The organism is Sphingobium lactosutens (genome assembly GCF_013393185.1).
GTDB lineage: Bacteria > Pseudomonadota > Alphaproteobacteria > Sphingomonadales > Sphingomonadaceae > Sphingobium > Sphingobium lactosutens_A.
Window position 1 is genome coordinate 1 of record NZ_QJQX01000060.1, and the last position, 52313, is coordinate 52313.

Annotated in this window: 45 protein-coding genes and 3 pseudogenes; 30 read left to right on the forward strand and 18 right to left on the reverse strand. The window is 57.7% G+C overall.

Features of this window, described 5'->3' with window-relative positions; all coding sequences use genetic code 11:
• Window positions 1-1033, forward strand: a 1033-nt coding sequence (locus DM806_RS17375; protein ID WP_179041586.1) for an IS256 family transposase, incomplete at its 5' end; no start/stop codon positions are given.
• A 39-nt stretch (window positions 1034-1072) separates the two neighbouring features.
• Here the strand turns inward: DM806_RS17375 and DM806_RS17380 are convergent.
• Window positions 1073-1755, reverse strand: a pseudogene (locus DM806_RS17380) (IS256 family transposase); the annotation flags it as partial.
• A gap of 422 nt (window positions 1756-2177) precedes the next feature.
• Here DM806_RS17380 and DM806_RS27335 point away from each other — a divergent pair.
• Window positions 2178-2300, forward strand: a complete 123-nt coding sequence (locus DM806_RS27335) for a hypothetical protein (RefSeq protein ID WP_256869360.1) — start codon at window positions 2178-2180, stop codon at window positions 2298-2300.
• Between the two features lie 291 nt (window positions 2301-2591).
• Here the strand turns inward: DM806_RS27335 and DM806_RS17385 are convergent, their stop codons facing one another.
• Both DM806_RS17385 and DM806_RS17390 read right to left on the reverse strand, forming a co-directional pair.
• Window positions 2592-2963 (reverse strand): EthD domain-containing protein, encoded by a 372-nt coding sequence (locus tag DM806_RS17385; RefSeq protein ID WP_179044442.1) that lies wholly within the window; start codon window positions 2961-2963, stop codon window positions 2592-2594.
• A 52-nt stretch (window positions 2964-3015) separates the two neighbouring features.
• Entirely contained in the window at window positions 3016-4512 is a 1497-nt protein-coding gene (locus tag DM806_RS17390) for an aldehyde dehydrogenase family protein (RefSeq protein ID WP_179044443.1), read from the reverse strand.
• A gap of 273 nt (window positions 4513-4785) precedes the next feature.
• Between DM806_RS17390 and DM806_RS17395 the strand changes: the two genes are divergently transcribed.
• Window positions 4786-5658 carry an LLM class F420-dependent oxidoreductase gene (locus DM806_RS17395; RefSeq protein WP_179044444.1) on the forward strand — a complete coding sequence of 291 codons (873 nt, stop codon included), beginning with the start codon at window positions 4786-4788 and terminating at the stop codon, window positions 5656-5658.
• Window positions 5659-5766: 108 nt separating this feature from the next.
• Here DM806_RS17395 and DM806_RS17400 read toward each other — a convergent pair whose 3' ends face one another.
• Both DM806_RS17400 and DM806_RS17405 read right to left on the reverse strand, forming a co-directional pair.
• The gene (locus DM806_RS17400) at window positions 5767-7560 is read right to left on the reverse strand and encodes a flavin-containing monooxygenase (RefSeq protein ID WP_179044445.1); all 1794 of its coding nucleotides are present in this window, start codon (window positions 7558-7560) and stop codon (window positions 5767-5769) included.
• Between the two features lie 259 nt (window positions 7561-7819).
• On the reverse strand, window positions 7820-9451 hold the full coding sequence (locus tag DM806_RS17405; RefSeq protein WP_218647539.1) for a GMC family oxidoreductase: 1632 nt from the start codon (window positions 9449-9451) through the stop codon (window positions 7820-7822).
• A 151-nt stretch (window positions 9452-9602) separates the two neighbouring features.
• Between DM806_RS17405 and DM806_RS17410 the strand changes: the two genes are divergently transcribed.
• The 3 genes from DM806_RS17410 (at window position 9603) to cofH (ending at window position 13936) form a co-directional block, all read left to right on the forward strand.
• Window positions 9603-10574: an MBL fold metallo-hydrolase gene (locus DM806_RS17410; RefSeq protein ID WP_179044446.1), complete on the forward strand. Its 972-nt coding sequence runs from the start codon at window positions 9603-9605 to the stop codon at window positions 10572-10574.
• Window positions 10575-11008: 434 nt separating this feature from the next.
• Entirely contained in the window at window positions 11009-11404 is a 396-nt protein-coding gene (locus DM806_RS17420) for a VOC family protein (protein ID WP_179044448.1), read from the forward strand.
• Between the two features lie 189 nt (window positions 11405-11593).
• Window positions 11594-13936: a 5-amino-6-(D-ribitylamino)uracil--L-tyrosine 4-hydroxyphenyl transferase CofH gene (cofH, locus tag DM806_RS17425; protein WP_179044449.1), complete on the forward strand. Its 2343-nt coding sequence runs from the start codon at window positions 11594-11596 to the stop codon at window positions 13934-13936.
• 118 nt (window positions 13937-14054) lie between these two features.
• Here the strand turns inward: cofH and DM806_RS17430 are convergent, their stop codons facing one another.
• From DM806_RS17430 to npdG, 6 genes are all read right to left on the reverse strand, one after another.
• A complete protein-coding gene (locus DM806_RS17430) occupies window positions 14055-14486 on the reverse strand; it encodes a nuclear transport factor 2 family protein (RefSeq protein ID WP_179044450.1) in 432 nt (143 codons plus the stop codon).
• Between the two features lie 20 nt (window positions 14487-14506).
• Window positions 14507-15757 (reverse strand): aromatic ring-hydroxylating oxygenase subunit alpha, encoded by a 1251-nt coding sequence (locus DM806_RS17435; protein ID WP_179044451.1) that lies wholly within the window; start codon window positions 15755-15757, stop codon window positions 14507-14509.
• A 71-nt stretch (window positions 15758-15828) separates the two neighbouring features.
• Window positions 15829-16578: an SDR family NAD(P)-dependent oxidoreductase gene (locus tag DM806_RS17440; RefSeq protein ID WP_179044452.1), complete on the reverse strand. Its 750-nt coding sequence runs from the start codon at window positions 16576-16578 to the stop codon at window positions 15829-15831.
• Between the two features lie 554 nt (window positions 16579-17132).
• A complete protein-coding gene (locus DM806_RS17445; protein ID WP_179044481.1) occupies window positions 17133-18563 on the reverse strand; it encodes an aldehyde dehydrogenase family protein in 1431 nt (476 codons plus the stop codon).
• Window positions 18564-18732: 169 nt separating this feature from the next.
• Window positions 18733-20055, reverse strand: a complete 1323-nt coding sequence (locus tag DM806_RS17450; protein WP_179044453.1) for an MFS transporter — start codon at window positions 20053-20055, stop codon at window positions 18733-18735.
• Window positions 20052-20738 carry an NADPH-dependent F420 reductase gene (gene npdG / locus DM806_RS17455; RefSeq protein ID WP_179044454.1) on the reverse strand — a complete coding sequence of 229 codons (687 nt, stop codon included), beginning with the start codon at window positions 20736-20738 and terminating at the stop codon, window positions 20052-20054. The genes DM806_RS17450 and npdG overlap by 4 nt, the downstream gene beginning before the upstream one ends.
• A gap of 289 nt (window positions 20739-21027) precedes the next feature.
• Between npdG and DM806_RS17460 the strand changes: the two genes are divergently transcribed.
• Both DM806_RS17460 and DM806_RS17465 read left to right on the forward strand, forming a co-directional pair.
• Entirely contained in the window at window positions 21028-22278 is a 1251-nt protein-coding gene (locus DM806_RS17460) for an MFS transporter (RefSeq protein ID WP_218647540.1), read from the forward strand.
• Between the two features lie 29 nt (window positions 22279-22307).
• Window positions 22308-22811, forward strand: a complete 504-nt coding sequence (locus DM806_RS17465; RefSeq protein WP_179044456.1) for a nuclear transport factor 2 family protein — start codon at window positions 22308-22310, stop codon at window positions 22809-22811.
• A gap of 67 nt (window positions 22812-22878) precedes the next feature.
• Here the strand turns inward: DM806_RS17465 and DM806_RS17470 are convergent, their stop codons facing one another.
• The gene (locus tag DM806_RS17470) at window positions 22879-24048 is read right to left on the reverse strand and encodes an AraC family transcriptional regulator (RefSeq protein WP_179044457.1); all 1170 of its coding nucleotides are present in this window, start codon (window positions 24046-24048) and stop codon (window positions 22879-22881) included.
• 134 nt (window positions 24049-24182) lie between these two features.
• On the opposite strand from DM806_RS17470, the gene ribB reads away from it, so the two are divergent.
• From ribB to DM806_RS17490, 4 genes are read left to right on the forward strand one after another with little or no spacing between them, the layout of a single operon-like run.
• Entirely contained in the window at window positions 24183-24839 is a 657-nt protein-coding gene (ribB, locus tag DM806_RS17475; RefSeq protein WP_218647541.1) for a 3,4-dihydroxy-2-butanone-4-phosphate synthase, read from the forward strand.
• Between the two features lie 36 nt (window positions 24840-24875).
• A complete protein-coding gene (locus tag DM806_RS17480; protein ID WP_179044458.1) occupies window positions 24876-26171 on the forward strand; it encodes an LLM class flavin-dependent oxidoreductase in 1296 nt (431 codons plus the stop codon).
• Window positions 26168-27097 (forward strand): alpha/beta hydrolase, encoded by a 930-nt coding sequence (locus tag DM806_RS17485; protein WP_179044459.1) that lies wholly within the window; start codon window positions 26168-26170, stop codon window positions 27095-27097. The genes DM806_RS17480 and DM806_RS17485 overlap by 4 nt, the downstream gene beginning before the upstream one ends.
• Window positions 27098-27125: 28 nt before the next feature.
• Window positions 27126-28067 carry an LLM class F420-dependent oxidoreductase gene (locus DM806_RS17490; protein ID WP_179044460.1) on the forward strand — a complete coding sequence of 314 codons (942 nt, stop codon included), beginning with the start codon at window positions 27126-27128 and terminating at the stop codon, window positions 28065-28067.
• A 20-nt stretch (window positions 28068-28087) separates the two neighbouring features.
• Here the strand turns inward: DM806_RS17490 and DM806_RS17495 are convergent, their stop codons facing one another.
• The gene (locus DM806_RS17495) at window positions 28088-29605 is read right to left on the reverse strand and encodes an AMP-binding protein (RefSeq protein ID WP_179044461.1); all 1518 of its coding nucleotides are present in this window, start codon (window positions 29603-29605) and stop codon (window positions 28088-28090) included.
• 464 nt (window positions 29606-30069) lie between these two features.
• Here DM806_RS17495 and DM806_RS17500 point away from each other — a divergent pair, with 464 nt between their 5' ends.
• From DM806_RS17500 to DM806_RS17530, 7 genes are all read left to right on the forward strand, one after another.
• Entirely contained in the window at window positions 30070-30678 is a 609-nt protein-coding gene (locus DM806_RS17500) for a glutathione S-transferase family protein (RefSeq protein ID WP_179044462.1), read from the forward strand.
• A 40-nt stretch (window positions 30679-30718) separates the two neighbouring features.
• Window positions 30719-31864 (forward strand): FAS1-like dehydratase domain-containing protein, encoded by a 1146-nt coding sequence (locus tag DM806_RS17505; protein WP_179044463.1) that lies wholly within the window; start codon window positions 30719-30721, stop codon window positions 31862-31864.
• Window positions 31865-31931: 67 nt separating this feature from the next.
• A complete protein-coding gene (locus tag DM806_RS17510) occupies window positions 31932-33149 on the forward strand; it encodes a CaiB/BaiF CoA transferase family protein (protein WP_179044464.1) in 1218 nt (405 codons plus the stop codon).
• The gene (locus DM806_RS17515; RefSeq protein ID WP_179044465.1) at window positions 33146-34294 is read left to right on the forward strand and encodes a thiolase family protein; all 1149 of its coding nucleotides are present in this window, start codon (window positions 33146-33148) and stop codon (window positions 34292-34294) included. Before DM806_RS17510 ends, DM806_RS17515 begins: the two co-directional genes overlap by 4 nt.
• Window positions 34295-34296: 2 nt before the next feature.
• On the forward strand, window positions 34297-34689 hold the full coding sequence (locus DM806_RS17520) for a Zn-ribbon domain-containing OB-fold protein (protein ID WP_179044466.1): 393 nt from the start codon (window positions 34297-34299) through the stop codon (window positions 34687-34689).
• Entirely contained in the window at window positions 34686-35084 is a 399-nt protein-coding gene (locus DM806_RS17525; protein ID WP_179044467.1) for a hypothetical protein, read from the forward strand. The genes DM806_RS17520 and DM806_RS17525 overlap by 4 nt, the downstream gene beginning before the upstream one ends.
• Window positions 35072-35467, forward strand: coding sequence for a MaoC family dehydratase (locus tag DM806_RS17530; protein ID WP_218647542.1), 396 nt, complete (start codon window positions 35072-35074; stop codon window positions 35465-35467). The genes DM806_RS17525 and DM806_RS17530 overlap by 13 nt, the downstream gene beginning before the upstream one ends.
• A gap of 7 nt (window positions 35468-35474) precedes the next feature.
• On the opposite strand, the gene DM806_RS17535 is transcribed toward DM806_RS17530, so the two are convergent.
• Window positions 35475-36266, reverse strand: coding sequence for an SDR family NAD(P)-dependent oxidoreductase (locus DM806_RS17535; RefSeq protein WP_179044468.1), 792 nt, complete (start codon window positions 36264-36266; stop codon window positions 35475-35477).
• A gap of 32 nt (window positions 36267-36298) precedes the next feature.
• Window positions 36299-36979, reverse strand: coding sequence for a TetR/AcrR family transcriptional regulator (locus DM806_RS17540; RefSeq protein ID WP_179044484.1), 681 nt, complete (start codon window positions 36977-36979; stop codon window positions 36299-36301).
• Between the two features lie 317 nt (window positions 36980-37296).
• On the opposite strand from DM806_RS17540, the gene DM806_RS17545 reads away from it, so the two are divergent.
• From DM806_RS17545 to DM806_RS17570, 6 genes are all read left to right on the forward strand, one after another.
• Entirely contained in the window at window positions 37297-38298 is a 1002-nt protein-coding gene (locus tag DM806_RS17545) for a thiamine pyrophosphate-dependent dehydrogenase E1 component subunit alpha (RefSeq protein WP_372859605.1), read from the forward strand.
• Window positions 38298-39269 carry an alpha-ketoacid dehydrogenase subunit beta gene (locus tag DM806_RS17550; RefSeq protein WP_179044469.1) on the forward strand — a complete coding sequence of 324 codons (972 nt, stop codon included), beginning with the start codon at window positions 38298-38300 and terminating at the stop codon, window positions 39267-39269. The genes DM806_RS17545 and DM806_RS17550 overlap by 1 nt, the downstream gene beginning before the upstream one ends.
• 5 nt (window positions 39270-39274) lie before the next feature.
• The gene (locus DM806_RS17555) at window positions 39275-40060 is read left to right on the forward strand and encodes an enoyl-CoA hydratase/isomerase family protein (RefSeq protein WP_179044470.1); all 786 of its coding nucleotides are present in this window, start codon (window positions 39275-39277) and stop codon (window positions 40058-40060) included.
• A 24-nt stretch (window positions 40061-40084) separates the two neighbouring features.
• Window positions 40085-41320, forward strand: coding sequence for a dihydrolipoamide acetyltransferase family protein (locus DM806_RS17560; RefSeq protein ID WP_218647545.1), 1236 nt, complete (start codon window positions 40085-40087; stop codon window positions 41318-41320).
• A 14-nt stretch (window positions 41321-41334) separates the two neighbouring features.
• Entirely contained in the window at window positions 41335-42504 is a 1170-nt protein-coding gene (locus tag DM806_RS17565; RefSeq protein ID WP_179044472.1) for an acyl-CoA dehydrogenase family protein, read from the forward strand.
• Window positions 42505-42668: 164 nt separating this feature from the next.
• A complete protein-coding gene (locus tag DM806_RS17570; protein WP_256869363.1) occupies window positions 42669-43529 on the forward strand; it encodes a helix-turn-helix transcriptional regulator in 861 nt (286 codons plus the stop codon).
• A gap of 138 nt (window positions 43530-43667) precedes the next feature.
• Here the strand turns inward: DM806_RS17570 and DM806_RS17575 are convergent, their stop codons facing one another.
• The 3 genes from DM806_RS17575 to DM806_RS17585 all read right to left on the reverse strand — a co-directional run bounded on the left by DM806_RS17575 (window position 43668) and on the right by DM806_RS17585 (window position 46464).
• A complete protein-coding gene (locus tag DM806_RS17575) occupies window positions 43668-44432 on the reverse strand; it encodes an HpcH/HpaI aldolase family protein (protein ID WP_179044474.1) in 765 nt (254 codons plus the stop codon).
• On the reverse strand, window positions 44432-44953 hold the full coding sequence (locus DM806_RS17580; RefSeq protein WP_179044475.1) for a nuclear transport factor 2 family protein: 522 nt from the start codon (window positions 44951-44953) through the stop codon (window positions 44432-44434). The genes DM806_RS17575 and DM806_RS17580 overlap by 1 nt, the downstream gene beginning before the upstream one ends.
• 263 nt (window positions 44954-45216) lie before the next feature.
• Window positions 45217-46464: a TetR/AcrR family transcriptional regulator gene (locus DM806_RS17585; RefSeq protein ID WP_179044476.1), complete on the reverse strand. Its 1248-nt coding sequence runs from the start codon at window positions 46462-46464 to the stop codon at window positions 45217-45219.
• Between the two features lie 260 nt (window positions 46465-46724).
• Here DM806_RS17585 and DM806_RS17590 point away from each other — a divergent pair, with 260 nt between their 5' ends.
• The 5 genes and pseudogenes from DM806_RS17590 to DM806_RS17610 form a co-directional block, all read left to right on the forward strand.
• On the forward strand, window positions 46725-47669 hold the full coding sequence (locus DM806_RS17590; protein WP_179044477.1) for a TauD/TfdA dioxygenase family protein: 945 nt from the start codon (window positions 46725-46727) through the stop codon (window positions 47667-47669).
• Window positions 47670-47695: 26 nt separating this feature from the next.
• Window positions 47696-48553, forward strand: coding sequence for a TauD/TfdA dioxygenase family protein (locus tag DM806_RS17595; protein WP_179044478.1), 858 nt, complete (start codon window positions 47696-47698; stop codon window positions 48551-48553).
• Window positions 48554-48732: 179 nt separating this feature from the next.
• A complete protein-coding gene (locus DM806_RS17600; RefSeq protein ID WP_179044479.1) occupies window positions 48733-51111 on the forward strand; it encodes a TonB-dependent receptor in 2379 nt (792 codons plus the stop codon).
• Between the two features lie 150 nt (window positions 51112-51261).
• Window positions 51262-52055 (forward strand): annotated as a pseudogene (locus DM806_RS27340) (IS3 family transposase); the annotation flags it as partial.
• A 61-nt stretch (window positions 52056-52116) separates the two neighbouring features.
• A pseudogene (locus DM806_RS17610) lies at window positions 52117-52313 on the forward strand (IS256 family transposase); the annotation flags it as partial.

Sequence of the window (52313 nt, forward strand, 5' to 3'; positions counted from 1 at the left end):
CGGCTATGGCCGCAAGACAGTGACGACCGACGGGGGACGGATCGAGATCGAGGTGCCGCGTGATCGGGCCGGCAGTTTTGATCCGCAGCTTATCGCAAAATATCAGCGCCGTTTCCCCGGTTTTGATGACAAGATCATCTCGATGTACGCGCGCGGCATGAGTACCCGTGAGATCACCGGGCATCTGCGCGAACTGTACGGCATCGATGCCTCACCCGACCTGATCAGCACGATCACGGACGCTGTGCTGGAGGAGGTCACGGCCTGGCAGCAACGGCCGCTGGACCCAGCCTATCCGCTGGTTTTCTTCGATGCGATCCGGGTCAAGATCCGCGACGAAGGCATGGTCCGCAACAAGGCGATCCATATTGCCCTGGGCGTCATGGCCGACGGCACCAAGGTGGTCCTTGGCTTGTGGCTGGAGCAGAATGAAGGCGCCAAATTCTGGCTGCGCGTCATGAACGAACTGCGCAACCGCGGTGTCGAGGATATCATGCTGGCCGTCGTCGATGGCCTGAAGGGTTTTCCCGACGCCATCACCGCCGTCTTCCCCGAAGCGATGGTTCAAACATGCATCGTCCATCTGCTGCGGAACTCGATGGATTTCGTGGCGTGGAAAGACCGTAAGGCGCTCGGAACGGCCCTGAAGGCCATCTACCGTGCTGTCGATGCCGCGGCCGCCGAGGAAGCGCTAACGGCCTTCGAAGCGAGCTTCTGGGGGCAGCGCTATCCTGCCATCGGCCAGAGCTGGCGTCGGGCATGGCCCGAGGTCATCCCATTTTTCGCCTTCCCCGACGAAGTCAGGCGGATCGTCTACACCACCAATGCCATCGAGGCCTTGAACTCCAAGCTTCGTCGCGCTGTTCGTGCGCGGGGCCATTTCCCCAATGATGAGGCGGCCACCAAGCTGCTCTATCTGATCTTGAACCGATCGGAAAAAGAGTGGAAAATGCCGCCGCGCGAGTGGAACATGGCGAAGGCTCAATTTGCCGTTCTCTTCGGCGAACGCTTCATCAGGGCCATGACGGCCTGATGGTCAACCGCCTCGCCGCACACGAAATTCCTGACAGTCCCGGGTGATGGCGGCTTTCAGGCCCTCATGGGCGTCGGAGATGACCAGCTTCACCCTCTTCAAGCCGCGCCGGACGAGGTCGCGAAGGAAGGTCGACCAGAATGGCTCGGCCTCGCTCGGACCGATGTGCAGGCCCACGATTTCGCGCTTGCCCTCGGTGGTGACCGCAACAGCTATTATTGCGGCGACACTGACGATCCTGCCGCCCTCACGGACCTTGAGGTAGGTGGCGTCGAGCCACAAATATGGCCAGTCGCCGACCAGCGGACGCTTGAGGAAAGCGTTCACGCGCTCGTCGATGTCCTTGCAAAGCTTCGACACCGACGACTTGGATATGCCGCTCATCCCCATTGCCCGGACCAGTTCGTCGACGCGGCGGGTACCGACGCCGGCGATCACGCCTCCTGGATCACCGACACCAACGACTTTTCGGCTGTCTTGTGCGGCTCGAGAAAGCCAGGGAAGTAGGCCCCGGTCCGCAACTTGGGGATCTTCAGGTTCAGCGTTCCGAGCCGGGTGTCCAGGCTGCGGTCGCTGGATCGCTCATGACTTCCAGCGCCAATCAGGCCGTCGACGTCGGCTTCCATGATGATCTGCAGCACGCTCTCAGCTACGGTGCGAAGAAAATCGCTATCTCCGCTCTTCGCCATCAGCTCGGCAAGCGGTAATCTGTCCTCGGTCATCGGGATCAACTCCTCGGTTAGGGTGAAGCTTCGACACCTCCACCTCACCGATGAGCCCGGTGGCCACCAGAGGGGCCGCCGGGGGTGGGGCCTCGGCCCCACCCCCGGCAACGCCGTCATCTACACCGGAAAATTACACCATCACCGCGGACACTAGCCCAACGCCCAACGAACCATCGTCTCTCCTCGTCCATAGCTGTTACTCCCATCCGTTTGAAGCCAGCCGCGATCTTCGTCATTCCCTGTATTGGCGCTCTCGACGCTTACTCCCTACGGGACGTCATCGCGGCCACCTACCGGGGCACAGGTCCCCCCCAGGTGCTCAAAGGCGCAGGGGGGCGAATGGTCGCTCCCAGCAGGTTGGCCCGGCCGCACCATACAACTTCGCCGGCCTCAATGAGATACAGGGGGGCGATCAGCCCTTGGCCAACCAGCTCATTGCAACGATGCCCGAACTCGGCAGTCTTGATGGCAAGCTGGTTGCTTCGCTTGCCGGGCTGGCTCCCGTCGCGGCCAATCCGGTCATGAAAAGGCAAAAGCTTTAATCGCGGTGAATGCGCCAACGTGCGCCGCGCGCTCTTTATGTCGGCGCTGATCGCCGCACGCTTCCACGCCGACCTCATGGCATAGTATCAGCAGATGCTCACCGCAGGAAAGCCAGCGAAAATCGCTGTCACCGCCATCATGCGAAAGCTCATCTTGACCACAAACGCTCTGCTCAAAGCAGACCGCTGCTGGCAACCATCTCCCACTTGATCATCACGGATACTTCAACTTTTTATTAGAAATTTCGCTCAGCGTGCAGCTGCGGGAACAACGGCAGGAAGCGGCTGCTTTCAAAGGGTGGGGAGATTTTCCCTGATGCGATCCGCAACCATGACCCAAGATCGTGCTTGGTCAAACCAGCGGGCCTCATCTTCCTTAATGAGCTCCATATGCTCTGACATGATCTTGTGCATCTCGTCGAGCGCCGTATCGTCGCGAAGCACATATTCGCTGACGACATCCAGGCCTATGTCGTCAGGCCCGCCGGTCCTTCCGTCGAAGTTGCGACCGACGCCCAGATAATTTCGGCTATAGGCTGTCCAAAGATGTCCGAACAATCGAACCGCGATGCGAGAGTGGCTGCCTTCATACCCAGCGCGGAAATCTGCCGGAGACAAGCCTGGCTTGCGCCTTGCCAAGACAATCATGCGCACAGACATCATGCTTGTCCCACACCAATGATCGAGCTGAATCGTTGCGCGGCCTGGATCCCGATCAGCCGTTCAGGTTAATCCAGACCGACTTGGTCTGAAGAAATTCGTGCATATGTTCGATGCCGCTCTCGCGGCCATAGCCACTCTCCTTGTACCCTCCGAACGGCACCGCGGGATCACCAGCCTGGTAGCAGTTGATCCAAACGACGCCGGCGCGCATAGCCCGGGCCATCTTGTGCGCCGTACCCAGATTCTGTGTCCAGACGCCGCTGCCCAGACCGAATTCGCTCGCATTCGCGCGCGCCACGACTTCCTCCATGTTGCTGAAAGGCAGAGCCGAGATGACGGGACCGAAAATCTCTTCACGCGCAATCGCCATATCGTCGCGAACATGGGTGAAGACCGTGGGAGCAACAAAATTGCCATTTTCAAATTGTGCACCGTACAGCCGCTCACCCCCCGACAACGCGACGGCACCTTCGCGCGCGCCGGCATCAAAATAGCGCTGAACGACCTCCAACTGCCGGGTCGAAACCAGCGGTCCGACTTGAGTCTCAGCGGACGCGCTATTGCCGACAACCAGCTTGCGCCCGAATTCGGCTACTCGCGCACAGAATTCCTCATAGATTGGCGCCTCGACAAACAGTCTCGTGCCCGCCGAGCAAATCTGTCCCGTATTGGCGAACACCGCCATCGCCGCTCCCGGCACCGCGGTTTCGAAATTGGCGTCGGCGAAGACGATATTAGGTGACTTGCCGCCCAGTTCGAGCGACAGGCGCTTGAAGTTGCCAGCGCTGGCCTCGACCAGGCGACGGCCCGTGGCGGTGGAGCCAGTGAACGCGATCTTGTCCACATCCTTATGCGCCGCCAGCGCCGCTCCAGCCTCATGGCCGTAGCCAGTGACCACATTTAGAACGCCGTCGGGCATGCCGGCTTCCTGCAGCAATTCAGCAAGGCGAATGACTGTGAGCGACGCCTCTTCAGAAGGCTTCAGGACCATCGTGCATCCGGTCGCCAGAGCCGGTGCGATCTTCCACACCGCCGCGACCAATGGTCCGTTCCAAGGTATAATCGCCCCCACGACCCCCAGCGGCTCCTTCAAGGTAAAACTGGAAAACTCGCCGGGCATGGAATTGTCGATGGTTTCCCCATGGAGTGCGGTTGCAAGCCCCGCGTAGAAACGAATCATGCCAATCACACGCTGCCTGCGAGTAAGCGCGACGGAGATCGGGACGCCCATTTCGAGAACGTCCAGCCAGGTCAGTTCCTCGAAATGGGCGTCAATCAGGTGTGCCCACTTCAAAAGCAACTCCTGGCGTTGGAACGGCGTCGTCTTCGACCAATGACCCTCGAAAGCGGCGCGAGCCGCCGCGACCGCCAAATCCACATCCGCTGCTTTTCCTGACTGAAAATGGCCGACAATCTCGCCTGTGGACGGGTTGCGCGTCTCGATCGTCTCGCCAGATTGTGCGGCCTGCCACTTCCCGCCGATCAGGAGTAATTTAGGCGAGGCTTCCAGTACAGGGGAGGCGGTTGACGATGTGGCGGCGCCTTGCATGGATACATCCTTCCTTATCAGGCCCAGCATGGTAAATGACCGAACCACGGTTCATATACGTGTATTGCGCAGAGGCGCGTAAGGCAACCTTAAGCAGCAAATTTTTCCCGCTCCGCATCGATCCACCATTGAGAAACTACAAAGGATCGAGCATTCATTGTGCACAAGCGTCGCTTCGCAAAATATGAAGATTGATTCATATCGGCATTCATAGTCGTTGCAACTGGCCTGTCTGCCATGGCGAACTGGCGTGACAATAATGGGAGATAGTGCATGAAAATTGGTGTCGTTTATCCGCAACGGGAGATCAGCAGGGCTCCGACTGAACTCAGGCAGTTTGCGCTGGAAATTGAACATGCGGGATTTGCTCATATGGTCATGTACGACCATGTGCTGGGAGTGTCTCACGCGGATCGCGACCCACCTCTGGGCGGTCCTTATGACGAAAATGATCCATTCCATGATCCTTTCGTATCTTTCGGATATCTTGCCGCAGCCACAACCCGGCTGGAATTTTTTACGGGCGTGCTCGTGCTGCCGCAGCGGCAGACCGCGCTCGTTGCGCGTCAGGCGGCCGATGTGGACTTGTTGTCCGCAGGGCGGTTGAACCTGGGAGTAGGCGTCGGCTGGAACGCTGTCGAATATAGGGCGCTAGGTCAGCCTTTCCATCTGCGGGGCAAGCGATTGGATGAGCAAATTCCTCTTCTACGTAAGCTGTGGAGCGGGGAATTGGTCGGTTGGAAAGGGGAGTTTGACACGATTGACCGTGCTGCGCTTTGTCCAGCGCCCTCCCGGCAGATCCCTATTTACTGCGGCGGCTTCGCGCCGGCGGCGTTTCGCCGGGCCGCTCGTATCGCTGATGGTTTTATCTTCGGCGGTCAGCGTATCTCGGGGCTCGTCGAGCAGTGGAAGCAGGTCCAGGCCATGCTTGCCGAGAATGGGCGGCCGATTAATGATTTCGGTGCTCAGGCTCTCATTCTTGATGAGACTTTTTCGGGGCTGAGCGTCGGTGAGGCGGTCGATGCTCTCAACATCTGGCGGGACGCCGGAGGCACGCACGCAAGCATTGTCACGACCGGTAGAAGGCTGTCCTCATCGGAGGACCATATCGACTATCTTTTGCAAATTATCCAGCGCGCGAGCTGAATCTTTCGCTTCGCTGCGCATGTGGGTTAGTAGGTAGTGGTGTCGTTCGGGTTGATGTCTTGCCTGAAAAACAACTAGGCCGGGAAGGCACTTCCCGGCCTAATCTCTTCAATTAGAAAGGATAAAGTCCTTCTCCATTGCGGATCCTCGCCACGCCTCAAGTTTGTCTCGATAGGCAAGGACGCCTGCGCCATAGCCTTGAGAGGCGATGCCTTCGTCGACGTTGGAACCTTCATTATTCAAATAGCCCGGCGTGCAGTCGGCGAGGAACTGCACATCTACGGCCGAATTTCGATCGAGTTCCGCATGCCAGTCCAGTTCCGCGGCTTCGGTGGCTTCGAAGCTCTTGATCCCACGATCCTCGCAATATCGAACGATCTTCGCGAAGTGATCGCCCTGAAGCTTCAGATTGTACGTGACGTTCCAACTAAAGGCCGCGTGGCGCACGCCACCCACGAAGGCCAGATTGGGGAACCCATGGACGAACATCCCGTGGAGCGAAAGCATGCCGTCCTTCCACCTGTCAGCCAAGGTGATGCCATCGCGCCCGGCCAGCGAAATGCCCCCCGCGCGGTCGAGGGGTACAGCAACCTCGAAGCCAGATGCAAATATGAGGCAATCGACCGCGTAGCTCTGGCCATCGTAGACGATTTCCGTCTCGGTTACGCGATCCAGACCGCGCCCCTGGGTGTCGACCAACGTCACGTTAGCGCGGTTAAAGGTTTCGTAGTAGCCGTCGAGGAATAACGGGCGTTTGCAGAACAGGTTGTACCAAGGCTTAAGTGCGGCGGCCGTAACCGGATCTTTGACACGTTCGTCAATACGCTGCCTGATTTCCTCCATGAACAAATAATCTGCCAGCTCGACGGGGGAAATGCCAAGTTGGCTGGCTTCAGCCGCATAGCGTTGGTGCGCCTGATTGAAAGTATCGAACATGCTTGTCCACGTATCATCCACCAGGTCCCGCGCGGGTGTTTCTCCGACAGAAATGGCAGAGAAATTGGTAGCTCTCTCATACCACCACTCGCGTCCTAGTTTGCTCCACCAATCCGGATCGGTCGGCTTGTTCCGCCGATCGGACACGGCTGCCGGTGTACGCTGAACGACATAGAGATGCTTTGCATCGCGGGCGAGGGGCCCGATCGCCTGACATGCGGTGGCGCCCGTGCCGACGATAGCAACGCGCTTATCGGCCAAGCCTGTCAGGTTGCCAGTCTCATCGCCGCCGGTATAATCATAATCCCAGCGAGATGTGTGAAACATTTTCCCCTTGAACTTTTCTATTCCGGGAACGCTCGGAAGTTTGGGCCTGCTCATCGGTCCGCTGCCCAGCGAGACGAAGCGTGCGCGGATAACATCGTTGCGATCGGTCTTCACGATCCAGCGTTCGGCAGACGAATCCCATTCCATGGATTTGACGCCGGTCTGCAGCAAGGCGCGTTCGTAAAGTCCCAGCTCAAATCCAATTCGCTGAGCATTTGCCCGGATTTCGCTCGAGCGCGCATATTTTTCGCTTGGCATCATGCCGCCATTTTCCAGCATCGGCATATAGATGTAGGATTCGATGTCGCACCGGCAATCGGGATATCGGTTCCAATACCATGTGCCGCCAAAATCGGCTGCCTTCTCGACGATCAAGAAGTCGTCGATCCCAGCCTCTACAAGTCCAGCGCTGACGAGCAGGCCGCCGTGCCCGGCGCCCACGACGAGTACGGTAACCTCGCGTTCGATCGGAGGGCGATCCGCCATTTCGTCGGAGAAGGGATCCTTGGCATATTGGCCATGGTCCAGATCAACGCTACGATACTGATTAAGCCCGTCGGGCCGGATGCGCCTGTCGCGCTCCTCCAAATATTTTGCTTTCAATCGCCGAACATCTGGCAATGTCTCGATAGCACCCATCAACGCCTCTCATCTCTAAAAATTGCTTATATGCCAGACCGGCGCTCCATGTCTCAAACGCACGGCCCGGCTCACTTTAGATTATGAACCACTGATCTTTAACGTAAATGACCCATGGGTGACAACCAAATTCCAGTCTGCGAACTGACCCGCGAAAATATAGCGTCTTCTCAATCACATATGAGACATCTTGTCGGACATTTATTCTGTTTATTACATGAATGCCGGTTCATAATAACCTTTATATGCTGAAAGGCAGTCAGCGGGCGCTTCGAATAATGTCTGCTGCCTTGGCCCCGATCATGATAGAGGCGGCGTTAGTGTTTCCGGATATGATCGATGGCATAATCGAGGCGTCCGCCACGCGAAGACCCTCAATGCCTCTTACGCGCAGCGACGGATCAACAACAGCGTCGGAACTGGTTCCCATCTTGCACGTGCCGACCGGATGATAGACGGAGTTCGCGTTCGCCCGAACATAGGCGAGAAGCTCCGATTCCGATTCGATGGAGCTTCCCGGCAGATATTCGTGCGCGATTTCATGCAGGGGTGAGGCCGCAAATATGCGCCTCATCATGCGAACGCCTTCCACGGTCAGCGCGCGATCTTCTTCCGTATCGAGCAGACGAGGATGCATGAGCGGAGGTGTGCGCCAGTCAGCGTTGCGTAACTTGATCCAGCCGCGGGAGGTCGGGCGCAGCGGCGAGGCCGCTGTCGTCCAGCCTGGGCGAGTAGACGGAGCAATGCGCCCATTCGCGCCCATCTCGATTACATAGGGCTTAAACATGATCTGAACGTCAGGGCGGTCGAGCTCGTCCTTCGATTTGAGAAAGGCGGCGATCTGCGAGGCACCGATGGTAAGAAGGCCGTTGCGAGTCAGAACATAACGCACGATTTCCGGCAGCAGTCGCGCACCCTTCATCTGTCGGTTGATCGACAGCCGAGTGTCCGTCTCTGCGAGATGCTGGACAAGGACGTGGTCGTGCAGATTTTCGCCTACCCCAGGCAGATCAAGCACGACGTCGATTCCGTGTTCCCGCAAGTGGGCTGCAGGGCCGATGCCTGACAGCATCAATAATTGTGGCGAATTGAGTGCCCCTGCGCACAGGATAACTTCGCCAGCGCCGATTACCCTCGATCGCCCGCGCATTTGAACGGCAACGCCCGTTACCTTCGCTCCCTCGAGCAAAAGGCGCTGGACGTGGACGCCAGTCGTTACAGTCAGATTTTTGCGGCCACGTATCGGGGCAAGGAATGCGCTGGCGCTGGACGCGCGAACGCCATTGCGAATGGTGAACTGATAGTAGTCCGCGCCATGTTGGTCAGCACCGTTGAAGTCACGTGTGAGCGGATAGCCTGCCGCCTTGCAGGCTTGGAGGAAGATGTCGCCCGTCGGGTGTCGGAATCGGGCGTGGCTTACGCGTAATTCGCCATCACCGCCATGCCATTCGTTCTCCCCATCTTCGTGGCTTTCGATAGCCCGATAGACCGGCAAGATGTCTCGCCAGCCCCAACCTGCACAGCCGCCACGTTCCCAGGCATCATAATCTTCCGCTTGACCTCGTATGTAGATCATCCCGTTTATGGCGCTCGAGCCGCCGAGGGTCCTGCCACGAGGCCAGTAGATACTGCGACCTCCCAACTGCTCCTGCGGTTCGGTCATGTATCCCCAGTTGAGCGTGGGGTGCATGAACGTTTTGCTGATCCCGGCGGGGATCTTGATGAACGGGTTGAGATCGCGTGGGCCGGCCTCGACAAGCAGGACGCTCTTTCTCGGGTCAGCCGACAGGCGGTTCGCCAGCGCGCAACCGGCCGAGCCGGCGCCTACGATGACATAGTCATAATGTTGTTGAACCAGGGTGCTGCTCCCTCTCTCCTGTGGGTCGTCCACGCCGACCCTGATGCCTGTTGCCGCAAATCGAGACCGAATTCAACCTTGCGTGATTAGAAATGACTATATATTCATTTACGTGAAGATTCAGCCAAACGACGAATATGAGAGGTTTGGTAGCCCAGTTTGCTCCGTGTTGTGGGAGTGTGAAATGAGTTCGATGAACATCGGTGATATCTCCGTTCAACCGGTTTACGACGGATATCTGACCTTTCCGGTGGAAGCAGATTATCCAGCCGAGGGGTCGCCGGATTACGAAGCGCACCGCGACTCGCTGCAATCCGATGGGCGGCGCCGCATGACGCTTGGTTCTTTTCTGATTCGATTGCCGCAGTGCCCCGATCGCATCATATTAGTGGATGCGGGAAACGGTCCGTCTAGCGGGCAGCTCTTTCGCCCTGGCGCTTGCGATTGTCCCGAACATGCGCACCCGGATATCAAGGCCTATCACGACGCCCATCACATGGATGGGGCGGCACGGCAGCGGCATCTAGACTGGTTGTCGCAAACCGAAAGCCGCTATGGTAATTTGCTCGACAGCCTTGCGGCGCGGGGGGTTCGGCCCGAGCAAGTGACGGACGTCGTCCTCTCACATCTACATTTCGATCATATCGGATGGGTGAGCCAGAACGGAGCGCCAGCCTTTCCCAACGCGACAATACGTGCCGCTCAGAAGGACATCGATCATTTTCTCCAGCCGCAGCAGATGATTGACGATCGAATGTATCAAGCTGCGTGGGGGGTGCTGCCCACCGCGGAGCGCTTGGCACCGGTCATGGACCGAATCGAGTCCTGGGACGGCGATGTTACCCTCTTTCCTGGTCTCGATGCTGTCGCCACTCCTGGCCATACGCCCGGGCACTCGATTTTTGTACTGTCGTCTGGCGAGAAAAGGGGCATGTTGCTCGGGGATGTGGTCCATTGTCCGCTCCAGCTAACGGATCCGGACTTCTCGGTGATGGCGGATATCGACCAGCAGCTTGCCAATCGGCAGCGAGAGCGCGTGTATCGGGAGATGGTGGGCGATCCTAACCTTGCTGTCGCAGCTTCGCATTTCCCGGGACTTCGTTTTGGAAGGATACTCGAAGGCGCAGGCCGATCCGGTTGGACCTTCGTAAGCTAGGAGCTTGAGAGTGATAAATTTGGTGAAGCGCGCCATAAGCGCGCGAAGGGCGGCAATGGTGGCGCCTGCGGTTTTCATGATTTCCGTTTCACCTGCGGCCGGGCAGATGGTGGTGCCAAAGGCGAAGTCGATGACGAGTCAGCAAGTCTTCGGTCAGCAGTGCGGGGCATGCCATTCGGATCGTCCCGGCGAAGTTAGGGTGGGCCCCAGCCTCGCGGGTCTCGTGGGGCGAAAGGCAGGAATAATGCCGGGGTTTGTCTATTCGTCGCGGCTCAAGGCAAGTAGGAAGATATGGTCTGTCGCTGAGCTCGATCGCTGGCTCACCAATTCGCAAACCGCGGTTCCTGGAACTACTATGAACTACGCCCAGCCTGATCAGAAAAAGCGTGCTCTTATCATCGATTATCTTACTAAAATTTCCAGGAAATAACCCTATGTCCAAGCTTATCCATTCGATGATCCGCGTGCTCGATGAAGAGCGCTCCGTGAAGTTTTACGATGTCGCGTTCGGCCTCGCAGTGGCCGACCGCTATCCTTTTGACGGCTTTACGCTCGTTTACCTTCGTAACGAGGAGAACGACGTTGAGCTCGAACTCACAATCAATCACGATCGAAGCGAGCCCTATACACACGGAGACGGTTATGGGCACCTCGCGGTAACGGTGCAGGATCTCGACGCTGAGCATTCGCGTTTTGAAACGGCAGGCTTGTCGCCGCAGCCGATTAAGGAATTTTTCCGGGACGAAAAGCTGATGGCGCGCTTTTTCTTCGTGCAAGATCCAGACGGCTACAAGATCGAGGTTTTGCAGCATCATGGACGCTACGTCTAAGCTCAGCCCGATAACTTTTGGCGGTTTAATATAGAACAGGTTAAGTTTCTGCCGATGGTCGAATGCTCCCACAAAAAAGTCCGATCAGGTGACAGTAGCATTACGAATTCTCTACGATGTGTTCGCTCGCTGAGGATGCCTCGGGTGCTGTTTCGCTCCGATTCTTACCCAGTCCGGATGCATGTTTAGATGGTAGATACCGACGCTCAAGTGGACCGAAGTCTTGCAGAGTGGCTCTTGGAAGCTGAACTGCAAGAACTGATGCGTGAGGCGAGCGCGTCGCGCGATTCGGTCTTTGGTGAGCAGATCAGCTTTTCGCGCAAGGTCTTTATCCCGCTCACGCATCTTTGCCGCGACTCCTGCCATTATTGCACCTTTGCGAGTCCGCCGCGGCACGGCGAGGCATCCTATCTCAATCTTGAGGCTGTGAGAGAGATCGCCCGGATTGGGGTCGAGACTGGATGCACTGAGGCGCTCTTCACTTTGGGGGACAAGCCCGAGCGGCGCTATCGCGTCGCCCGCGAGGAGCTGGCGGCACTGGGGCACGAGACTACGCTTTCCTATCTTCGTGAGGCGAGCGACATCGTCATGCGGGAGTTCGGACTACTTCCGCATCTCAATCCTGGCCTAATGAACGAAGCCGAGCTGAATCTGCTTCGGCCGGTGTCGGCGTCGATGGGCATCATGCTTGAGAGTGCGGCACAACATCTGTGCGAGCGCGGTGGGCCACATTTCGGCTCTCCTGACAAGGCGCCTGAACTTCGGCTGGAGATGATCGAGCGCGCCGGACGGGCTCACATCCCTCTCACCTCTGGCCTGCTGATCGGAATCGGTGAGAGCCGGGCAGAACGTATCGAAGCCCTTTTAGCGCTTCGGACGCTGCACGCGAAGCATGGTCACCTCCAAGAGATTATCATCCAGAACTTCCGAGCCAAGCCGGGAACTCGGATGGCCAGTGCTCCGGAGCCGGATCTTGAAGATCATCTGTGGACTATCGCTGCCGCGCGCCTGATTTTCAGTCTCGACGTCTCTGTTCAGGCGCCGCCCAACCTAGCGGCTGGTTCGCTCCGACACCTCATTGACGCAGGCATAAATGACTGGGGCGGCGTGTCTCCGGTTACCCCGGACTATGTCAATCCGGAGGCGCCTTGGCCACAGATCAATGCGCTTGCTAAAGAGACGGCGATGGCGGGAAAAATCCTGATTCCGCGACTTCCCGTCTATCCCTCCTACTTGAAGCAACTCGATAAGTGGGCGGCCCCAGCCGTCGCATCGCATATCTTGCGGCGCGCCGGCGCCGATGGTTTCGCCCGCAGCGACGCCTGGGCTCCGGGAACGGCAACTGCGATTCCGGTCGCGAAATCGCCGGCCAAGGGGGGGTATCGGGTGGGTGACATAGTCGCTCGCCTCGAGCGAGGCGATGAATGTTCCGAACAGGATATCGCGACTTTGTTTGGCGCCCGCGGTGATGATCTGGAACTAGTTTGCAATGCAGCCGACAGGTTGCGCGCCAAAGTCAATGGCAATGTGGTCAGCTATGTCGTCACCCGCAACATCAATTATACCAACATCTGCTCCTTCAAATGCGAGTTCTGCGCTTTTTCAAAAGGGCGCGGTCCTACCAGTTTGCGCGGGCCGGCCTATCGGCTGTCAACCGAAGAGGTCGCCCGCCGCGTTGCTGAGGCATGGTCTCGGGGCGCCACGGAGGTCTGCATGCAGGGGGGGATACATCCCGAATATACAGGCCAAACATATCTGGACCTTTGCGAGGTTGTGAAGGATGTCGCGCCGGACATTCATCTGCACGCATTTTCCCCGCTTGAGATATGGCAGGGCGCAAACAGTCTTGGCATAACGGTGGGACGGTTCCTTGAGCGCCTCAAGGAAGCAGGACTCGGAAGCCTCCCAGGGACGGCTGCGGAAATCCTTGATGATGAAGTACGGTCGCGCATTTGCCCCGACAAGATATCGACAGCTGAATGGATCGGGGTTGTGGAAACAGCGCATAAGGTCGGCCTGAATACGACATCGACCATGATGTTCGGTCATGTCGACCGACCTGAACACTGGGCGCGCCACCTGCTCGCGTTACGCGCCTTGCAGGGGCGCACAGGCGGCATCACGGAATTCGTTCCCTTGCCCTTTGTCCACATGGAGGCGCCCTTCTTCCTCAAAGGCATGGCGCGGCCGGGGCCGGATTGGCGGGAAACCCTGCTTGTGCATTCGGTCGCGAGGCTGGTATTGCACCCGCTTATCCCCAACATCCAACTATCCTGGGTGAAGCTGGGAATCGAAGGCGCGAGAGCAGCTCTTGGAGCTGGTGTGAATGACCTGGGCGGCACGTTGATGAATGAAAGCATTTCACGTGCCGCGGGGGCTTCGCATGGTCAGGAAATGACGCCTCAGGCGATGGCTGCACTTATCGAAGGGCAGGGGCGTAAGGCTAGGCAGAGAACGACTCTCTACGGGGTGGTGCCGGCGGAACGCGAGCATGCCGCGCGCTCCGCCGCTCCCCTGCTGGAGTTAAGCTGAGGGACTGTATGGAAGCTGGGATAAGGGAGGGGTTCCCCATGCGCCCCCTCACGAGGTCGGGACGATACAGACTCTCGAGGGTGACATGCCCTCCCTGCCGTAAGTCTGATATGACCGGTCAGGAAATATCGAGCCTCAGTCGCGTCAACTGCATCAGTTCGATTTTCCAGCCCTCTGGCGTCTTTCTGTAGGTCTCATGATAATGGCCAGCCCCGCGCATTCGCACGGGCTTACCTTCACTTTGTGCCAGGCCATTGGGGGCGTCAAGATCATCGGTCATCGCCCACACACCGGTCGCCGTTCCATCTGCACTGATGACGATCTCGGGAAGCGCGGCATTATGCACGGAAACCACACCCTCAAGCGCGGTTCTCGCAAACTCGACAAAGGCGACGGCAGTCTCGGTCCGATGACCTATTTCCGCTATCTCGACGACAGCGTCAGGCATGAACAGATTTTGCAGCGCATCCCAGTTTCGCGTGTCCATGTAGCGGATATAGCGCGCCTTGAGGATCTTGATCTCCTCGCTGTCGTGTAGAGAGTTTTCCATCGATCGTCCCCCCCCAACCGTCAAACCACGACCGGATCCCGATATTCCTCCATTGGGGGGAGGCCAATTGCCTCGCGGATTTGGTTATGGGGGTTCTGCACGCCCGGTTCATTCCGCCCGAATTTCACGACATCGATCATGCCGCTTTCAGCGACCTTCTGAATATCACAGGCGATCGTGAAATCTTCCGCATCGACAGTGCTTTCAAACAATTCTCGCAGAGCCGTAGTGTCATAGGCCAGAGGCTTGGTAAAATCAGGTTCATAGGCGTTGCTTTGCGAGACGGCATTGAGTTGCTGATCGTCGTTCTGCTTAGGAAGCACATGATCAACCTGATACATCCAGATACGGGTGATCGATTGACCAGGATCGGTCGGATGCGGGTACAGCCTCGTTAAGCTGACAACATTGCTAGTCAGGATGATATGCACGTTAGGATATAAATAGTAGGCTAGTGTGCTGACGCTCGGGAGATTCCAGCTGTCGGTAGGTTGGTTGCGAACGGTTTCGATGCTGCGCGTCGCGATCGCGATACAATGATTATTTCCAAGGCGACGGTAGGGGGTATAGTCGCCGAAATTGACGCGAGCCACCGTGTCGCGATGTAAGATAGCAAAGTGATAGGTCTCACAAAACGTGTCGCTGCCAAGCTTCCAATTGAGCGGACGATCAATCGTCATCTCACCGCGATACACCGCCTTGTCGAACTGCCAGGTGGCAAATTCCTCGGCCAGTTCCTGACCGAGTAAGGAATCTATATCAACGGTGCCATTGCGGTTGGGGTGAACGACAAGCAGGCCATATTTTTCCTGTGCAGGTAGTTCAATCAGCCCGTTACAATCCTTGTCAACATCGCCAAACGCGGCTGATTCCCGTACCGCCAGGAGGCGACCGTCGTTGTTGTAGCTCCAAGCATGATAGGGGCACACAAACCGGGACTGTTCGCCCCTGCTTTGGGAGGTGACTTTTGCGCCCCGGTGACGACAACCGTTCAGGAAGGCGCGGAATTTTCCGTCCTTGTTCCTGGTTGCGAGGATCGGAATGCCAAGATCGTCATTGGTTAGAAATGAGCCTGGCTTTGGCAGGTCCCCAGACAAACCGATGATCTGAGGATGGTTGCGGAACAGAATGTCCCGTTCCTTTGCCGCGCGGTCCGGGTCGGTGAAGGTAGAAACCGGACAGGCAAGAATCTTTCCGCAGTCTGGGGCGATCTTTTCGTCGATATGATCAAGGAGCTGGCGGATCATCTCGACTTGAGTTTCATGCTTCATTTTGAGTGCTCCATGAACGCTATAGGCGTTTCTATCAGAAAACGAGGAATTGGGCGCCGCGTGCATTCATCTCACAGGGATTGCAGGCCGCCATCCACCACATGATCACCACCAGTTATGTAACTGGCTTCATCGGAGGCGAGGAACAGGACGAGGTTGGCTACTTCTTCAGCCTTGGCCATGCGGCCGATAGGGATTGCGTTCCCCACGGATGTAGCCTGGTCCGGAGCGATTACCTCCGCGACCATAGGCGTCCAAATATATCCCGGGAACACAGTATTCACCCGGATACCCCGCGCAGCATATTCCGTTGCTACAAATTTTGACATGCCCCGGATCGCGAATTTGCTCGCGCTGTAGGCGATACTGGGCGTGCCAGGCTTCGCGGACAGGCCCGAAAGCGAGGAGATATTGACAATTGCGCCGCCGCCGGCGGCTAACATGCCGGGAATAACCGTTTTCATTCCGAGAAACACGCCGGTCTGGTTGATGGCGCAGATGCGGTCATATTCTTCCCGACTGAGATCGGCCGTCGCCTTTGCGGTGCCCATGACACCGGCATTATTCACCAGGATCGTCACCGGTCCAAAATGCGCCTCCGCCGTGGAGCAGATGTCTTGCCAGCTTTGTTCGTCCGTTACGTCGAGAGAGAAAAAGAGCGCACTCGGCCCGAGTTCGTCTGCCAGTGCCGCGCCCAGGTCCGTCCGGACGTCGGCGACTATGACTTTTGCGCCCTCCGCGACGAATCGACGGGCATGAGCGGCACCCATACCGCGCGCCGAGCCCGTTATAATCGCAACCTTACCGTCCAGCCGCTTCATCGTCCTCTTCTACTCCAGTATCTGTGAATCTCTGGTCATATCCTGACGCTGCAGCTCAGCCAGACTTTTTCCATTGCAAGAATTAGGGCACGAATAGAGTCCCTTCAAGGCACACAAAACCTGCAAATCGCGCCAGAAGCTTCGCCATGACAGGCGCACTGGGCCCTCGGATTGACAAGGTTGAGCGGCAGGTCGCGTTTGAAAAATGCCTTTCATTCGCTGAATTGATCTCTATCCTCGTCATTGCGGCTTCACGGTTGTCCTCTGGAAGGCGAAGTAACGATGGTTGCGGCGTCAACTTTCTGGCGCCTTCCTGACCATTACGGAAAGAAATGACTGGATATTCATAAAATGTCGTTGCGTGAGGCCGAAATTGTCGATTACCAAAATGTTGAGGGTGGGATTAATCAACTCGTTTCTGCCATGAGCGCGCAGTGGGCGCTGTCACAAGACACAGTCTTGATCCAGGCGCTGATTATCGGTTTTCTGCGCGTTGCTTTACAGGAGGCACGTGGCACGCCTACGGCGGCTCGTCTCCCTGTCGCAAGCATAATTCAGTTGCGCCGTATCACCAAGTTGCGGATTTCGGTCATGTCTTCCATGGCAAATCGAACGCCTTCGCGTCCAAGGCCGGAATCCTTGACACCCCCATAGGGCATATTATCCACGCGGTAGCTCGGCACATCATTTACGACGACACCTCCAACGTCAAGATCATCCCAAGCATCAAGGATCTTGAAGAAATCCCTGGTGAAGATGCCGGCCTGAAGCCCGAATTTCGAGTCATTCACAATATCGAGTGCTTCGCGCCAACTCGAGAATTTGATCAGGAATGCTGCGGGGCCGAAGGCCTCTTCCCGGTTTAGTTCGGTGTCGGGATCGACATTCTCCAGCAAGGTCGCCTCCAGCATCGCCCCAGTGCGTCCGCCCCCGCAAAGCAATGACGCGCCTTTCGCCATTGCGTCCTGGATCCAGCCGTCGAGTCGTTGGGCCTCCTTAACGTCGATCATCGGCCCGACAAATGTTGCTTCGTCATGAGGGTCGCCCGTCTGAAGTGTCCGTGTGCGAGCGACCAGCTTCGCTTTAAAGGCGTCATATATGGCTGCATGAACAAGGATGCGCTGCACGCCGATGCACGATTGTCCTGACTGATAAAAAGCGCCGAAGACGACGCGTTCCACGGCATCCTCCAGATTGGCATCAGCATCAACGATGACCGCCGCGTTACCGCCCAATTCCAGAACGACCTTCTTCTTCCCGGCCCGAGCTTTCAAATCCCAGCCCACTTCGGGAGACCCGGTGAAGGAGAGTAGTTTCAATCGGTCGTCTGTCGTGAACAGGTCGGAGCCGTCGCGCGATGCTGGAAGGATTGAAAACGCTCCCTTGGGCAGGTCGGTTTCGGCCAGTATTTCGCCCATTAGGATTGCGCCTAGGGGCGTGCGGCTTGCCGGTTTCATCACGAATGGACAGCCGACCGCCAGCGCGGGAGCAATCTTGTGCGCCGCCAGATTGAGAGGAAAGTTGAAGGGTGAGATGAAGGAGCAAGGACCGATCGGCACCCTTTTCCAGATACCCTGATAGCCCTTGGCACGGGGAGAAATGTCGAGAGCCTGGACTTCCCCTGTCATGCGAACCGCTTCTTCAGCCGCGATTCTAAACGTGTCGATTAACCGGCCGACCTCGCCCCGGCTGTCATTGATCGGCTTGCCAGCCTCGACACAAAGCATGTAGGCGAGTTCTTCCCGACGTTCTGTGAAGCGGTTCACGCAATGGTACAACACCGCCTGCCGCTCATAGCTCGCCATCTTTGCCATGGGTTCGGCGGCCCGGACGGCCCAGGCTATCGCCATGTCGATTGTTTGCGCATCAGCGAGTGCGACTCGAGTGGCTACTTCGCCGGAGAATTTGTCAGTGACGTCCAGCGCGGTGTTAGGCTGTTGGGCTTCATTTGCCAGGTAGAGAGGATAGGCATCTTTCAGGTTCATTTTCAGGATCTCCGAATTCGAACAGTGTTTCGCTGAAGGTGCCGCACGGTTGTTCAGGGCTGAACGTGAGGCAAGGCTGTAATAGGACATGGCCGCAAGTCACGGCACACGAAGCTTTCGGAACCAAACTTGTTGGGGCGAGCGCCTGTGGCGTGGCATGGACGGGCGGTCATTGCTGGCGCTTTCGGACGCTAAGGATCGAGATCATCGTGAGCATGGCGGTTGCGCCGAGATAGATTGCTGGCGTGGCGGGATTGCCGGACAGACGGGAAAGCATGCCAAACACCCACAAGCTCGATCCGCCGAAAATGGCGGCGCTCAGGTTAAAGCCAAGCGAATAAGTCGTCATTAGTCGCGACTTGTCGATGTATTCAGTGCAATAGAGTCCCAGGCACGAGATGAAGGCCGCCGTCGCTACCGCATAGGAGATGGCGCACAGAAATGCCGAGGCAGAGCTGGCACCGTTGATCATCGTGAAAAGCGGCCACCCCAGAATGATGAAAAAGGCGCACGCTGACAACATCATCGGTCTCCGGCCCACACGATCAGAAAGCGCGCCCATCAGAGGGTAACTCAGCATCAATGTCAGCGTGGCGGCCACGCCGATTGATGAAATCGCTCGCGGTGAAAAGCCCTGCGCAGCAAGATGGATCGGTAGGTAGGCGACGAGCAGATAGTTGGCGATGAAGGATAAGGCGGAGATGCCGATCGCTTGCAAAAGCTCAATCATACCCGAAGTGAATGTGTCGCGCAGCGGGGTGGTCGACAATGTGCGTTCCCCATGCAGCCGAGTGAAAGCGGCTGATTCCTTCAAGCCTTTGCGGATGAAGAGACCGACACAACCTAGGGGGAGCGCGAATAAGAACACGCAACGCCATCCCCAAGCGTCGAATGCCGCATCGCCCAATATTTCCCGGGTCAACCAGACGCAGGCGGTTGCGAGCAGAAACCCCGCAGAATTTCCCGACATAAGCGTGGCGGTGAACAGCCCCTTACTGTGGGCCGGCGCGCTTTCGGCGACGAAGGTGATGGCGGCTGTCGACTCTCCTGCCGCGGAAATCCCTTGGACGAACCGCGCCCCAACGAGTAGCAGTGGCGCCAGCATTCCTAGAACTTCGCTGCCGGGCAGGCAGCCTATCGCCGCAGTCGACATCGTCATCAGGGCGAGGCTAATTACCAGAACGGCCTTGCGGCCCATCCTGTCGCCGAGGACGCCCATGACCCCTCCCCCTAAGGGACGCGCCAAAAATGCGACGCCGAACACAGCGAGGGCCGCAAGAAGCGATTGGTCACCGTGAGCAGAGGGAAAGAAATGGGTGCCGATCTGTGCGGCCACGAGTGCGTAAACGCCATAATCATACCATTCCGACACCTGACCACAGAAAGTGGCTATCATGAGCCGGCGCATATCTGGTCCTGCCGAGCTGGCTTCCGCGAAGGCGCTTGGCTTCGTCGCTTCCATCTCGTCCAGGTGTCGGCTGCTAACAGTCATGTCGCGATCTTCTGCTGCGCTGTCGTGGCATCCGGAGGGATCAACTCTCCGGTGATCTGGATGCCCGCTCCATCGACTTTGTAGGTCTTGTTCAGAAATATTAGGACGGAGGTCAGCGCCTCGGCGGCCGCCGAATTGACCAGCGCTCCACCATGAAGGCCGCGAAGACCCATTGCGTCGGCCAATTCGATCGCAATTTCCCGATCGTCCTTGTCATCCCCGAACATGAGCACATCGCACGCTATGGTATCATCCAGAATGAGCTTATGCGCCGCGACATTGTGAAAGCCGGCCACAATGCGACACTCGTCGCCCAATATCGCTCGCGTCCGCGCCGCCGCACTCCCCTCAGGGGGCAATTGCACCCGCATCACTCGGGGAGGAGCAAGTGGAACAGTCGTGTCGATGACAAGCTTGCCGCGGACCACAGGCGCGATCTCCTCAAGTGTCCGGGTCTGTGCCTCGAACGGCACTGTGACGATGATCACATCGCCAACCGTGGCGGCGTCGATATTCGTCAGTCCCTCAATGCCATGCCCCAATTGCCGGGCTGACTCTGCCGCAGAGGCTTGTGATCGGGAGCCGATTACGACCGCTCGCCCGTTCTTCGCGAGACGGCGGGCGATTGCAGATCCAAGCTTTCCAGTGCCACCTATGACAGAAATGCGTGCGCCATCGAGCATATTTACTCTCCTGAACGTATAGTCAGCCGCTCTTAGCGGCATAAATCGCAATTTCAATGGCGTAAAATCATCGAAGTTATAAGGTGGAAGCAGCTCGTCCGGATTCGATCAATATCATTAAATGGTTGACCAGTCATTTAGTGCGAGGCACAGCGAAGCGGGCGAGGGACGCGGCGAGCAGTAGTATTTAATCTCTCGCGCATGATCGCCACGGCATTGCAGCTAGTGGCGGAGATAGTGTGGGGAGAGAATGATGGACGAGTCGGTCCCAGAACGCGGAGCCTGGCGAATGGTGATCGCGCTCTCACTAGCCTACACTCTCTCGCTCACCGATCGCATGATCTTGTCTCTCATGGTCGGTCCGATACGACATGATCTGCAGATCAGTGACACGCAGTTTGGGCTGCTGCACGGTTTCGCTTTTGCGCTCTTCTATTCGGCGGCAGGTTATCCCATTGGCGCGCTGGTTGATCGCAAGTCGCGAACGCTGATGATCGGTGCGGGCGTAGGCCTGTGGAGTCTCATGACCGCGCTCTCCGGTCTGGCACGGAGCTATGGCGAGTTGTTTCTCGCTCGCATGCTCGTCGGCGTCGGGGAGGCGGTGCTGACGCCGGCCGCCGTATCGATGCTGGCTGACTTGTTTCCTCCGCAAAAGCTTGCGCGGGCAACCGGCATATTCAACGCAGGAGCCATGCTAGGTTCCGGACTGGCCTTTCTCTTTGGTGGGCTGATCATAAATCTTGTCGTTGGCGGCGACATGTTACACGTTCCCTTGTTGGGCGAGGTTCGCCCGTGGCAAGCCGTGTTCTTCATCGTCGGCCTTCCCGGCCTCCTGCTGTCATTCATATTTCTTATCATGTCCGACGCGCCGCGACAGGTCTGCGACACGCCCGCGGCAGCGTCCGCGGCCGTATGGAGTTTGCGGACGCAGGTCTACGCTCTGTATGGAATTTTCCTCGGGGCCGGTTGCTTCAACCTTGTCATATTCGCCAATCTCGGCTGGTTTCCAGAGATGCTTATCCGAGTTCGCGGATTTGATCAGTGGAGCAGTGGCGCCACGATGGCGGTAGCCACTGGTATTTTCGGGCTTATGGGCTTCGTTACCGGAGGGCTATTGAGCGACCGCCTCTTTGCTCAAGGGCGGCGCAGTGCGCCGCTCGCGCTTGGCCTGGCGTCGGGGATTGCGAGTGGGCCGTTCGCGCTCATGGCGCTCCTTTCGACCAGCCCGCTGCTCATTGCGGTCGGGCTGTCCGGCTACTTCTTTTTTGGCTTGATGTATACCGCGCCGGTCCTGGCAGCGATTCAGTTCGTTACGCCCTCGCACATGCGTGGGCGGGTTGCTTCGCTGTACATGCTCTTCCTCACGATCACCGGCACCGGGATGGGGCCGGTGCTAGTTGGCCTGATCGGCGACCATCTATTGCCGGCGCGTCAGTCGGTCAATCAAGCGCTTTTGGTGATAACGGTTACAGTCATACCTGCGGGCGCCTTTTTCTTCTGGCTCGGAAGAAGGGGTTTCGTAAACGGCATCAGAATTTGAAGTCACGACATGCGGAGGAGTGAAAGGATATGGAAGCTGTCGACATGTTGGTTGCAATTGCTGCAGTGCGAAAGATCAAGTCGCAATATTGTTATGCCATGGATGTGAAGGACTGGGCACTTCTGCGTCGCTGCTTCACGGATCGCGCGGTGTTCGATTTGCGTCGAGAGCGAGCGAGATCGCGCGGGCAGTCCCTCGATCAACTGCTACCGCTCGAGGAGGCGATCGCACAGGGTGATCCCGAGGTCGTCGTCGGCGCCGAAGCGGTCACCAAGATGATCCAGAGCGCGATCAAAAACTGGGTGACGGTGCATCACCTCGCCGAACCGTTGATCGAGATCGAAAATGAGCAGGAAGCCAGCGCGATTTGGCCGCTCTTCGATCTGCTGGACAGCGGCGATAGTCTCTTGCGTGCCTGGGGGCATTATCATGAGCGGTACAGAAAGGTCGGAGCGACTTGGCTGATCGACTATCAGGCGCTAACCCGACTCCGGTCCGAGGGGCAACATCCCTGGGCTAACAAGCCTGTTTAGAGGAGCTTGTGACGAGTGATCAGGGGTTCGCTCACGGGCAATGCCGGTTCGGGCCAACCAAGCGTGATCAAGAGTGAACGAGGGCCTGTTCCGCCTTGCTCAGGAAGAGGGAGTCACGCGGCGGCGCCTTGCCTACAAAGCGCCTCGACCAGCGAGCGATCGACAAGCCAGTCCATTCGCGAAAGGACCGACGAAAGCTTTCCGGATCGCGAAAGCCCAAGGCTGCGGCGATTTCCTTAATCGTGACCTCGTTCGTCTTCAACAGCGCGATGGCGGCATCCATTCTATAACGAGCAACGACGCTTGTGAAGGTCCACCCCGATTTGGCCAGCAGCCGGTTGAGAGTGCGTTTGCTCAACTGGAGCGAGGCCGCGGCGGCGTCCAGTGATGGAACCTGCCCAACCGATTGGAGGAGAAGCTCACGAAGCTGAGCAATAAGCGGATCGGTCAAAAGCTCGGAGCCGATATCGCCGCAGGTATGACGGCAGAAGTCGATGAGCGTTTCCTTGGAGAAGTGAATCGGTAGAGACCGGTATCGCATCGGCAGGACGAGGCAGGTTCGGTCGCTCGAAATCACAGGGAGATCGAGGAGATCACTTGTCGCCTGGAAACTCTGATCGAAGGGCGCCGCGATCTCGAGCCGCACGGGATCGAACTGCGCGCCGGTCAGTTGTTCAAAGCAGGGGTAGCATGCTGCTGTGATCTCTTGAGCGCAAAAAGCCAGAACCTTGGCAGATAGGGGTTTTGGAGAACGCATTTCCACCCGCCAGCCGTCGTCATCGACGACCGAGCGGATATGCATGAGAAAGCCCGACTGGGCGATATGGCCCTGCCACTTATCGAGATATGCACCGTAGGTACGGCAGAGTTGCAGGGCATATCCGAATAGGCTGACTTGGCTAATAGAAAATTGCAGCCCGACTGTGGTGGCAAAGTCCGGCGCCGCGTCACAGGCGACAATCTCAAGAAATCGCGTTGCCTGGTTGATAGAGACTGGCTCGTCCAGGTTGTCCATTATCGTAGGCTTCAGGTCAGCTGCTGCCAACAGGGCCTGGGAATCCATTCCCCGTCGTGCAGCCTCCGAGGTGTAACCGATGAGGCGACGGGCCACGACCGAATTGTTGAAATGGGACGCTTCTTTTTCCACTAGCATAAGAAAACCGTGCGATGCCGAGAGATTCGGATGAATCGGCACCAGAGCAGTGTGAGAGCTGAACACCAGATTTTCAAGTGGCAAACGCCGTCCTCGATGCTTCGAAATTACACTGGTGCCCCCAGTCATAGGATAAGAATTGGACTGTTGGATCCCAGCGCCTTCAGTGCAAAACCTTTTTATCAAGAACGTGAAAGCGTCATGATCGGCGCGAGAGGATGAAGATGGTCTTCGCCAAGATTGAAACGGCTATCGCTGCGATCGCAGCGGGTGAATTGGTGATCGTTGTGGACGATGCGGATCGGGAGAATGAAGGCGACCTCATTCTCGCTGCGGAGGCTGCCACTCCTGAAAAGCTGGCCTTCATGGTTAATCACACAAGCGGCGTCATCTGTGTCGGTATGACCGGTGACAGGCTCGATAAGCTACAGCTGCCGCTCATGGTGGTTGATAATGATGACAAGATGCGGACTGCGTTCACGGTAACCGTGGACTACAAGATCGGCACGACCACTGGGATCTCCGCGAGCGATCGCGCTGCCACAATTCGCGCTCTGGTCGATCCGGGAGCCCGCGCCGAGGATTTCTCGCGCCCGGGTCACCTTTTCCCACTTCGTGCAGTTCCTGGCGGCACGCTCATCCGGCGGGGCCATACCGAAGCGGCTGTAGACCTGACGTCGCTAGCCGGACTTACGCCTGGCGGCGTTCTGTGCGAGCTGGTGAACCGCGACGGAACGATGTCGCGAGGAACGCAGCTCGAACATTTCGCCCAGCAGCACGGTCTTCTCACGATCACGATTGCTGATCTGGTGGAATATCGGATGCGCTCACCTGTGGTCCTTCCTGGCGATCCTGTGTTCTCCAAGGCTGCCTGAACCTTTCCTTCTCACAAAATAACTGAGGATATCCCTATGAAATTCGGAATTTTTGCGGAGCTCGAGCATCCGCGTCCATGGGTCGAAGGCGGGGAGCAGAAGCTTTTCGAGGAAACGCTTCAACAGATCGAACTCGCTGATCGTCTTGGCATCGACCATGTTTGGGCCGTTGAGCACCATTTCATGGAGGAATATTCCCACTCGACTGCGCCTGAAGTCTTTTTAGCTGCGGCCGCTGCTCGAACGAAGCGTATCCGGATCGGCCATGGTGTGCGCCAGCTTCCGATCGGCTTTAGTCATCCAGCGCGCATCGCCGAGGCCGCTAATACGCTCGACATCATCTCGGGTGGGCGTCTCGAGTTCGGCACGGGGGAGTCGGGCTCGCGCATTGAACTGGAAGGCTATGGCGTCGACCCGGACACCAAACGCGAGTCCTGGACCGAATCGATGGAACAGATCGCCAATATGATGGCGATGGACCCATATCCCGGCTATGAGGGGAAATTTTTCTCGATGCCGGCGCGCAATGTTCTGCCCAAGCCCGTGCAAAAGCCACACCCGCCATTGTGGGTGGCCTGTTCCAACAAGAAGACCATTCATCTGGCCGCGCGTCTCGGTCTGGGCGCAATGTCTTTCACCTTCCTCGATCCCGCCGATGCGAAGCAGTGGATCGATGAATATTATGAGATACTTAAGACCGAGTGCGTGCCGATCGGCCACACGGTAAACCCCAACGTCCTACTCGTGACTGGCTTTGGCGTGCATCAGCAGCAGAATGTCGCCATGGATCGCTTTCTGGACGGCATTCGTTTCTTCCAGTTCGCGCTCAACCATTATTATCGGCTTGGTGATCACAAGCCCGGCCGAAGCGACATCTGGGCGGACTATCAGAGCAAACGCGACGAGCTTCTGAAAGCCGATCTCGATCCCTTGCTCATGCGCAATGTGGCGAACAGCCGCGGTGCCATAGGTTCGGTCGATCAGGTGCGCGAGCATATCCGCAAGTTTCAGGCGACGGGTGTTGATCAGCTGGTGCTCCTGCAACAAGGCGGCAAGAACAAGCATGAGCATATTTGCGAGTCCATGGAATTGTTCGCCAAGGAGATTATGCCCGAGTTTCATGAGGGCGAGGAAGAGCGGCAGCGCAAGAAAATGGAAGAGCTAGCGCCCTATATCGAAAAGGCGTTCGAGCGCAAAAAGGATCGCCGGCCGCTTCGTCTCCCTGACGAAGACATTCCGATCTTCCCTGCAGTGGATTACGTTCGCGGCTTCGATCGCAGCAAGGCCTACCTGGGTACGGTCCATGATGAGAAGGCGGCCGAACGCCTATGATCAAATCCGGAAAAGGCGGCACCTTTTCCGGTGCGGAGGAGCGCATGGTGTTCGGATACACCGTGCGCTACCTGCGTACGCCGTTAGGCGCAATGGACGCCCCGCCCGACATGGCTGAACGGCGTCAAACCATGGATGCGCGGGGCGATGAGCCGATCGGAGACGTGACGATCGAGCGCTGTCCGGACGGTCCGGGCCGTTCCGAATGGCTGTGGCCGAAAAGGCGCTCGCAATCCGGGGCCATTCTGTTTCTGCATGGCAGCGGTATGAGCAAGGGTTCTCCTGCAAGCCATCGCCCACTGATCGCGCGCATAGTGGCAGCGGTGGGCATACCAGCCTTCGTAGTTGACTATCGGTTAGCACCGGAACATCCTTTCCCGTCCGCGCTGGAGGACGCAGTGGAGGCCTATCGCAGTCTGCTCTTGCGTGTTCCTGCCCACGCCGTTGCGGTGATGGGAGATTCCGCCGGGGGGGGGCTTGTGCTCGCCATGCTGCTGGCGGCTGCTGCGCAGGGACTCGCCATGCCGGCAGCAGCTGTGACTTTGTCCGCTTGGACTGACCTTGCGGTGACAGGCTCGGCACCTGATGTTGATGACCCGGTCGTAACGCAACAGAAATTGCGTGATGCGGCTGCCACCTACCTTGACGGCGCCGATCCATTTTCACCGATGGCCTCGCCGCTTTATGGCGACCTGTCTTCGCTTCCTCCGCTTCTGATGCAGGTCGGATCGCGCGAGATCATGCTGGCAGATACCACTCGCTTTGCCGAGCGCGCCGTCGAACAGGGAAGAGATGTCCGCGTCTCAGTCTATCCCGGCATGACCCATGTATTTCAGCTGAACGCTTTGGAATCGCCATTGGCCTCCGAAGCGATCGTCGAGATCGCGCGATTCGTCGAGACTAACATATCCGCGCTGGTTCGATAGAAGACCAAGCCTCGTCAAGGATCCGCCGGTGAAGCTTGGTGTCACATTTCCGCAGATCGAAATTGGTGACAACCCGCAAGTCATCCGGGAATTTGTGCAGTCGGTTGAGGCGCTTGGCTATGACTATCTGATGCTGTACGATCATGTCGTCGGGGCCGACATGGCGGTCCACGCGGACTGGAAACCAAGAAACGGTGGTCCGCCCATCTACACGAAGGACGACATGTTCCATGAGCCACTCACGTTATGTGGCTATATCAGTGCTATCACCCACCGTATCGAGATGTCCACGGGCGTGGTCATTCTCCCTCAACGCCAAACTGTGCTGCTCGCCAAGCAAGCCGCCGAGATCGACATTCTCTCCGGCGGGCGCCTGCGGCTGGGTTTGGGCGTAGGATGGAACGAGCTTGAATATCAAGCGCTAGGCATGAATTTCCATGACCGAGGCAAACGCAGTGAAGAGCAGATCGCGCTGCTAAGGCTATTATGGAGCCAGGAAAGCGTTACTTTCGAGGGGCGCTGGCACAAACTGGTTGGCGTTGGCATCAATCCGCTGCCTCTTCGCAAAGATATTCCTATCTGGCTGGGTGGAGCCGCCGATGCTCTGCTTGATCGTGTGGTGAGACTGGCGGACGGTTGGTATCCTCCCTCCTCACTTGGGCGCGATCAACTCGCAGAGTCGATCGCCAAAATGAGAGAGTCTGCTGCGCTCGCTGGCAGGGATCCTGAAACTATCGGCGTAGAAGGCATCATCAGGCTACGCGGGCGCTCGGTTGCCGACTGCATGGAAGACTATCGCATGTGGCGGGACTTGGGTGCGTCGCGCCTCACCTTCAACACCGAATCCTCGGTGATGTGGAACAGGTTGAAAGGAGGAGAGCCATCGAAGCGTAATATCGGCATGGACGAAGCCCACCGTCTGGACCTCATCGCCGAATTCTATCACCACGTGTCCACGCTCGAAGCTTGATCGCTGCGGCTTCGCTCCTCTCAAGACTTGCCGCCGTTCCCCCCTTGCAGAGACTCTCTCAGTTCTCGTTTCAAGATTTTGCCCGACGGGTTTCTAGGGAGACTTTTGCATGCGAAGAACTTCGAAGGAATTTTGAACGCCGCCAGATGGCTGCGACAGTGCGCGCGCAGAATCTCTTCGTCGACCTCACTTCCGACTGTCGGTACGAAAATGGCAACCGGGCGCTCACCCCACCGTGCATCCGGCATGCCGATCACGGCGACCTCCGCGATCTCCGGACGCATTTGCAGAACTCGCTCGATTTCAGAGGAGGCGATGTTCTCGCCGCCAGAGATAATCATGTCCTTCTTGCGATCTGTCAGAAACAGAAATCCATCCTCGTCCACATAGCCGACATCGCCGGTCCTGAACCAAGAGCCATGAAAGGCCGATTGTGTCTTCTTCTCGTCTTTCCAGTAGCCCTTGGTCACCTTAGGTCCGCGCAGGCAGACCTCGCCCTCCTGATTGGGCGCCATTTCACGGCCGTCGTCGTTCCTTATGGAGAGGGAGACGTGCATCAGCGGGAGTCCGGTAGATCCAATCTTCGATATTTCGAACCCCGCCGGCATCATCGTGTCCCCGCTGCAGCTTTCGGTGAGGCCGTAGGCGTCAATATAGCGGGCCTTTGGGAAGAGTTCGGCGAATTGTCTGATGCGGGTCTCCGGGGTCCGTTCTCCCCCCCCGATGACCCACGCCAGAGAGGAAAGGTCCCTATCCTTGGCGTGCGGATGCGTGAGGAGGGCCGTGGTCATGACAGGGGCGAGCCACGCTGCGTTGAGAGACTCGGCCTCTATCGAATCCAGAACGGCGCCCGGGTCAAAGTCCCGATGGATGCTGACCATGCCGCCGAACCACAACACGGCTATTCCGGGAAGATCGAAGGCGCCAACATGGTAGAGGGGCCCGACCACGAGCAGGCGGGTCTGAGCATTGAGACCCAATGCCTGAACATGCGAAATCGATTTCCAGTAAAAGTTCTCATAGCTGTGCATGACGCCTTTGGGACGATCTGTTGTTCCCGACGTATACATCAGCCTGAAAAGATCGGTTGGCGCACACGGATGAGGCGCATCAGCGATGTCCTGCACCGGTTCGTCGATCAGGCAGGTCGCATTCGCTTGCGCTGTGGCATCAAGAATGATCCTGCCGGGAAAGTCTTCCGCCAGATGTTCAAATTCCTCGTCAACAACCAAAATGCGGGCTTCTGCGTCCGACAGGATGTAGCGGACCTCACTTGCAGACAGCCGGAAATTAATCGGGAGGAAGATCGCACCGATGTGGCTTGCGCCAAAGGCGAACTGAAGGAAGGCCGGGCTGTTCTTCATTAGCAATGCAACGGTCTGACCCGGTCGCAGGCCGTGATTATAGAGAAGACGGGCGATCTGATTGACCGAGCGGGACAATTCTCGATAGGTCATATCCACGCCTTGATAGCGAATGGCTGTGCGTTCTGGGGTGAGCCTAGCATGGGTTGCGATAAAGCTGCTGAGAGTGATCATCGTAAGACCTCAAAGTCACGGACGAGGCAGGCGCGAGTGGAGCCCGATACGTCCAGAACAATCCGCCTGCCCGAACCTGGAGAGCCATATGTATGACCGATTGTTCATATTGCGTCTCTAACCTATTCTGCGGCGCGTTTGATCGCGAAATGACACGTTTCGTCACTTTATGCAAACATGCATCGGTGCTTCGGCGCGATATTCGAGCGTGCGCGCGCCGCGTTCCCGGGGAGAGTGGCGGTCGCAAAATGAATGGTGGTTCAAAATGCTTGACTCTTAGGGGGCTGATCAGGCTATTGGACATATTGGTGCCGGTTAACTGCCGCGCCGCCGCAATCGTACAGGCGACCACACACGATGAATGGACCCGTCAAGAGAGCGTCGAGTGCTGCCCGTGATGTGCGGACTGGTTGCTGGCGTGCCGCAAACACACTTGGCGGCTGTTCTGCCTGGAAGGATGCGTTGTGAAGCTCGCGCTAACACCCAATTCCCCTTTCGCGCGCAAGGTGCGAGTCTTTATCCGCGAACGGGGAGGTGCTACCCTCGTCTCCGAGGAAGTCATGCAGCCCCTCGAAAATCCAGCCTCTCTCAGGGCCATCAATCCGCTGGGCAAGGTGCCCGTCCTGACCTTGCCTGATGCTTCGAGCCTTTTTGAAAGTGCGCTGATCGTTGAATATCTGGACGGGATACTGCCGGGTCCGGCTAGCATCCCGCCGGCCGGAATCCCACGTTGGAGTACGCTGCGTAATCAGGCGATAGCCGATGGCCTGATGCAGGCGGCGGTCTCGATGACTTTTGAACGAGCGCGAAGCGACGCGAGTCCTTCGGCTTATTGGCTCGAGCGATGGCGGATTGCAATCGAACACGCCATTGAGGAACTCGACCGGCAGGCGCGTAAATTCCCGGACTATCCGGATCCAGGCAGCATCGCGACCGCTTGCGCGCTCGCCTATCTGGACTTTCGCCATGCAGCGCTCGCTTGGCGAAATGTTGCGCCTGATCTCGCTTCCTGGTTCGGGGAAGTTGCGACACGGCCCAGCATGATTGATACCGCTCCGGAGCAAGCTTCATGATGAGCGTGATACGTCGATTTTCAAGATGTAGGAGAGTAAAGTGAGCGATACAGACGTTTTTCAAATCAATACTGAGATCAATGAGGATGAGCTTGAAAAGGCCCGAGCTTACCTTAATCTGCCGCTGCGCATTCAGCAGTATAACTACGAAGCATCGCGAGACGCGATTCGCCATTATGCTTATGGCGTAGGCGACGACAATCCATTGTGGTGCGATCCCGATTATGCCGCCACTAGCCCCTATGGCGGTATTGTTGCGCCACCGACCTTCTTCTATACCTTCTTTTCCGCCGGCATTACCCCAGCGTTTGATGGCCTGCAGGCGTTTTTCGGTGGCGGCAGGTTCAAGGTGCATCGCCTTGTCCGACGTGACGAGGAGGTGGTGCCGACCGCCAAGCTGGTCGACATGTACGAAGCGTCGGGGAAGACCGCTTCAAAAATGGTCATTCAGGTGGGCAGCGTCGAATACCGGACTAAGGATGGCGAGCTGCTATGCGAATATGAAAGCCGCGCCATTCGTACACCCCGACGGGCTGACGCCGGTGGTCCCACGCACAAGCCACGCGATCCTTATGCCTACACCGAAGCCGAATATGCCGCAATTGAGGCCGAGGTACTTGCGCAAACCCGTCGGGGCGCCGAAAAGCGTTATTGGGATGATGTGGTGGTCGGTGATATTCTTCCGGCTCGGGTGAAGGGGCCAATGAACATGGCGACCTACATGTCCTATTATGCTGGCAACTTGAACGGCGCGGGCTATGTCGCCTGCGAAATGCAGTGGCGTACGCGATATAACGCACAGCACCATCCCGAACTGGTGCCGAACAATCGTGGTTTGGGATGGCTGATCGAGCAGACCTGGCCAGGCGTTGCGCATACCGACGACAGAACGGCCAGGCAGGTCGGCATGCCGGGTGCCTATGACAATGGCTGGAACAGGCTCGGCTGGCTTAGCCAGACCGTTACCGATTGGTGCGGCGATCACGGACATCTCGATACCATCGACGTGAGGGTTCGCGCGCCAAATCTCATGGGAGATACCACCTGGTGTTCAGGCACCGTGATCGGAAAGCGCCAGGAGGGAGGCAAGAACATCGTTGACGTGGAACTGATCGGCAAGAATCAGTTGGGAACGGTGAACACGACCGGAACCGCTTCTGTCCTGCTGCCGTCCAAAAACGACTGATTGTGCTTGGGGCATTGCTGACGGCGGTGCCCCGGACATGACATTATCAAAATAGGGAAGATCGCAAATGCTACCGCTGGAGGGGATACGCGTTCTCGCACTCGAGCAATATTACGCGGGAAATGTCGGAAGCCTTATGCTCCGGCGGTTCGGCGCGGAAGTCATCAAAGTGGAAGTGCCTGGCAGCGGTGACGCTATGCGGCATATCGGCCCGCGCGAGGATGGTGAGGGGCAGCACAGCCTTTCAGAACTGCGCGTGATGCTGGGCAAGAAGAGTGTCGCCATCGACATGGCCGCGCCGGAAGGCAAGGAGCTCATCAAGGGGCTGGTTGGCAAGTGCGATGTGGTCTGGAGCAACATGAAGCCATCGTCGCTGCGCAAGCTCGGCTTCACCTTCGAGACGTTCAAGGAATGGAATCCGGAGGTCATTTACACCACGCTCTCGGGCTTCGGTCATGACGATCTGGTGTCGGACGGACCGATGGGCGACTGGGTGGCATTCGACATCATCGCGCAGGGCTTGGCGGGGCTGCAGTTCCGGGTCGAGAGTGAGATTGACGAGCCGCGATATAATGGTTTGGCGCTGGGCGATCAGGTGACCGCAATCCATGCAGCGCTCGGCACGGTCACGGCGCTGTACCGGCGCCAGCGCGATGGCGGCGCGCAACGGGTCGACGTGGCGATGCACGATGCGATGATGTTCCTCAACGAACTCTCGCTTGCCATTACCGGGTGGTCTGGAAAGCCGCCGACGCGTGGTCGGTCGGGGACGAGTTCGCCCTATGGTGCGTTTCGTACCGCTGATGGCTTCGTCAATATCGCCGTTGGCGGCACGCCCGTATGGCGACGTTTCAGCAATGCCATCGGTCGGCCGGACCTCACCGACGATCCGCGCTTCAAGGAGGCGCGCAGTCGCGTCGCTAACAATAGCGAGTTGGAAGAGATCGTGCTGGAGTGGACCGGGCAGCGCAATTCCGACGAGGTCGTACGTATCCTGCACGAACATGGCGTGCCGAGCGCGCCCGTCTTCACATTGCCTCAGGTCCTGGAGAGCCCGCAGGTTGAGCCCCGAAACATGCTCTATTCCATCGCTGGGGAAGGGAATGTCAAGCATAAGGTGCTCGGCAATCCGATAAAGATGGCTGGCGTGCCTGATGAACCGCTGGGAGAGGCGCCATTTCTCGCCGAGCATTCGCGAGAGATTTTCGCCGATCTCCTGGGGCTGGACGATGCGCGGATCGAGGCCTTGGCGGCATCGGGCGTCATTGGCGTGCGCGACATATGAAGGCGCGCATCACCGGGGCGTACGACACGGCCGTCGGCGAATTGCCCGGATCAAGCTGCATGGGGTTGCACAGTGAGGCAGCGCTGGGTGCGATCGCAGATGCCGGGCTAAAGAGGGGAGATATTGACGGCGTCATTTGCGCCTATTCCTTCACGGAGCCACATCTCATGCTCGCTTCCGTATTTTGCGAGCATATCGGGATACAGCCGAATGTGAATTTTGCTATCCAGGCCGGTGGCGCGACAGCGTGCATCATGCTCATGCAGGCTGCCGCGCTGGTGGAAAGCGGCATGTGCCGGCATGTGCTGATTGTGACGGGTGACAATCGCTTGACCGGCATGGGACGCGACGGTGCCGTTTCGGCGCTTGCTGAGGTTGGGCACCAGCAGTTTGAACGCCCATATGGGATATCGGTGCCAGCTTCCTATGGGCTCGTCGCGCAGCGGTATATGAACGAGTTCGGTGCCACGCCCGAACATCTTGCCGCGATCGCGGTCCAGCATAGGACCCATGCCTCGCGCAACGACAAGGCGCAAAGGCGTGAACCAATTACGATTGCAGACGTCGTTAGCTCGCGGCTCATCGCCTCGCCGCTCCGCCTGCTCGATTGTTGCCTCATTTCCGACGGCGGTGCCGCCCTTGTGATCAGTGATCCCAGGGCCATGGACGGCGGCATGAGGCCACGGATCGACATATTGGGAACAGGGCAAGGCCATACGCATGAACATATCACCCAAGCACCTTCCCTGACGGATTTTGGCTGCAAGCAGTCGGCGAGTCGCGCCTTTGAGCGCGCTGGTGTCCGGGCGCAAGACATTCAGGTTGCCCAGATATACGACTCCTTCACAATCACGCTTCTCGTCGAGCTGGAGTCGATTGGCTTCTTCGAGAAAGGGGAGGCGGGCCTTGCGGCGATGCGAGGCGATCTGGATCTGGGTGGCCGCCTGCCGTGTAACACGCATGGTGGTCTACTTTCCTACGCGCATTCCGGTGCTGCGGGCGGCATGTTCCATATTGTCGAGGCCGTGCGCCAGTTGCGCGGGGATGCGAACGGACGACAGGTTAGCGATGCTCGGCTCGCCTTCGTGCATGGAGATGGGGGAATCCTGTCGGCGCATTGTTCGGCTGTCCTAGGGAGAGTTTAATCATGGACATTCCTTTCCCGCGCCCCAATGCGGACACTCGCCCTTATTGGGACGCCGCTGCCAGGCACCAGCTCGTCTATCAGTTCTGCGAACAATGCCAAAAATCCCAATTCTTTCCGCGCGCGACCTGCGTTCAGTGCGATAGCCTAGTCCAGTGGAGAGTGTCCAAGGGGCAGGGGACTATAGCCTCGTTCACTGAGGTCTTTCGCGGACCAACCGCGGCGTTCAAATCGATGTCTCCCTACATAATCGCGCTGATCGATCTGGATGAGGGCTTTCGAATGATGGCGAATATCATCGACAGCAATCATGCAGACGTTGTGATCGGCGGGCGCACCGTCATGGTCTTCCAGGATATCGGCGGATGGACGCTACCTCAGGCGAAGCTGCCGTGACTGGCGAAGCCATCCATTTCGCTGACTTTGTAGTTGGCAAGGTCATGGGGCAGGTCGAAACGCCGATCTCGGACGAAAAGGTAAAGGCCTGGACTGAACTATACCCGTGGGATGCTGAGAAGGGAGGCGAGGCGCCATGGTCGATGGCCACCGCTTTGATGATGGAGGCTTATCTCAAGGTTGTTGCTCCCCGCCCGCCGGGCAATCTGCATGTCAATCAGGTGATGCGGATAGAAGATACTGCAATGATAGGTGAAGCGGTGACGATCGAGATAATGTGCCTCGCCAAGCATGTGAAAGGCGTACGCAGGGTAGTAGAGCTGCAGGCGACGGGCCTGGGCGCGGATCGACGCCGGCTGTTCGACGGCCTCATCACTCTTTATTGGGCGGCCTGAACGTGCTGCACTTGGTCCCGACCCTGGCAGAGGTTAGTTTGTCTGTCACGCAAGAGGCGATCACGCGTTATGCCGCCGTCACCGGCGATTATAACCCGATCCATGTCGACCCGGTTTTTGCGGCCGGCACCGAGATGGGCGGCGTCATCGCTCATGGGACGTTGTCGCTCAATCTCATCTGGCAATCGCTAGAGGCCAGCATCGGGCGCGATCGTCTTCCCGGCGCGGAGCTGGACATCCGTTTCCGCAGGCCCGTGCGGGTCGACGATCTTATCTCGGCCGGGGGTATCCTCGAGGAAGAGGGAGGGGCTTATCAGGTCTGGGTCCGCAATCAGGATGATGTGGTCGTTATCGAGGGCAGGGTGGCACTGACGGCGAGATAATCGAACTCTATTCGTTCGCTCCGGGGCGTGCTCCATAAGCAGCCCAGGACGATGATGCCAAGAAGCCGGCATCGACCGGCAGATTGCACCCGGTAATAGCCGATGCGCTGTCCATCAGCAGAAACTCTATCGCCGACACGACATCGTCAGTCGTCACAAGGCGGCGCAGCGCGGAGCTCGCGATCAGACGTTCCTGATCGAGGACGCCCTGTTCGAAGCCACGCGCTGTCGCCGGCGTTTCGACGAATCCGGGAGAGACGCAATTGACGCGCACCCCATACGGCCCCCATTCCGCCGCAAGCCCTTGCGCCAGATTAAGAACTGCTGCCTTCGCTGGTCCGTACGCATGAAGAGGAGCCGCCTGCATTGCGACAACGGACGAGATCAAAACGATGCTTCCGTGCCCGCGTCGTGCCATACGGCTACCAACACCCGTCGCCATCAGGTAGCTTCCGCGTAAATGCACGTTCGTTATGCGATCCCAGACGCGCATCGTCAGGGATTCCGGGCGGTCCATATTCTGCAGCGGTCCTGCACAATGTACGAAGCGGTCGATAGGACCTAGCGAAGCTTCTATCGTTTCCAAGGTAGCGTCCACAGCTTCATCTACGGAGACATCGAGCAAATAGGCATGCCCCCCCACGGCGGACGCTACATACTGGGCCGCATCAACATTCCTGTCGACGACAACGACAGTCGCCCCTCCATCTGCAAAGCGCGCAGCGGAGGCCGCGCCTATGCCGCTGGCGCCGCCACTAATCAGGATAAGCTCGGATCGCTCTGGTTTGTGCATGGACATTTAAATTGGCTTTCCGGAGGGGGTCTTGCGATTTAGCCTGGGCCGATGGCATCCTCGGTTTGTTTCCAGAACACGCCGAAACGGATGAATTTTTCATACGCGGTAAATACAGCCTCATCAGGCGCATGAACCTTACTGTCGGTATAGCTGTAATGATGGCTCAGGTAATTGCGGGCGCCCAACATGATATGCACTATCACCTCTAGCTCGGCCGGCGAAAAACTCGATCCATCCATACCGCCACGCCGGAGGGCCCGCATGTAATTTTTCGAAACCGAATCTATATGCTGCTGATATCCGACCGGAGCGAAAATTTGCGCTTCATTAAGAATGCGCATGAACTGAGGAACCTCGACGAGAAAGTCGAAAAACGCGCGAAACCTGGCAACCTCCTTTTCGGTTTCTGAAGCGATGCCGCCGATTCGCTCGCCGATGTAGGCGAGCATACGTTCGCCTACCGTGGGAAGCAGTTGATCCAGCAAATCCTGCCGGTTCGGAAAGTGATTATAGAAGGTCCCTTGAGCCACGCCTGCAAGCCGTGTGATCCGGGACACAGAGGCTTCGGCATAACCGTTCTCGCCGACAACTTTAATCGCAGCATCAAACAAGCGCCGCTTCACGAGATCAGACCGCTCCGCACGGGTCAGATTCAACCGGCGGGATTTTCGCGATCCGGGTTGCTTCGTTGCGACCTTCACAGTTGCGGCATTCATGGTAGTCAATGGACGCGTTCCTCACCGAAAATCGCTGGCGACACCCCCCTGATTGTTTCCCGAACGGCCAGTCCGCCCGGCAACCAAAGGGGTGATTACCAACATCTACAGAAGCCGCCGACCACGATCAATAGCATTTGGTGAATCATGAACCACCGAATTCATTTTGCCGGTCTAAAAGACGAATTCTTGAATTTGCGGGGATGCTGTCGCCGCCGGGATTCGTGAGCTTGCGTATAGGCGCTATGCAAAACTAATGTATTGACTGATAGTTCATTAAATGGAATGAGCGAGCTGCGCTGAGCATGGGGCGGAGCGTGAAGAGAGGCATCGACATGACTAAACGAAAGGCGCCGCCCGACCCGATGGAGCTACTGGCGCTTTACCGAATGATGCTGATGGTCCGCAGATCTGAAGAGCGGTTGATGGGCCTCTTTGCCGACGGTGACGTGCCGGGTTTCATCCATCTGGGAATAGGCCAAGAGGCTGTTCCGGTAGGGGTGATGAGCGGGCTTGGTCCGCAAGACACGATAGCCTCGACCCACAGGGGCCACGGCCATGCCCTTGCCAAGGGGTTGTCTCTGGAAGGCTTCTTCGCCGAACTACTGGGGAAGGATACCGGCCTGTGCCGGGGGCGGGGTGGATCTATGCATGTCGCGGACATGTCGACCGGTATGCTTGGCGCCAACGGGATCGTCGGAGCAGGGCTTTCAATAGCGTTGGGCAGTGCGCTTGCGCACAAGACGCTGAACCGTGATTCAATCTCTGTCGCATTCTTTGGCGATGGCGCGCTGGCGGAGGGCCTTGCCCATGAGTGCCTCAACATGGCCGCTCTGCTCAAACTGCCCCTCCTGTTTGTCTGCGAGAACAATGGGTGGAGCGAATTCTCGCCCACCTCCCGGCAAATTGCCTTCACTCTTGAAGGGCTGAGCCAAGCATACGGAATCCCCTATCATTCCGTCGACGGGAACGACGTCGAGGTGGTGGCCGCTTCGGTCGCTCCGCTGATCGCGGGCATCCGTCAGGGCGGAGGGCCCATCGTCGTCGAGTGTCACACAAATCGGGTGAGGGGGCATTTCGAAGGTGACGCTCAGAAATATCGAGACGCTGATGAACTCGCCAGATTGCCTGAGGCCGATCCGCTGAGGGTCGCCGGAAAGCGACTTGCGGATCTCGGCATCAATGCGGCGCACTTGGAACAGGTGGCCGCCGAAGTCGATGAGGCGATCGAAGCCGCCGTCTCACTGGCGCGGCAGTCTGACCTGCCTGTGTTCAGCGCTGCGGCGGCCGACGTTTATACGGTGGAGCAGGTTCTCTAATGGCCATTCTCAGTTTCAGCAGGGCGATCAACAAGGCTCTTTCCGACATGATGGACCTGGATCCTGCTGTCATTCTGCTTGGCGAGGATATCGCGAACGCCGGCGGTTCTTTCGGTGCCACGCGCGGTCTGTTGGACCGCTTTGGGGGTCATCGAGTGATTGATACTCCGATCTCAGAGGCGGCCATCGCGGGCGCGGCGGTGGGCGCTGCCATGAGCGGGTTGCGACCGGTCGTCGAGATCATGTTCATGGATTTCTCGACCCTGGTGATGGACGCGCTCGTGAACCAGGCCGCAAAGGCGCGCTTCATGTTCGGGGCGCAATGTTCGGTCCCGATGGTCCTTCGCACGCCTCACGGGGGAGGTCTTAATGCTGGTCCACAGCACTCCCAGTGCCTCGAGGCGTGGTTTGCACATGTTCCAGGACTAAAGGTCGTGGTGCCCAGTGACGCAGCCAGTGCGTACGCCTTGCTGCGATCGGCGATTGCGGACCCTGATCCGGTGATTTTCGTCGAGAACAAGGCGCTCTACGCCGCTAAGATGGAAGTGCCGGACGACCTAGCGCTTTCGTTGGGGCGTGCCCGCTTGGCGCGACAAGGTAAGGATGCGACCGTTGTGGCCTACGGTGCCGCCGTTCATTGGGCTCTTGAGGCCGCCGCGCGTCTTGCCGAAAAGCAAATTGATATCGAAGTTGTGGATCTCCTTAGTGTCCAGCCTTGGGATGAGGAGATGGTACTCACGTCGCTTGCGAAGACCCATCGCTTGGTGGTCGCGCATGAGGCTGTCGAGGCCTTCGGCGTCGGAGCCGAGATCGTGGCGCGGATGGCTGACATCGGTTTCGATGAACTCGATGGCCCCATCGTCCGCGTCGGGGCGCCATTCATGCCCGTGCCCTTCGCTCGCTCGCTCGAGGAGTCGTTTCGCCCCGATGCGGACCGCATCGTCAACGCTGTCCTTCGCACATTGGAATGATCAACATGTCAGACGAACCTATTTTGTTCGAGCGCCGCGGCGCTGTCGCCCTGCTTACGATCAATCGGCCCAAGACTCTCAATGCTCTTGATCTGCCTACTCTGGGCGCGCTTGAGGCAGCCGTCGACAAGGCCATGGCTGATCCAGAAATACGGGTCCTGCTGTTCACTGGCGCGGGAGAAAGGGCCTTCGTTGCGGGTGGCGATATCGCGGACCTGAATTCGCGCAAGGGCTTGCGCCATTATCTCGAGTTTGCGGAGCGTATTCACCAAGTCTTTCGCAAGATCGAGTCACTCGACAAACCGACAATTGCTGCGATCAATGGCTGGGCGCTTGGGGGTGGCACGGAGCTCTTGATGTGCCTCGATATCCGCATCGCTGCAGAGACGGCGAAATTGGGTCTCCCCGAGATCAATCTGGGCCTCTTCCCGGGCGCGGGAGGGAGTCAGCGGATCATCAGGCAAATGGCGCCATGTAGAGCGAAGGAGCTCATGTTCACCGGGGGCATGATCGATGCCCGTGAGGCTGAGCGGTTCGGACTTCTCAACAAGGTCGTCCCCGCTGATGAATTGTTGTCCAGCGCTCTGACACTTGCGGAAACGATCGCGTCGAAGTCTCCGCTCGTGCTCAAGCTTCTTAAGCGCACGCTGGACGATGGTGGTGAGATGCCGCTGCGCGCAAGCCTCAGGTACGAGCAGGCAATGATTGGGCTTACTCTTGATACCGATGACGCGCATGAGGGATGCGGCGCATTTCTCGAAAAGCGCGCACCGGACTTTCGCGGGGAATAGTCGGTGGCAAACAGCCCCATCATAATGCCCAAGCTCGGTCTCACGATGACTGAGGGTCTGCTTGCCGAATGGAGCGTCGCGCCCGGGGACGAGGTTCGTGCCGGTGACGTGCTCTTTATCGTCGAGACCGACAAAATCTCCACGGAGGTAGAAGCTCGTGGAGACGGTCGCATCATCGAGTTGTTGGTAAAACCCGGGGAGACGGTAGAGGTCGGTGCGACCCTCGCGACCTGGACCGGCGTGGCCCAGCACAGCCTTTCCGACGAGCCCGGCGGGCCGGGAGGGAAGGCGAATGAGCAATCCCAGCACCAGAGCGCAACGCAACAGGTCGCGATCGTCGAATCCGCCAAGGTCGCGCCCGGCCAGGCAGGTTCGAGCGACGATCGCATCGTCGCGACTCCGCTTGCCCGCAGGCTGGCCCGCGACAAGGGAATTTCTCTAACCGCAGTGTCGGGAACGGGGCCTCGTGGGCGAATTCGATCCCAGGATGTGTTGCGCGCGCTGACGGAAGGGGACCGGCCATCAGTCCCCACCGCGCCGGAGGCCCTCGCTCAAGCGCCTGATCCGGGCGCACGGAGCATCGCACGTCGACCAGCAACGGGGTTCGAGAAGACGGTCGCCAAGCGGCTTAGTGAAGCGAAACAGCAGATACCGCATTTCTATGTGGTCGCCGACGCGGATATGACCGACATCTTGGGCGCCCGCGTCGCGCTCAATGCCTCCGGCAGCGCGGCGAAGGTCAGCGTCAATCACCTCATCCTTCTGGCTGTGGGACGCGCCCTGCAACGCCATACCTACATGTCGACCATCTGGGACGACGGCGAGATTGTGACGTTGGGCGGAACGGATGTTGGTTTTGCGGTGGATACGCCCCGTGGCCTCTTCGCCCCCGTTCTTCGTGACGTTGGGCAGATGCGGCTGGATGATCTGACTGCGGCCGCGGAGGCGGCGGCGCGCCGCGCGAAGGATGGAGCGCTGGAGCGCGGCGATCTAGAGGGTGGTGCCATCACTGTATCCAATGTCGGTATGTTTGGCGCTTCGCAATTGATCCCGATCATCAATCCGGGCCAAGCGGCTATCATTGGCGTGGGCGCCAGCAAGCCGCAGTTCTTGCCCGACGATGCGGGCGCGCCGCAACTCCGCCAGATCACGACCTTTTCCCTCTCAGGCGACCATCGTGTCCTCGACGGAGTGAAATGCGCTAAATTTCTCAACGATGTGGTCAAGCTCCTAGAGCATCCGCTCGACCTTCTACGCTAGACGATAGGAAGAACATGCAATTCGAACGTTCCGATGAACAGAATATGATCGTCGAAACCGCGCGACGGGTTGGCGAGAAATTTGGCTTGGATTATTGGCGGGAGATTGATGCCTCCAAGACCTATCCGACCGAGTTGTGGCAGGAAATCTGCAACGCGGGAATCTGCTCCATCGCTATTCCTGAAGCGGATGGTGGGGCGGGCCTCGGCATGCTCGAGATGGCAATGGCGGTGGAAACACTCTGCGCTGCGGGCGGAGGGTCTACCCTCAGCCAGCTCTTCATGGTCAACCCGATTTTCGGCGGCGTAACGCTGAGCAAATATGGATCCGCGCAGCAAAAGCGTCTGCTGAGCGGAATTATGGATGGTTCTGTCACCTTCTGCATGGCGCTGACCGAACCGGATGCTGGAAGCAATTCCCTATCCATATCGACCTTCGCCTCGTCATGCGCTTCAGGTTGGAAGCTCAACGGCCGAAAAATCTGGATAACCTCCGTGCCGCAATCGACGAAAATTCTTGTCGTCGCTCGTACCAAGCGTCCCGATGAGGTCGAACGAAAGACAGACGGCATCAGCCTTTTCATGATCGACAGCGATCGTAAGGGGATCGAACACGCGCCTATCGACAAGGCCGGCACGCGTGCGCTGCCGTCGAGCACGATATTTTTCGATGACGTGGAAATACGTTCCGACGAACTGATCGGCACCCTCGATAAAGGGTGGCATCAACTTCTCGATACGCTTAACACAGAACGGATGGTTACGACAGCCGGCCTCCTGGGCACTGCGGATCTCGCGGTTCGGCTCGCCGTAGATTATGCCAAGGAGCGCAAGGTGTTCAGAGGCGTGCCGATCGGATCCTATCAGGCACTGCAATTTCCCCTCGCGGAGGCGCATATCCAGGCGCAGTGCGCCCGCCTGATGAACTACAAGGCCGCGAGCCTGCATGATCGTGGGCTGGCTTGTGGGAGCGAGGCCAATCAGGCGAAATGGCTGGCGGGGCATGCTGCGGGTCAGGCGACCGATCGCGCCCTGCAGACCCTGGGCGGCATGGGTTACTCCAAGGAATATCATATCGAGCGTCTCTGGCGCGACGCGCGCCTCTTCAGGCTTGCACCGGTGTCCGAGGAGATGGTGCTCAACTTCGTTGCGCAGCATGATCTTGGCTTGCCTCGGTCCTATTAGGGCGCGTCTGGAATCTCTAGCGATCATAATCAAGCCTTTCGACGACAGGCCAGCGTTCCCGACAAGGCGTTCTTCGACGACGGAGCCCGCCCGCAAATAGGGAGTGGGCGACAACCCGAAGAAATTGGCTGCCGGCATGCCGAGACTGGGTTAATGTGGTCGACATGATGTCAGAGCCATCCGCATTGCGGCAGAAGGAACTGGGCAGCTTTTTACGATCCCGTCGTGAGCGGCTAAAGCCGTCTGCAACGGCTGTATCGGTTGGGGATCGGCGCCGCACGCCAGGAATGCGGCGTGAAGAGGTAGCCGCAATCGCTGGAGTAGGCGTAAGTTGGTACACTTGGCTCGAGCAAGGTCGCCCGATCCAGGTGTCCGCCGAGGTGCTGCGACGGGTATCGCGGGCGTTGCAGCTCAATCAGGACGAGATACGGCACGTCTTCCGTCTGGCGGGATATGGTGCGCCGGAGGAGCCTGCTGCGATAGCCACGACCGTCAACCCGACGCTACAGCGGGTCCTGGACAGTCTCGATTATGTTCCGGCCTATGTTCACAATGCACGTTGGGATCGTATAGCCTGGAACGACGCAGCCCTCGCGCTGATGGGCGACTTTTCCCGCGACCCACCGGAAGAGCGCAATACGGTGTGGCGCACCTTCCTCAGCCCTGAGGTTCGAGCGTATACGAAAGACTGGGAACATGTGGCGCGGATCGTCATCGCCGAATTCAACGCCTCGGTGAGCCAGCAGTTCGACGACCCCTGGTTCAGGCAATTTGTCGAACGGCTATCGGCTCGATCGGCTGAATTCCGGGAATGGAGCCTGCAACGGGAAGTTATTGCCCGGCGGGAGGAGCGTACCTGGATCATACATGATCTTGTTGGCGAGCTCAGTCTGGAGCGGTCGATCTTCCAGATACCCTATGATTTGAGTCTCAGTCTGGTGATGTTCACTCCGCTGGATGCTGACGATACTCCCACTCGCCTGCGGCGGGCCGTGGACGCATTTCGGGCGGCACGAATGGAGTGATGCGGCGGCATCCGGATAGCGCCAATCCAGAGCAGGAATGTGTACGGATTGTGCTGATATGGCTTAGTGACCCGAAGCTGAAGTTCGTCGTGCTGCTGCGCTTGCGTGCTGCAATGAGGCGTACTTAAATCCACCGTACTAGGACTGGCACGCACGATGCCTGGTCACTGCGTTCCGATAGGCTTCATAAAGGAAAAGATGGTCAATGCCGCTCGTGTAGGCGCCCGCGTCATCATACCCGAGTCCAGCAGGAGCCAGGGCAAGAATGCCCTTTTGCTTGCAGGCCGCATAAATGCGCGCCCAGGCTTGCGTGAGCAGCGCGTTGCCGGGAAATAGATCAGTTCCAAGCTCGTTGGCCATGTCGCCCGGTCCGAAGAATAGCCCATCAACCCCTTCAACAGCGGCAATTTCGTCAACATGATCGAGCCCATCGCGGGTCTCGATCATCGGAAACAGCAAAGTCGCGGCGTTACGCCGCGCCATGCGAGCACCAAAGTCAGACGGATCATATTTCCCGTCATAGCAGGCAAAACTCATCCCTCGCGATCCCGCAGGGGCATATCGGCAGGCCTGCGCGAGGCGTTCAGCCTCGGCCGCGGTATCGACATGGGGAACCACAAGCCCAGTCGCACCGATGTCGAGGAAGGACTGGAGTGTGGCGCTCTGGGCGTCAAGCGTCTTGACGAGCAGCGCGCACCGGGACGCCTTTGCCGCGCGGACATGGTTGATCATCATGGCCCTGTCGATACCGACATGTTCGCTTTCGACCACGACGAAATCAAAGCCCGCCCTTGCCGCTATCTCAACCGAGGTGGGATCGATCGAGCAAATGAATGTGCCTAGGGGAGACCGGTCGGTTTGTCGTGGGTTCAGGAGCGCGCTTGATTGGTCGAGCGATAGCATTAATTCTCTCCCCGCTTCTGGCCGGTACCGGGGGACTTGGGTCCGCCGGCAACCGGGGCTAAACCAACGACGGTCGCTCGGTATGAATCGAGCGATACGAGGTAGAACATGCGCACCGAGCGCGTCTTCAACCGCCATCTCCCGTCTTCGCGCGCATACACATCGTCATAATGATAGGCACCAACTTCCGGAACGCCGGCCCGGATGAACTCGACATGCCCCCCGTTTGTGCCGGTTGCCAGATCATCATCCTGCGTGTCCGGCGTAATCGAGATCTGGTGTACGACATGATATTGGAACGTGCCGGGCGGAGACATTCTGTTGAAGAAGGCGACAATATCTTCCCGCCCTCTGACCGACAGCACACCGTCCGATGAACGAAACTCACCGTCGCGGCAAAAAAGCGACGCAAGATCCTCGAAGCGCAACTCGTCTGCGGCGAATACATAGTGCGCCAGTAACTCCTCAATCTCGATACGGTCTTCGATCCTCCGCAGTCGATCTTCTGTTCTGTCTGCCACATCCACCTCTCTTGACGACATCCTATCAGGCATGCCGGCCCGCATCTGCCCAGCGGTCCGAACAGCGTCGCACGATCTTCGACTGATTGAAACCGTGAACCAGTGAATCTGACGATTCATGTCTGTTCTGGCGCAGCGCTGTCTTCTATCCGTCTGCCTTGAGCCGTCAACTGTCATATGCAGCGGCAAAAATGAATTATCAATCAGATCTGAGAAACCTTCATGATCATGTGGTGGTTCTTTGTCGGCCCGGCGACAAGGCGTTAGGAGATGGCCGGATTGAACCGCCAATTGGTGAAAACGCCCCGCTGAACGATCCGTTCGTATAAGAGCGCAATCGAGTCATAATCCTCCCGGAGATCCGTCGAGGTCGATTCGAGGATCGAGGAAAGCCGGAAACCGATGACGATGTGAGCCAGCAATGACTGATCGAGAAGAACTTGGGGTGAGTTGCTGTTGGCATGGCGACGTAGATAAGACAGATAACTGATGTGAATGAGATTTCGATATTTTCTAAAGGCCGTCGGAGCAAAAACGGCGGATTGCGTAAATATATTGATGAACTCAGGATTACCGATAACATATATAATAAAGGACTCGAATCTTTCTCCTTCACGCTCTAGACCCTGATGCGCGTCGTTTGACTGAGAATCGACATAGCTCAACATTTTTTGAGTCGAAAATGGAAGAAGGTTGTCGAACACATCCTGAATGTTGGCAAATGCCTTATAAAAAGTGGTTTTCGACATGCTCGCATGTTTAACGATTTCCGATATGGAGCAATCTTCATAACCGACCTTGCCCACGATTTTTTCTGCGGCTGACAGGATCCGCAGTTGGAGCCGATCATAGGCGATGCCGGCGGCAGAAGGCTCGGGCGGCTGTGCAGACTGGAAACTAACCAGATTAAGCTTGGTGATCACGTTGAAAAGGCCTGCTTCCACGAACATCCCATAAAGGGTGATGAGACGCTCGCACGTTGCTTCATCAATGCTGGGATCATCGGCGCAAACGGAAGCCAGATAGTTGCTCGCTTCCATGATCGTCCGGATCGTCGCCTGCATGTCGGCCAGATTGTCGTCCCAATCGTCGGACAAAGGGCGCATGAACTGAATATAGTGTTCGACGAAGTCCCGACCATATTTTCGATATGACGATGGAATGAATACGCGGCACTCCGCGCATATGCGCCGATAATGTGGATGAATTTGGCTAAACCTTAGGAAGCGACGCAAGCGCTCCTTTTCTCTGTCATGCTCGCTGCCGGACAGCACGAGGTTGCTGTTGACATATCCAAACATCTTTCTGGAAATGAATGGTAGGATGCGGCGCAGAATGTCGGTCTTGTCTGCAAAATGATTGTAGAAGGTGCCATGGGAAAGTCCGCTGCGCTGGGCGATGTGATCGATCGTCGTACCGATAAATCCCCGTTCACCGATCAGACTGATCGCCGCATCCAACAGTCGTTCTACAATTATATGGGCCTGGTCGCGGCGCGCGATGCGACTCATATCGTCATCCCATCGTATCGCCCGCCTCGATCAGCTCCCGGTTGGAGAGCGAGGACAGACGTCATAGAAATGCAGTTTGTTGACTCTACTGGCATAGGATAAAACCGTGCTATATCAGATATATGCCGCACATTTTCCCAATATTCAATGGGCATATAATGACTTTTATGTATCATGTCCCGGCGATCTGATTGACCTTCGTGAGGTCGGGTCGTAGCCTTTTTGCATACCCGAACAACGGTGTCTGAAGGAGAGCTCGGATGTTTGCGACGCGGCCCATTCCCAACCGCTATGGCACAATCGGCATTGAACTTGAGGGGCTCGATCCCTCGACTCTGGGTCAGCCAGAGGTCCGCAAGGCTTTGTGGGATCTATTCATTGAGCATGGGCTGATCGTCTTCCGCGGTCTTGAGGGCCGCGATGTCCAGGTTAATCTCAGTAACGTCTTCGGCAAGACAGTCGAGCATCGCGCAAAGCCGAAGAATGAGTCGGACGGTGAAGTCATTCGAATCCGCTACGCGGAGGATATGGGTATCATCTGCGATGTTCATGGCGAACGCATCGGTGGCTGGCTGCCCTGGCATTCCGATCTCATCTATGTCGATCAGATCAATAGAGGCGGTATTCTCCGTCCTGTCATTTTCCCAGAAACGGGCGGCGAAACCGGATTCATCGATCAAATCCAGATCTATGAAGCTCTCCCGGAAGAGCTCAAGAGGCGGATTGAAGGGCTGTGGGTCCTATATAAATGGAATCTCGACTTCAACGAGATGCGATTTGGCAATCCCGATCAGGTCAAAATCACCCAATGGAATCCCTTCTGGGTGGAAATGCAATCGAGGACCCCGCAATATCCGCTCGTTGCGCATCCGATGACGTACAAGCAGCAGGAGACCGGCCGGACAGTTCTCAATGTCTCGCCATGGTTTGCGGTGGGCATCGAGGGTATGCGGAACGAGGAAGGCGACGCCTTGCTCAAGGAAGTTATTGACCACTGCATCGATGAGCGGTTTGCCTATTATCATCGCTACAGCCAGGGCGACATGGTGTTGTGGGACAATTGGCGCATCCTTCACCGAAGCCCGGGCGTGCCTGTCGATCAAATACGCGAACTGGAACGCACCACCATCGATGGCGACTACGCGTTCGGCCGCATCGCTGAAGATGGCGCGGCCATCGACGACAAGTTGCGCGTCAGCGTCTGAAGCTTAATAGTATCCGGAGAGCACATATGGCATCCACAGCGGATAATCTGCATCGCGCCGACGAGATCAAGGTGCGGCCCCTGCCGCGTTTTGGTGTCGAGGTCGAAGGCGTTGATATCAGTCAGCCGTTGAATCAGTCGGCAAGAAACAAGATCCTCTACCTTGCCGATAACGAACTTCTTCTGGTCTTCAGAAACCAGCCACTGAACGAAGATCAGTTCGTCGCCTTTTCGGAGGCCTTGGGCAACCTTATTCCGGTGCCCGAAGAGCGGCTGCGTTCTTTGACGAATCCGCTCGTGCATCGCATTGGCAATGTCGGCAAGGCCGGGGAAACGCTTCTGGACGATGATCCGGAAACGCAGGTCACCTACGCCGCCGAGTTGTGGCATAGCGACGGATCCTACAAGCCGGTTCCTAATTATCTGACTGCGCTGACGACCGTCGAAGTTCCGCCGGTGGGAGGTGGCACGATGTTCGCCTCGATGGTTGCCGCGTATGAGGCGTTGCCCCAGGAACGAAAGGCGTTCCTGGCCGACAAGGCCATGGAGCATCCCTATCCAGGCAACAGCAAGAAGGTGAAGGACTGGGAAGGTGTCCGGCACGAAGTTGTCGCTCACCCAATTGTACGCGAACTTCCCAACGGCAAACGCGCACTATTCTTCTCGCCATGGGGCGGGGGTATTGTCGGCATGTCCGAGGAAAAGGGACGAGCGCTCCTCAAAGAGTTGCTTGATTTCTCGACCGGCCCAGAGTTCGTTCACGAACATTCATGGCGGCCGGGCGACACAGTGCTCTGGAACAATCGAGGCTTACTTCATGCTGGCAGCGGGTGGGATCGCAAGAAGTATCGCCGGCTGCTGCTTCGCACTGAATTCTCCGGTTGAGGCGTTGCGTCGCACGGTTGCACGAGCGATTCAATCGGATAGTCCAACGGCGCGATCATCATCCGTGATGGCGCTAGAGGGTTCATTATCGCACTATCGCTGGAGAGACCGCCGGCCAGAGATTTGAGCGACCGAACAATAATGCGGTCACAGAGCTGCAAGAAAAATGGGAGGATAAAATGACGGGCATAAACGCACATGTGCGGCTAAGCGCTAGCGCGCTGGCAGTAGCCGTATCGATCATGACGATGAGCGCCAGCGAACTGCGGGCGCAGACTGCGGCAGGGGCGGGCAACGAAAGTCACGATATCGTCGTAACCGCGAGAAAGCGCGCAGAAGCGTTGACCGACGTCCCGGTGGCGGTGTCCGTATTGGGTTCCGCTGACATCAATCGTTACGCTGCTGCTGATCTGGAGAAGATCAGCGGGCTGGCGCCGCAGGTGTCCGTGACGCGTGGACAGAGCGGGGGCGGCGCCAATATTTCGATCCGCGGCCTCGGATCGGGATCTGGCGACCAAGCGCTTGAGCAGACGGTCTCGATCAATCTCGACGGCGTTCAGGTCGGCCGCGGCCGTATCCTGTCGACTGGCATGTTCGACTTGCAGCAGGTAGAGGTATTGAAGGGGCCGCAGGCGCTTTATTTCGGCAAGAACAGCCCTGCTGGCGTCATTTCTCTCACCTCCCAGGGTCCGACGGACAGCTTGTCGGGATATGTGCGTAGCGGCTATGAATTCGTAGCGGACGAAGCATTTCTCGAGGGCGCGATATCCGGCCCGATCACGAACAACATCAAGGCGCGTTTGGCGCTTCGCGGGCGCTATATGAAAGGCTATCTCGTCAACACGGCTGAAGCTGGGCCCAATCCCGGTGATCCGCGCTATCCGGCGTCGGGCGCATATCGAAAGCGGGAGCCACGGACGAAGGACTTGATTGGCCGACTGACGGTCGAATATGATCCCGGTCCCGACACGAACATCACCTTGCGCGTGCTTGGCAGTACTGGTGATGAAGGCGGTTTCACCAACACGGCTCAAGCCATATGCTTCACCAATCCGCCCGTGCTAACCACCGGAGGAGTAGTCAATCCTGGAAGCGAGTGCAAACTCGACCGGTATTTCCAGTCCGGTGGATTGCCTGAGGGCTTCCCGCTTGATGGCTTTCCGCACGCCAAATCGGATGGCCGCCCCTTCCAGACCACCAATACCTGGTTGCCGTCTCTAACCATAAACCATGATTTCGGGCAAGTGTCGCTGACATCCGTCACCGGCTATTTCGACATGGATTTCAAGGGAGCAGGCAATTCCAGCTACACCTCCTTGGGCCTCATCTATTCCACAATCGGAGAGCATTCGAAGCAGTTCAGTCAGGAGTTGCGTCTCAATAGCGATTTTGATGGGCCACTCAACTTCACATTTGGTGGCTATTACGCACACAATAGCATGACTGGCTACGTCGCGTCCGCGCAAATCTTCCGGAAGATCGTTCCCGATCCAGCAACCGGTTACTCCATGACGTTCTCGCGCGCAACGAGCTCGAGCGGGGACACCTATTCTGGCTTCGGTCAGCTTCGCTGGAATATCTTCCCCAATGTCGAGCTTGCCGGCGGCGTGCGTTATACGCGGGAGCATAAGGAAGCTTCGACCGGCAACGTTTATGTGCATCCCAACGCAGCCAATATTTTCGCACCTGCGGGCCTCTTCCTGTCCAACTCCCGCACCGAGAGTAATTGGTCGCCCGAATTTACCGCGACCTGGCATCCGGTTCGCGGTCAGACGCTCTATGCAGCCTATAAAACCGGGTATAAGGCGGGAGGAATTTCGCAGCCATCGGTTGTGACGCTGAATTTCAACAAAGACAATCTTCTATTCAACCCTGAACGTACAAAGGGAGGGGAAGTGGGGTATAAGGCCGAGTTGATGAACGGCAGACTCCGCTTCGATCTGACGGGCTATTATTACAAAATTCGCGATCTGCAGGTGGTGGCGTTGATAGCCTCAAACTCCAGTTCCTTCCTTACCAATGCGGGCGTTGCCCGTACGCAGGGCATTGAATCGTCCGTGAACTGGACCATCTCCGATGCCTTCAGCCTGCGATCATCGATCGGTTACAATGACGCCAAATATCTCAGCTTTGCAAATTCGCCATGTTATCCCTTCCAGACTGCAGCGCTGGGATGCGTCGGCGGTCAACAGGACTTGAGCGGGCGTCAGCTGGTACGCGCACCCAAATGGAATATCCTGGGAGGTGGCACCTTCACCTATCCGATTGGCTCAGACATGGAGTTTACTGCGACTGCGGACGTCAAGTATACCAGCAGCTTCTTCACTCAGGACAATGAGCATCCACTGTCGCGCCAGTCTGCCTACACTCTGATCGATGCGAGCGCGCGGATTGAAATTCCTTCAAAGGGGCTTGAATTCGCCGTGGTCGGGCGCAACCTCACGAACCGCTATTATCGGGTGGTGCAGATCGACACAACGATCGGCGGCCAGAACCAGTTCGGCGCCTTCTCGACTCGTCCTCGGGAAATATCGATCCAGGCGAGCTACAAGTTTTAGGCGGATCGGTCCGGCTTGCTCTTCATGAGGGCAGGCCGGCCGGATGATGCATCGGTTTCTGGATCAGTCAGCGAGAGGAACGCCCTGGACTTGTAACGGTTTTGTGCCGGTCACTTGAGAGTTTAAGGCTCATTCAAGGAGACCGACGAGATGATCAAGCATAGCGAAGAGTTCAAGCAGGAGGCGGTGCGCATTGCGCTGACCAGCGGGTTGCCGCGCGAACGGGTCGCGTCGGATTTGGGGATCGGCAAATCGACGCTGAACAAATGGGTGTCGCACTATCGCCCCTCGGATCTGGTGGCAGCGCCGCAGGCAGATCTGGCTCGAGAGAATGAACGGCTTCGTTTGGAGAACCGTATCCTCAGGGAGGAGAGGGAAGTCCTAAAAAAGGCCACTCAGTTCTTTGCGAGCCAAAGGTCGTGAGGTTCGCCTTTGTGCATAGCTGGCGGCACCGTTGGCCAGTGGAGTTGATGTGCCGTGTCCTACAGGTGAGTGAGCGCGGCTATCGGTCCTGGCGGTCGCGCCCGATCAGCCATCGGGAACGGACAGACATGAGGGTGCTGGCCCATATCCGGGAGCAATATAGTCTGAGCCTTGGCAGTTATGGTCGCCCCAGGATGACGATGGAGCTCAAGGAAGCAGGGCTCGACGTTGGCGAGCGCCGGGTTGGCCGCCTCATGCGGATCAACGGGATCAAGCCAGTCCGCACACGCAAGCACAAGGTCACGACGGACAGCCACCATCGCCTGGGTGTCGCGGCGAACTGGCTAGACGGAGATTTTGCGGCCGATGCGCCCAACCGGAAATGGGCGGGCGACATCACCTATGTCTGGACATCGGAAGGCTGGCTCTACCTTGCCGTCATCCTCGACCTGCACAGCCGTCGTGTTGTTGGCTGGGCTGTCAGCGATAGGATGAAGAAGGATCTGGCGATCCGGGCGTTGGATAGGGACTGTCAGGAATTTCGTGTGCGGCGAGGCATAATGGGCAACAAGGAGACCCAGTATGTCACGACGCAAAGAACCCTCGATACCGAACGACATTCTCGACCAACTGCTGGCCGGCACTGACGCAGCAGCAGCGCTCAGCCAGGGCGGCCTGCTCGATACATTGAAGAAGGCATTTGCCGAACGGGCGCTCAATGCGGAGATGGATCACCATCTTGGCCAGGAGGAGCAAGGGACCAACAGCCGGAACGGCTA

Excerpts from the sequence above, each read along its gene's own strand:
- DM806_RS17385 (WP_179044442.1), bottom strand. The coding sequence starts at position 2,963 with ATGATGTCTGTGCGCATGATTGTCTTGGCAAGGCGCAAGCCAGGCTTG.
- DM806_RS17390 (WP_179044443.1), bottom strand. The coding sequence starts at position 4,512 with ATGCAAGGCGCCGCCACATCGTCAACCGCCTCCCCTGTACTGGAAGCC.
- DM806_RS17395 (WP_179044444.1), top strand. The coding sequence starts at position 4,786 with ATGAAAATTGGTGTCGTTTATCCGCAACGGGAGATCAGCAGGGCTCCG.
- DM806_RS17400 (WP_179044445.1), bottom strand. The coding sequence starts at position 7,560 with ATGGGTGCTATCGAGACATTGCCAGATGTTCGGCGATTGAAAGCAAAA.
- DM806_RS17410 (WP_179044446.1), top strand. The coding sequence starts at position 9,603 with ATGAGTTCGATGAACATCGGTGATATCTCCGTTCAACCGGTTTACGAC.
- DM806_RS17420 (WP_179044448.1), top strand. The coding sequence starts at position 11,009 with ATGTCCAAGCTTATCCATTCGATGATCCGCGTGCTCGATGAAGAGCGC.
- cofH (WP_179044449.1), top strand. The coding sequence starts at position 11,594 with ATGGTAGATACCGACGCTCAAGTGGACCGAAGTCTTGCAGAGTGGCTC.
- DM806_RS17430 (WP_179044450.1), bottom strand. The coding sequence starts at position 14,486 with ATGGAAAACTCTCTACACGACAGCGAGGAGATCAAGATCCTCAAGGCG.
- DM806_RS17435 (WP_179044451.1), bottom strand. The coding sequence starts at position 15,757 with ATGAAGCATGAAACTCAAGTCGAGATGATCCGCCAGCTCCTTGATCAT.
- DM806_RS17440 (WP_179044452.1), bottom strand. The coding sequence starts at position 16,578 with ATGAAGCGGCTGGACGGTAAGGTTGCGATTATAACGGGCTCGGCGCGC.
- DM806_RS17445 (WP_179044481.1), bottom strand. The coding sequence starts at position 18,563 with ATGAACCTGAAAGATGCCTATCCTCTCTACCTGGCAAATGAAGCCCAA.
- DM806_RS17450 (WP_179044453.1), bottom strand. The coding sequence starts at position 20,055 with ATGACTGTTAGCAGCCGACACCTGGACGAGATGGAAGCGACGAAGCCA.
- npdG (WP_179044454.1), bottom strand. The coding sequence starts at position 20,738 with ATGCTCGATGGCGCACGCATTTCTGTCATAGGTGGCACTGGAAAGCTT.
- DM806_RS17460 (WP_218647540.1), top strand. The coding sequence starts at position 21,028 with ATGGTGATCGCGCTCTCACTAGCCTACACTCTCTCGCTCACCGATCGC.
- DM806_RS17465 (WP_179044456.1), top strand. The coding sequence starts at position 22,308 with ATGGAAGCTGTCGACATGTTGGTTGCAATTGCTGCAGTGCGAAAGATC.
- ribB (WP_218647541.1), top strand. The coding sequence starts at position 24,183 with ATGAAGATGGTCTTCGCCAAGATTGAAACGGCTATCGCTGCGATCGCA.
- DM806_RS17480 (WP_179044458.1), top strand. The coding sequence starts at position 24,876 with ATGAAATTCGGAATTTTTGCGGAGCTCGAGCATCCGCGTCCATGGGTC.
- DM806_RS17485 (WP_179044459.1), top strand. The coding sequence starts at position 26,168 with ATGATCAAATCCGGAAAAGGCGGCACCTTTTCCGGTGCGGAGGAGCGC.
- DM806_RS17495 (WP_179044461.1), bottom strand. The coding sequence starts at position 29,605 with ATGATCACTCTCAGCAGCTTTATCGCAACCCATGCTAGGCTCACCCCA.
- DM806_RS17510 (WP_179044464.1), top strand. The coding sequence starts at position 31,932 with ATGCTACCGCTGGAGGGGATACGCGTTCTCGCACTCGAGCAATATTAC.
- DM806_RS17515 (WP_179044465.1), top strand. The coding sequence starts at position 33,146 with ATGAAGGCGCGCATCACCGGGGCGTACGACACGGCCGTCGGCGAATTG.
- DM806_RS17520 (WP_179044466.1), top strand. The coding sequence starts at position 34,297 with ATGGACATTCCTTTCCCGCGCCCCAATGCGGACACTCGCCCTTATTGG.
- DM806_RS17535 (WP_179044468.1), bottom strand. The coding sequence starts at position 36,266 with ATGTCCATGCACAAACCAGAGCGATCCGAGCTTATCCTGATTAGTGGC.
- DM806_RS17540 (WP_179044484.1), bottom strand. The coding sequence starts at position 36,979 with ATGAATGCCGCAACTGTGAAGGTCGCAACGAAGCAACCCGGATCGCGA.
- DM806_RS17550 (WP_179044469.1), top strand. The coding sequence starts at position 38,298 with ATGGCCATTCTCAGTTTCAGCAGGGCGATCAACAAGGCTCTTTCCGAC.
- DM806_RS17555 (WP_179044470.1), top strand. The coding sequence starts at position 39,275 with ATGTCAGACGAACCTATTTTGTTCGAGCGCCGCGGCGCTGTCGCCCTG.
- DM806_RS17560 (WP_218647545.1), top strand. The coding sequence starts at position 40,085 with ATGCCCAAGCTCGGTCTCACGATGACTGAGGGTCTGCTTGCCGAATGG.
- DM806_RS17565 (WP_179044472.1), top strand. The coding sequence starts at position 41,335 with ATGCAATTCGAACGTTCCGATGAACAGAATATGATCGTCGAAACCGCG.
- DM806_RS17570 (WP_256869363.1), top strand. The coding sequence starts at position 42,669 with ATGATGTCAGAGCCATCCGCATTGCGGCAGAAGGAACTGGGCAGCTTT.
- DM806_RS17575 (WP_179044474.1), bottom strand. The coding sequence starts at position 44,432 with ATGCTATCGCTCGACCAATCAAGCGCGCTCCTGAACCCACGACAAACC.
- DM806_RS17585 (WP_179044476.1), bottom strand. The coding sequence starts at position 46,464 with ATGAGTCGCATCGCGCGCCGCGACCAGGCCCATATAATTGTAGAACGA.
- DM806_RS17590 (WP_179044477.1), top strand. The coding sequence starts at position 46,725 with ATGTTTGCGACGCGGCCCATTCCCAACCGCTATGGCACAATCGGCATT.
- DM806_RS17595 (WP_179044478.1), top strand. The coding sequence starts at position 47,696 with ATGGCATCCACAGCGGATAATCTGCATCGCGCCGACGAGATCAAGGTG.
- DM806_RS17600 (WP_179044479.1), top strand. The coding sequence starts at position 48,733 with ATGACGGGCATAAACGCACATGTGCGGCTAAGCGCTAGCGCGCTGGCA.